This is a genomic window from Campylobacter magnus (assembly GCF_028649595.1).
In the GTDB taxonomy this organism is placed as follows: Bacteria; Campylobacterota; Campylobacteria; order Campylobacterales; family Campylobacteraceae; genus Campylobacter; species Campylobacter magnus.
Genome location: NZ_JAQSLK010000007.1, coordinates 1 through 54790 on the forward strand (window position 1 = coordinate 1; position 54790 = coordinate 54790).

Here is a 54790-nt window from a genome sequence, read left to right on the forward strand (position 1 = left end):
ATGGCGGTGGGAATTCGTATTTTAGCGGGTATATTGAAAAAATTAGACGCTTGAAATAATGTTTTTATGGTATTTAGAGGGTATTCAATGCTTAAAACCCCTTAGGCACCAAATATCTTATTTATTTCATAATTTCACCATTTTTTAAGACTTTTTATAAAGCAAAAAAACAAATAAGGCAAGAAGCAAATGTTAAAAAAAAACGAAGCACTAGTATTTAGCACCGCAAGGGCTCTAAGAGAGTATAAAAAAAGCCTTTTTGGCTTTGATGTAGCTTTGAATAAATGCTATGATTTGGGCGAGTTTTTTGAGCGAGTTATCATCGTAAATGGGCTAAAAAAAGCAGACACCGCCACCAAACTCTACTGCCTAAAAAACGCTATTTCAAGCGTAAAAGAAGCAAAAGAAGCTTTGGGAATTCCTAGTGAGTTTTTTGCTTTTTTGAAGTGTAGCGAGTATATTTTTAGCTTTTTTAAAGAACTTTGTCTTTTTGGCATTAGTATAGAAAAAATCGAGCTAAAAGATACTTATGATAACTTTGGCGAGCATTTGAGAATTCTAGCTAATCTCTTTAAAGAGTATGAAAAAAATCTTAAAGCAAAGGGCTTTTATGATGAAATAAGCAGTGATTATGAGATAAATGATAGTTTTATCAAAGAATTTTCTAGCATAAAAATCTTTCTTGATGGAATTCCATCAAAGCACGAAATGCAGGTATTTAAACAGATTTCACAACTTTGCGAGCTAAAACTAGGTTTTAAAACCACGGAATTTAACTCCAAGCTTCAAGAGCTAATAACAGAAAGCTTTAATATATCTTTAAAAAATGGCTTTGAATACGAAATAAATGCTAGCGAAAATAAAATCATAAGCGAAGAAAAGTTGGCGCCAAAAAAACCTGAAAGTATAAGAGTTCAAGGCTTTAGCGAGCGTAGTTTGCAATGTGCTTTTGTCTTTGATGAGATTTCACGCATGATAAGAGCAGGTCTAAAGGCTGATGAGATAGCTGTGATTTTGCCTGATGAGAGCTTTGCGCAGATACTTAGAAACATAGATGAAAATAACATGCTAAACTACGCAATGGGCAAAAGTGTGCGAGATGAGCTTGCTTTTTGCGTGCTAAATGCTGTGCAAAATACGCTAAAAAAAGACACCGCCTATCACTACGAGACAAAATATCTAGAATTCTTTAAAAACTCTTATGAAAATCCAGCTGATTTTGGCGCAATTAGCGAACTTTTAAAGCCACTTTATGAGCATAGCACAAATGCTAGCGAGCTAGAAAATGCTTTTAGCAAAGAGCTTTTTAGCCTTGAAATGCTAAGCAAAAACTTACAAACTCTAAAAACCAAAGAGGTTTTGGAGCTAATCTTAGATGCGCTTAGCAAGACAAGTGTGAGCCTAAGTGGCGGCGGTGCTGTGACAGCCATGGGACTGCTAGAAAGCCGTGGCGCAAAGCCAAAAGGCGTGATAATCGTGGATTTTAACGATGATATAGTGCCAAAACGCTCACAAAAAGAGCTGTTTTTAAGCTCAAAGATTAGAGCCAGAGCTGGGCTTATTAGCCACAAAGATAGAGAAAATCTACAAAAAGGCTACTATAATGCGCTAATAAACGGCGCAAAATACCTTAGCATAAGCTTTACGCAAAATGAACAAAGCGTAAAATCTAGGTTTTTAAAAGAACTAGGACTTGATGAGTTTGAACTAAAAAACGATGAGAAAAACTACGAAATTGCTCTAGCTAGACCTGAGAGAATTCTAGAATTCCTAAAGCCAAATTTGCGTGTAGAACATGATTTTTTTGCTTCTGCGCTTTCTTTTTCTCGCCTTAATGCTTTTATGAAATGCCACGAGCTATACTATTACAAATACATTTTAGGGCTAAAAGAGCCAAGAAATCTTGGAGCCTTAAGGGACAGCGCAGATTTTGGCACTACTATTCATAGCGCGTTAGCAAGGTATTTTAGCGAGCACAAAGACAGCTGTGATTATAGACTGCTTTGCTCTATGCTTGATAATGCCTTTAAAGCAAGCTCTAGCATAGATGAGCTTGAGTTTGAGATGCTAAAAGAGAGATTAAAGCGTTTTTGCGAGCTACAAAACGAACATTTTAGCAAGGGCTGGAGAGTAAGTGCGTGTGAAAAAGAGCTAAAAAATGAGTTTTGTGGGATAAAAATCGAGGGCAAAATCGACCGCATAGATATAAATGAAAATGGCGAGCTTTGCGTGATTGATTATAAAACCGGCTCTTTGCCTAAAAACGACTTACAATTACAATTTTATAAGGCACTAAGTGGGGCAAGCAAGGGGTATTTTATAGACTTAAAAGAGAGCATGGACTTTGATGAGAAAAAACCAAGCCAAAGAGCAAAGCCAGTAATCTTAGAAGATGAAATACAAAAGATAAAAGATTTTTTTGCTGGGAGAAATGATGGTTTTGTTTGTAGCTGTGGGGGCAAAGAGCATAATTACTCATTTAAAGAGCTTTTAAAGGGGCAATTATGAAAGAAGATAAAAGATTTTTAGCACTAGAAGCCAGTGCTGGTAGCGGCAAAACCTCAAGTCTAGCGGTGCGCTTTGTAGCATTAATTTTAGATAAGCAAAATGAGCGCTACCAGGTCATTTCAAATATCCTAGCTATAACCTTTACAAACAAAGCCGCAAACGAGATGAAAGAAAAAATCATCAAAACATTTTTAAGTCCGCAAAACTATGAGCTTAGCGATATTTCAGCCTTGCTTGAAATAAGTGTTGATGAGGTAAAAGACCGCTTAACGGAAAGGCAAAAAGATTTTTTATCTAGCGAGCTAAAAATCTACACCTTTGATGCGTTTTTTGCCCAAATTTTAAGACAGTTTAGTTTAAATGTAGGACTTTTGCCTGATTTTAGCAATGGAGAAAATCTAGAAAATCTCATAAACCAAAACCTAATAAAACTACTAAGCAAAGACGAGATAAAAGCCCTAGCAAGATTTATTCTCTCAGCAAATTTCAAAACCGCTGCAAATTTCTTAGAGGTTGCAAAGCAAATGAGCGAGTATGATATAGAAAGCTCACTAATCCCTGCGCCCTCTCAAAGCGCAGTGTGGCAAGCATATGATGAGCTAAAAAAAGCAGCACTTTTAGTTTGTGAGAAAAAAGGCGTAAATGCTTTTAATGAAGTAAAAAACATAAAAGATTTTTACAAACTTCTTTTTGATGAAAAAGAGGCAAAAATAGCTAAAAAGGCTATAGATAAATGTCCCTTTGAAAAAGAAGCTCTAATATCTGCGCTAAAAGCTTATTATCAGGGCTTTTGCGCTCATAAAATTTCTAGCTTTTTTGAAGAGCTTAAAAAATACAAAAAAGCCAGAAAAGAGGCGATAAAAGCAAAAAATGCTATGGATTTTAGCGATGTTTGTGCTTTTGTTTATGAACTGCTTAGAAATGATGAGAAAAAATTTGAGCCAAATGAGCTGTATTTTAGGCTTGATGGTCGCATTGATGATATTTTAATTGATGAGTTTCAAGATACAGATGCTAGGCAGTTTGAGACGCTTTTGCCATTAATCGCTGAAATTTTTGCTGGATATGGGCAAAATGAAAGGCTAGGCAGCTTTTTTTATGTAGGCGATAAAAAGCAGAGCATTTATGCTTTTCGTGGGTCGCACAAAGAGATTTTTGATTATATCAAAGACAGCTGTTTTAAGCAAATCAAGCTTGAGAGCTTAAATATAAATCGCAGAAGCACCGCTAGCATAGTAGATTTTGTAAATGAGACCTTTAGCGGCAAGACCCAAGGCTATAAAGCTCAGCTAAAAGATGAAACTAACCTTGGCAAAGTAGCTGGACTTGTGGATATTTCAAGCTTTGAGTATGATAAAAATGAGAAAAATGATGAGAGCTTTTTTGCCCTGCTTGATAGCAAGGTAGATTTTTTGCTACAGAAGGGCATAAAACCTAGTCAAATCCACATTTTATGCTGGCAAAATGAAGAAATAACCTACATCAAAGAGCATTTACAAAGCCGTGGCATAAAGGTCGCAAGCAGCGCAAAAGAGTTAAAAGCAAGCAGGCAAATTCAAATCTTGCTAGCCTATCTTAGAGCTTGTTTGTGCCCTGATGAGAGTGAGTATTTTTGCGAGTTTTTAGCTCGCTTTGGCATCAGCGCAAAGCCTAAGAAACTAGCATTCAATGACCCTGCTCGTACGCTAAAAATGCTAGGCAAAGAACTAGGGCTAAATTATCTAAGCAAAAACTGCCTAAAACTCTATGAAATCGCTGCTAGCACTAATGATATTTATGAGTTTTTTTATAAAATCCAAAGCGACAGCACCCCGGCTAGCGACACTGATGAGGGCGGCATAAATATCCTAACAGTTCACAAAAGCAAAGGTCTAAGCTTGGAGCATTGCATTGTTTGCGATAGATTTGGCAAGGGCAGAAACGATGATAGCGTGTTTTTAAGCCACTACGACCTAAAAAGCGCAAAGTGGCAAATCACGCTAAATGAGAGAATTCTAGAATTCCTAGGCGATGAAAACTACAAAAACATAAAGGCAAAAATAGAAAAAATCAATGATGATGAGAGATTAAATAAGCTTTATGTCGCATTTACTAGGGCAAAATACAGCCTTTTTATCATCGCAAGAAATGGCGGCGATGGCAACGCTCCAAGCTACTTTAAGCCCTATACCAGCAGCGGGCAGATAAAAGAAGTGCTTGATCTAAAAGATGGTGTGCGTGGGGAGTTTTTCGCTGGCGAAAATAAGCAAGATGAGAGTTTATTTAGCGAGCCTTGCGCGGCTTTTGAGAGAATTCCATGCCAAGAAGTGCCGATAAAAGAAGGCAGCAGGTCTGGCGCAGGGCTAAAAAATATTTATTTTGGACAGGCTTTACACTACGCTTTTGAACTTAGCGGAGAGTTTGATAAAAAGGGCATAGAGCAAGGTCTAGCTCTAGCAAAAAACAAATTTGGCTACTTGCTTGATGAGGAGGCATTTTCTAGCATAAAGGCTAGGATAGCAAGCTTTGCAGAGCTTAAAAAGCAGAAGTTTGCGGACTTTAAGGACTATTTTAAAGAACAAGAGCTGATTTTTAAAGGCAAGCTTTTGCGCCTTGATGCGCTGCTTTTAGGCGAAAATGAGGCTGTGATTTTGGACTTTAAAAGCTCGGTAAATGCTGCTAAAAACAGCAGCGAGCAGATGAAGCTATACAAAAACGCAGTAGAAGCTATCTACAAAAAGCCAGCAACTGCGTATTTTGTGACATTTATGGGCGATGAGTGCTATTTAAAGGACTTGGAATTCTAGAATTCCTTAGCTTGTCATTGCGAGCGAAGCGAAGCAATCTCTAGGAATTCTAGAATTCCGTCAAAATTCCGTGAATTCCGTGAATTCCGTCATTACGGAATTCCGTCAAAATTCTCTACTATGTCATCCCCCAGCCTGACTGGGGGATCTCTATATGGAATTCTAAATTCTTTGTGATGAGATCCCCAGTCAAGCTGGGGGATGACACAAGGCTTAGGAATTCTAGAATTTCCTAAAATTCGTCATTGTGGGAATTCTGTCATTGCGAAAATCGCCGTCATTGCGAGCGAAGCGAAGCAATCTCTAGGAATTCTAGAATTCCCTATTATGTCATCCTCGGGCTTGACCCGAGGATCTCTATAGAAATTCTAAAATTATTTGTGATGAGATCCCCCGATCAAGTCGGGGGATGACACGAGGCTTAGGGAATTTTAGACGGAATTTTGAGTGAGATTGCTTCGGCTTTTTCAAAGCCTCGCAATGACGAATTTTAGGGAATTCTAGAATTCCCTAGCAAATTCCAAAGCTTTTATAAAGCTCTAAATACTCTTTTACTACAATGCTCTCATCGTATTTGCTCTGCGCTATTTGCCTAGCTTTTTGCCCCATGTTAAAAGCCAAATTCTCATCATCCAAAAGCTGCGAGATTTTAGCGGCTAAATCAGCCCCACTTCTTACTTCACACAAAAGCCCAGTTTGCCCATCACACACAGCCTCATCGCAGCCCCTAGCCTTGCTTGCCACGCAAGGCTTAGCCATAGCCATAGCCTCTAAAATCGTGCGTGGAAAGCCCTCAGCGTAGCTTGGCAGCGCATAAATATAGCTTGCGTTTAAAAGAGCCTTTATATTATCGCTCCACGGCAGGTAAAAGACATTTGCGCCTGAACTCAAAAACTCAGTGCTAAATCCAGCCTTGCCCTTTACAGGCGAGCCTACAAAGACAAAGGCGCAGTCCTTTCTGGCACTTAAAATATCAGCCGCTTCGTAAAACTCGCCCACGCCCTTATCTACAAGAGCCCTTGCTGCCATTAGCACGATTTTTTTGCCTTTTAGCTGCTCTAGTTCTGGCGCAGCTAGCTCAGGGCTTGGGGTAAAATCAGCGCAGTTTATGCCCACGCTTTTAATAACCTTGATTTTATCCTTATTGCAAAGCTTTTTTTCGCTAAAAAACTTCGCATCAGCCTCGCTTACAAAAATACAAGCCTTTGCCTTATTTAGCGTGTTTTTATAAAGGTTTTCTAGCACAAAGCGCAAGATTTTATGCTTCCAGCTATCACCTGTGTAAGCAGATCCTAGCCCCTCAACAAGGCAAAAAATATTTTTTATACCTATCATACTAGCTGCCATCGTGCCAAAAACATTGCTTTTATGCGCTGCGCTTTGGAGCATGTCAAGGTGAAGTGGGGCTAGGGCTTTTGCTAGATTTAGAGCGTTTTTACCCACGCGAAGTGGATTTATACTAGCACCATCAATATCATAAAAAACGCACTCAAACTCAGCCCCCACACGCTTTTCATAAGCGCCCTTTGGCATGATAGCATAGACTTTGTGTCCGGCGTCCTTTAAAGCACGCATGATAGGCAATCTAAAATAATAAATGCTCATGTCGCTATGTGATAAAAAACCTATTCTCATTTTATAATCCTTATGTTTTGTTTAAACTCGGCTGGTGGGGCTCTTACCCTTATTGCACCTGCTCTGCGCCTTGATGAATTATGTATTCTATCTTCGGCGCAGATCAGGCACACTAAGGGCAAGTGCCGCACCTTTTTTTATTGGAATTCTAGAATTTTAGCAATTTTTTGTGTAAATTCTACACAATTAAAAAGTTTTAAATGTAAATTCTGCTTTTTTGTTTAAATAAATTTGGTTAAATTTGAGCTGAAAAACAACTGAAAGGATAAAAATATGCAAAACAGAGTAAAAAATGCAGATTTTGCAGCAAAAATCATGGACGCTGACGCAGCAGCTGCCTTGGTGCCAAATGGTGCTTTGGTAGGATTTAGTGGCTTTGTTGGTGCTGGTGCGCCTATTCATCTGCCACTAGCTATTGCAAAAAGAGCAGAGGCTCTTCACGCGCAGGGCAAAGAGTATAAAATCGGCGCACTAACAGGCGCATCAACTGACCCACACTTAGATGGCGATCTAGCAAAAGCAAATGCTGTTAGCTTTCGTTCGCCTTTTATGACTGATCGTGATATGAGAGGCGCGATAAATACAAATGAGACTGAGTATATGGATGTTCATCTTAGCTCTCTAGCACAGCAAGTAGAGGCTGGGTTTTTTGGCGAGATGGACTTTGCTATCATTGAAATTCTAGGTATAAAAGAAGATGGCTCGCTAATCCCATCAACCTCGATCGGCAACAACCAAAACTGGCTAAACTACGCTAAAAAGGTGATCCTAGAAGTAAACTGCGCCCAACCAGAGAGCTTAGAGGGAATTCACGATGTAGCTTGCCTGCCAAAGCCACCTTTTAGAGAGCCAATCAACATAAACCGCCCAAGCGATAGAATCGGCACTCCATATATGAAAGTAGATCCTAGCAAGGTAGTAGCTGTCGTAGTCGGCGAGAGCAAAGATAGAGTAAATAGCTTTACTCCACTTGATGAGGTCTCAATCGCAATCGGCGATAATGTAGTAAAATTTCTACAAAAAGAAGAAGCCGAGGGCCGCCTGCCAAAAGGCAAACTTTTGCCGCTACAATCAGGCATCGGCAATGTAGCAAACGCCGTGCTAGCAGGCTTAGAGCGTGCTGGATATAAAGGTCTTAGCTGCTATACTGAGGTTATCCAAGACGGGCTTTTAGCTCTAATTAAAGCTGGCGTTGTAACAGAGGTTAGCTCAGCCTCGCTTTCACTTAGCCCAGAGGCTATAGAGGATTTTAGAGAAAATATAGAGTTTTACAAAAAGCACATTGTCCTTCGCCCTCAAGAGTTCTCAAACCATCCTGAGGTCATCCGCCGACTTGGCATCATAGGTATGAATGGCATGCTAGAAGCTGACATCTACGGCAATGTAAATAGCACAAACACCATGGGAACGCAAATGATGAACGGTATCGGTGGTTCTGGCGATTTTGCTAGAAATGGCTATATCTCAATCTTTGTTACACCATCAACTGCCAAAGGCGGCGACATCAGCGCAATCGTGCCTTTTGTAGCGCATGTAGATCACACAGAGCACGATACTATGGTAGTAGCTACTGAGTATGGCTATGCTGATCTTAGAGGCAAAAGCCCAAGACAAAGAGCCGCTGAGATGATAAAAATCGCTCACCCAGACTACCGCCCAATGCTACAAGCGTATTTTGATGAGGCGTGCAAAGGCGAGAATGGCAAACCAGCCGGACACACTCCACACATACTAAGCAAAGCTCTAAGCTGGCACGATAAATACAACAAAACCGGCTCAATGAAATAAGTACTTTTTGAAATATTTGCCTAGGAATTCTAGAATTCCTAAATCTAGAATTCCTGAGCAAAAACTAGAATTCCCAAGCAAAAATCACTGGAAATTCTAGAATTCCCCAAAAACGCAGATAAAGCAAGAGAATTCTAGATTTTAGCGGGGTTTTAGGGGCGGCAGCCCCTAAGGGTTTAGGGCGTAGCCCTTATAAAATTTGCGAGCTAGGCTAGATTTATCTAGCCTAAAAGCGAGCAAAATTCTAGAATTCCCTAAAAAATCTAGAATTCCTAGAGATTGCTTCGCTTCGCTCGCAATGACGAAAATTCTAGAATTCCCTAGAATAAATTATCCAAAATTTTTTTCAAAAAGAATACCCCATAACCCCAAGAAAAAAGAATTCCTAAAAATTTTATAAACTCTTAACCAAAATTTAGTTAGAATATATCCCAAAATTTTCAAGGAAATCTAATGCGTATCAAAGCACAACATGCGCCGTTTATCGCGCGCAAAATAGCCTATGAGCTACTAAAATGCGGCTTTGTAAGCCTAAAAAACGGCGGCGATGAAATCACGCAAATCGCTACTGATATCATCCTAAAAGACATAAACGCAGAACGCGCCATAGAAGAGCGCGCTAATGAGCTAATGGACGATAACGAGGGCGATATAGAGTTTATGCAAGTTGACCGCAGGGCGATGTTTGGCATGATCAAAAAGAAACTTGCTTCGCAAATGGGCTTTGAGCTAAATCACGATGAGCGCTACTCTCACATCTCGCACGATATATTAAATACTGCGTGGAAAAAAGACGCACTTGAGTACAATGTAAGCGAAAATAGAGTAAAAAATGTGATTTACTCTGCGATTGAGGGCTATCTTAAAAACTTTGAAAAAGCGCAGCGTGCGGCTTTTGATGAGCTTGAGGGCAAAGAGAAGCTAGCTTATGGCTCGCCTGAGTATGAACTAGCCTTTGAAAAAGCCTACGAAGAACAACTAAGAAAGCACGGGATAATAGGATGAAAGCGTATATTTTTATTGAAGGTGGCGTGTTTTTGTGCGCTGATGCTTTGGGTGCGAGCGGGACTTATACTGGCGAGATGATTTTTAACACATCTATGACAGGCTATCAAGAGATTTTAACTGATCCAAGCTATGCTGGGCAGTTTATCGTCTTTACTATGCCAGAAATCGGCATTGTAGGCACAAACGAAAATGACATGGAAAGCTCTAAAATTCATGCTTGCGGTATGTTTGCAAGACGGCTAAATACCTTTGCTAGCAACTTTCGCTCTACCGCTAGTTTGGATGAGTTTTTAAAATCTCAAGGTAAAATCGCAGTTTATAACATAGACACAAGAGCCCTAACAAAGCTAATGCGTAGCCGTGGAGCTCAAAATATTATTGTCTCAACTGAGATTAGCGATAAAAACGAGCTAGAAGCCCGCTTAAAAACTTCAAAAAAAATCGCTGAAATAGACTTTGTAGCCGAGGTTAGCACAAAAGAGGGTTACACGCACAATAAAGGCGTGTGGAGCTGCGCAAAAGCTGCGTATGAAAGCCCAGAAAAACTAACAAAATGCGTAGCCGTGCTAGACTATGGTGTAAAGCAAAATATCCTAAACGAACTAGTTAGTGCTGGCATCAAAGTAAGGGTCTTTGCCCATGACACAAAGGCTGACGCGTTAATAGATATGTTTAAAAAAGGCGAAATTCACGGCGTGTTTTTAAGCAACGGCCCAGGTGATCCAGTTAGCCTTGGGGCGCAAATCGCAGAGATTAAAAAGCTAATAGAAGCAAAAATTCCTATGTTTGGCATTTGTCTAGGTCATCAGCTGCTCTCAAATGCCTTTGGCTATCCTACTTACAAGCTAAAATTTGGCCAGCACGGCTCAAATCACCCAGTCCAAAATCTAATCACCGGTGCTGTAGAAATTACTAGCCAAAATCACAACTACAATGTCCCTGAGAGCATTGCTGAGGTGGCAAATATCACACACCGCAATCTTTTTGATAATACAATAGAGGGCGTGGCGTATAAAAATGCTCCGGTTTTCTCAGTCCAGCACCACCCAGAAAGTAGCGCAGGACCGCACGAGAGCGAGTATCTTTTTGCGCAGTTTTTAAAAGCACTTTAAGCTTTAAGGAATTCTAGAATTTCTAGGGAATTCTAGAAATTCTAGGGAATTCTAGAATTTCTAGGGAATTCTAGAATTTCGCCTATGGAATTCTAAATTCTATTCTAGGAATTTTAGATTTAGTCTTAGGAATTTTAGAATTCCTATATCAAAATTTCAAAAAGCATTTTATAATGAGTGGCGCATTTATTTTAAACATTATTATCACAGCATTTGTTCTTTCTTTTTCGCATTGTTCTTTTATGTGTGGGGGCTTTAATGTCATTTTAGGTAGGCTTTGTGCTAGCCTTAGTAAGCTTAGCACGCTTGTAATGATGCTGCTTTATCACGCTGGGCGAACCATGGCTTATGCGTGCTTGGGGGCTGTTTTTGGCTATTTTGGTGCTGGGGTGATGAGAGATGCTAGTGCTAAGGGGCTAGTGTTTTTTGGCGCTGGTGTTTTGCTAGTCGTGCTTGGAGTCTCGCTTTTGCTCCGTGGCAAAATGCTAGCTTTTTTTGAAAACTCTTTTATCCAAGGCAAAATCCTAGCCCTTGCTTTAAAACTTCAAAAACGCCGCTATATAGTGCTTCTTGGCTTTTTAAATGGGCTTTTGCCTTGCGGGGTGGTTTATACATTTTTGGCTATGAGCTTTTCGCTTGGCTCAGGCGCACTCTCAGCGCTTGTGATGGTACTAGCTGGGCTTTGCACTACGCCTGCGCTGCTTTTTTACGCCCTGCTCTCACGCTTTTTTACCCAAAGACTGCGCTTTATTTTTGAGCTACTCTCAGCCCTTTTGGTTTGCGCTTATGGACTTTATTTAGCATTTAAAGGCTATATGTTATTGTAGGAATTCTAGATTTTCTGGGGGTTAGGGGGTGTCTTTTTATGGAATTCTAGAATTCCTAGTGATTTTTGACTAAGAATTTTAGAATTTTGCTCGCTTTTAGGCTAGATAAATCTAGCCTAGCTCGCTAGTTTTATAAGGGCTACGCCCTAAACCCTTAGGGGCTGCCGCCCCTAAAACCCCGCTAAAATTTGTGATATTTTTAGTCTTAGGAATTTTAGAATTCCTTAAAATAAAAAATACCCCATAACCCCAAAAAAGCCTAGGAATTTTAGAATTCCCAAAGTGAATTCCTTAAACTAGAATTTCATATAGAGATCCCCCAGTCAAGCTGGGGGATGACACAAAGCTTGGGAATTCTAGAATTCTTAAATGATATAAACGCAAAAAGCCCCTAGGAATTCTAGATTTTAGTCAAAAAGAAATCTGCCTCTATCTCCATTGCTTTGGTATTGTCTTGGCTCTGCTTTCCAGCCGTATTCTTGGTATTCTTTTGGGCAGCTAGATATTGAGACGCGCTGTATATCAAGCAAGTTTGAGAGCTGGCCCTCTAAAAACTTAGCTTTGCCATATTTTTTCTCAGCCCTTGCCTTGCCTGCCTCGTTATAAAGCTTACAGATTCTAAGCTCAAAGTCGCTTAATTTAGCAGCATTTGCCACGCCAAAAGCACAAAGTGCTAAAATTAGTATTTTTTTCATTTTTTATCCTTTGTTTGAGTTTTTTGGGTATCTTTTTTTGGGTTTAGAAAATCTTTTAGTGCTGAGTACTCGCTAGCACTAAAATACCGCCATTTGCCCTCTTTTAAAGTATCCAAGCTAAGAGAGCCAAAGGCCACACGCTTTAGATCCATCACAGGCAGGTCAAAATAGCCAAAAAAGCGTCTTAGCTCCCTGTTTTGCCCCTCTTTTATGATGACTCTAAGCCTTGTATAAGGTCCGCTTTGACTAACTACCTTAAAGGCTAGAAAAGGCGCAAACTCCATGCTTTTTATCTTTGTTTTTGCGTGAGCGCCTTTTGTGGCATCAGCGGCTTTTAGGCCGTTTCTCATGGCTTCAAAGACTACCTCGCCGACCTGCCCTTTAACCTTGACATAGTACTCACGCTCTAAGTCACTTTTTTCTAGTGCGTGGGCTACCTTTGGGCTGTCTGTAAGTATGAGTAGGCCGCTGCTAGCATAGTCTAGCCTGCCTACAAAGCAAAAGTGCTTAAAGCCATTTGGCAAGCTATCAAAAATAACCTCTCTGCCTCGCTCGTCGCTGTGGCTAACGATTTGCCCTTTTGGTTTGTGATAGACTATGGCTGTAAAGCCATCTTTTTGCGTGATTTTGCGGCCGTTTATGTACACGGGCGAGCCCTCTTTATACTGCGTGCCAAGCTCGGTTACTACGCTATTTCCTATGCGGACTTTACCCTCTTTTATTAGCTCGTCAGCAGCCCTGCGAGAGTAGTTTGTGTTTGCGGCGATGTATTGATTTAAGCGCATTTTATAGTCCTAGTGCTGTTAGGTCGTGGATGTGAAGCACGCCTATTGGCTTATTTTCTTTTGTGATGATTAGGATTTGGATTTTGTTTTCTTGGAGAATTTTTAGAGCATCGTAGGCTAGAGTGTTCTCATCGCTTAGTGTTTTTGGGCTTTTTGTAGCGAAATTTAGAGCCTTTGCATTTAAATCAAAGCTAGGATTTTCTAAGGCTCTGCGCAAGTCTCCATCGCTGATTATCCCAGCTAGTTCTCCGCTAGCATTAAGGATAATAGCAGAACCTAGCTTGCCAGTACTCATAGCTGAGATTGCTTCTTTTAGGCTGGCGTTTTCATTTACGATAGGCAGATTTTCTTTTCGCATGACATCGTGGACTTTTAAAAATAGTCTTTTGCCAAGCGCACCGCCTGGATGAAAAGCTGCAAAGTCTGTGATAGCAAAGTTTTTTAGCTTCATGAGTGATAGTGCTAGCGCATCGCCAAGAGCTAAAGTAAGTGTGGTAGACACGCTTGGTGCGGCGTTAAATGGACAGGCCTCACGCTCTATATCTAGGCTTAGATTGACATCGCTTAGGCGAGCAAGCGAGCTATTTTCTTTACTCATGGCGATGACTTTTACGCCACGAGCCTTGATGTGTGGGAGTATGGCTAGCAGCTCGCCGCTCTCACCGCTATAGCTGATAGCTAGGATGATATCACCATCTGCTATCATACCAAGGTCGCCGTGCATAGCCTCTGTAGGGTGTAAAAAAAACGCAGGCGTGCCGGTGCTAGCTGCGGTGGCGGCAATTTTTGCGCCGATGTGTCCGCTTTTGCCTACGCCTGTTACTATTAGCTTGCCTTTGGCGTTTTTTATAAGCTCTAGAGCCTTACAAAACCTAGAATCAAGGCTGTTTGCGTGTCTTTCTAGCTCGCTAGCCTCTAAGCGCAAAATATCTTTTGCGAAGTTTAAAATATCCATTTTCATCCTTTTAATCTGCTTTATTTTAGCAAAAAGAAGTAAAATTTTTGCTATTTATTCTAGAATTCTAAAAGAAAACTTATAAAAATTTAGTAATTTTTTTTAAAAAAATTTTTTAAATGCTTTTATGATAGAATATCAAAAAATTTAAAGGCTTAAAAATGCAAAAGAAAAAAATCCTTGTTTTAGGCGGCGGATATGCAGGCTTGGAGTGCACCTTGCGCTTAGAAAAACTGCTAAGAGATGATGAAGCTGAGGTCACGCTAATCTCAAAGCACGACTATCACTATCAAAGCACGCTTTTACACCGCGTGGCACTTGGCACTTATAGTGCTAGAAAAGCGAGAATTTTTTATAGAAAAATTCTTAAAAAAGCCTTGTTTATCAAAGATACAATCACAAAAATAGATATAAATGAAAAAAAGGTAAATGGAAATATAGGCTGCTATGAATACGATTATTTGGTAATTTCGCTTGGTTTTGAGCCAAATTATTTTGGCATTGAGGGCGCAGACAAGCACACCTTTGCCCTTGCTACTATCAACTGGGCGACAAAAATGCGCCACGAGCTTGAGACGAAATTTAAGGACTTTGATGGCAGTAAGGACCCAAATGATCTTAGTTTTGTAGTGGTTGGAAGCGGTTTTACTGGCGTGGAGTTTGCTAGCGAACTAGGTGATAGAGCAAAAGAGCTTTGCGAGATTTGTGGCATTGCGTCAAGTCTAGTAAAAATCACGCTAGTATCTCGTGGAGAGCAGATTTTGCCTATGTTTAGCCCAGCACTTAGTGCCAAAGCTCGCACAAAAATCCTCAAAAAAGGCGTAGATATCGTGCGTGGAGAGGTGATAAAGTGCCAGAGCGATGGTGTGATTATCCGTACAGATGAGGGCGAGAAAAAGATAAATGCAAACACGACTTTGTGGAGCGCAGGTGTAAAAGGCTCAAGCATAATAAGTGCTTCAGGCATTGAGAGCAAAAATGATAGAGTGCTAGTAGAGCCTGATTTGCGTATGCCAGGGCAAGAAAATGTCTTTGTGCTAGGTGATTGTGCAAGTGCTAAAAAGCGTGATATCATCCACGCTCCAACCGCACAGCTAGCCTGTCAAATGGGCGCACACGCAGCAAAATCACTAGTTGCTCTGCTAAGAGGCAATAAAACAAAAGAGTTCAACTTTAATCATAAAGGCACGGTTTGTTCTATCGGGCACACAGATGCGGTGGGCTTTGCCTTTGGCGTTGGCATTGCTGGCGAGGTGGCAGCTTTTCTTAAAAACTTCATTGAAAATAAATGGCTTTATTTTATCGGCGGTCTAAGCTTGGTTATCAAAAAAGGTCAATTTAGATTTAGAAGTAGCGACTAACTTTGGTATTTCATTATTTTAGATATTTGTTCTATGTGAAACATATTTGATTTTATCTAGAATTCCCTAGGGAATTCTAGAATTCTAGGAATAACTTTTGTTTGATATTTTGGGAATTCTAGATAAAGGAATACACATGAAAATCTCACAAATTTTCAAATCAAACTTTAAGCACTTACAGCACTCAAAAAAAAATAATAAACGCAAATGATGTAAACCCTACAAATGCTAATAGCGATGAAATGTATGCCCTAAATCTAAAAGAAAATAATAAGGCTAGTTTTGAAGATACTGTGCTAAAAGTAGCTATGTCTGAGGTAAAATCTCGCGTGGAAAATGAGTATAGAGAGACTTTTAGTAAGGATACCAAGCTAGACTGGAAAGCGCTAATAAGCGATATAATCGCACAATCAAGCTCAAACTGGGACTACGAAAATAAAGCAAAATGGCAAAATTTTTTAGAGCTTTTGGGCTAAAAACATTTTGGAATTCCAAAATTTTAGCCTTAGCTAGCAAGTTTCTAAGGCTAAAATTACATTATATTATAGAATTCTAACATGTGATTATATACGATTGGATTTAAGTCTTTTTGCATATTCATAAACTCTTTTAACATTGATTTTAAATCAATTTTGCGCTCAATATCGTTAAAGGTGTAAAAATTGTCATTTCTCACGCCTGCTGATGCGCTTAGAAAATCGCGCAAAGCAGAGCTGGTTTTGCCTATTTTATCATTGTGTGAACTATAAGCTAAAAGCTCAAAATAGCTAGCCGAACTAGGATTTACTTCATTTACATTTACGCTGTATTCTTTCACCCCGCCTTCATTATCCCATGCTTTTACGATATACTCGCCATCGCTTTTCTCAAAAACGCTCGCTGAACCGCCATTTGCTAGTGTAGTGCTAGTAAGTGCTTTATTGCCTTTTTCATCATGTATTTTAAGTGTAAAGGTATTTAGCATATCGCCAAAAGTACTAGAATTCTCACTTTTTGAGCTAGTGTATTTTGTATTTATAAAATAATTTTGATTTGAAATTTGATTTAGCATAGCATGATCCTTTCTATATTTCTAAGCAAAAGCGTGCCATGAGTAAAACTCAGCCGTTTTTTTTCTCTTTTTTTTGGAATTCCAAAACTGAGTTTAAAAGCAAAGATATTTTGCTCTAGATTCTATATTTTTACATCAAGCAAATTATCTTTGTTTTTTCTTTTTGCTTTTCTAGTCTGCGTTTTTCTTGTAATTTTTCTAGTTCTTCAAGCAGTTTTTGCGTGGCTGATTTTTGCTCTTTTGCATCGCCACTTTGACCTATAGACCAGCCGCTTACAGAACCATCATCGTTTATTATTGTTCCACTTGCTACGATTTTGCCACCAAACCAATCGTGTGTGATTGGCTTTAACTCGTTTAAATCATAGAGCAAAGCTTCGTATTTTTCACGCTCGGCTGGGTCGTTTGCCATTTTTTGTAGAATTCTAGGGCTTATTGCGACATTGCCGTGTCCTTGTCCGCCAGGCTGAGTGCCGATACCTATCTTTAAATTGCTAAATTTAGAGCTCAAATCCATTAAAAGCTCGTTTTTGCCCGTTTTCTCAAAGTTTTGAGACTTGGCAAAATTATAAGCATTTTCGCTTACATACAATTTTTCGCTACCTATATTACCCATTGCTTTTATACTCATTTTTATACTCCCTTATTAAAATGAAAAAGGTATTATAGCGCCCTCTTTTTTTCTTAAAAAAAGGGCTTAAACTCAGCCGTTTTTTTTCTCTTTTGCTAGTGTGTGGATGATAAGTCCAAGCCCCAAGGCAACCACTACTACTAAAAAGCCGATTTGTGCTATATCAAGCGTTGTCATATTTTACCTTTTCTCTTAGCTGTCCGCAAGCAGCTGAAATATCAAGTCCCTTGCTCTCTCTAATCGTGCAAGTCACACCCTTACTTCGCAAAAAATCACGGAATTTTTCCACATCGCTCATAGCTGGACGCTTAAACTCACTGCCCTCGTGCGGATTAAAAAGTATGAGATTTACCTTTGCTTTTATGCCATTTAGCAGTTTTACTAGCGTTTTTGCGTCACTCTCGTGGTCATTTACGCCGCCAAGCACAAGGTATTCAAACATAATTCGCTTTCGCTGATCGATCGGGAATTCCCTGATAGCCTCCATCACAGCAGCGATATTGTAGGCTTTATTTACTGGCATTAGCTTATCTCGCAGCTCGTCATTTACAGCATGAAGTGAAATCGCTAAAAGCACGCCTAGATCATGCTCGCCAAGTTTTTTTATCTGGCTTGCTAAGCCACTTGTGCTTATAGTTTGGCGTCTTGCGCCTATGGCAAGTCCGTCATTTTCTTTTAGAATTTCTACTGCTTTTTTGACATTTTCAAAGTTATCTAGCGGCTCGCCCATACCCATATATACGACATTTACTCGCCTTTCATAGGGAATTTCATTTGCCCTTTTTATATATAGGATTTGCCCCACGATTTCGCCTGCGCTTAGATTTCGCACAAAGCCACCCTTTGCTGTGAAGCAAAATGCACAGCCCATTTTACAGCCCACTTGCGAACTAACACAGATTGTGTATCTTGCGTGGCGTTTTAGCTCTCCATTTTCATCACTTAGCTCTTCTTTCATCGGTAGTAGCACACTCTCAACCGTCTTGCCATCATGCAGGGCAAAAAGGTATTTTTTGCTACCATCTCTACTGATTTCGCATTTTACTTCACGCACGCTATCAATGGTGTAGCTTTTTGTTAGCTCGTCTCTCATCGCAGCTGGTAGATTGCTCATTTGTGTGAATTCTACTGCGCCTTTTTTATAAATCCACTCGTAAATCTGCTTAGCACGAAAGCTAGGTTTTACCATACTTTCAAGCTCTTTTTTACTAAAATCTAATATAGTTTTCATTTATATAATTCTCCAAAATATCCATTGCTTTTTTGTGATTTTTGATAAAATCATTATGAGCGTTTTCATCGCAAAAGTTTGTAGCGCAAAACACTCCAAAAACTGGAATTCCAAAGCTTTTTGCTACTTCGCAAACGCTAAAAAACTCCATATTCTCAGCCACTAGTCCTCGCTCATAAAACTTGCTAGCCACGCTTTTATCAGTTGTGATAAAATTTGAGCTATTTATTTTTGTTTCATGTGGAACATCGCAATTTAAAGGCGAATACGAAAGCCCCAAAAGCTCGCTAATTTCAATATTCACAGCAGTCTTGCTCTTTATAATATCAAAAATTTCGCCCTTTTTATAAAGCCCGCAAGTGCCTACAAAAATCACTTTTTCAAAACTAGAATTCCTAGCTAGAATTTTAGTTAAGTTCATAGCTGAGCTTACAAGCCCCACGCCTATACTCTTAGCAAAGTCCCAAACTTCGCCATTTCCAGCACACAGAAATAAAATATTTTTATCCATTTTTACTATCCAAAAGCTAAGGAATTCTAGAATTCCTTAATCTAGAATTCCTTAATTCTAGAATTCCTTAAATTCTAGAATTCCTACACTCTCACACTTATGCCATTTGCGCTTAGATATTCTTTTAGGGTTTTTATTTCTATTTCTTTGTAGTGAAAGATGCTAGCTGCTAATGCCGCATCCGCCCCACATCTAAAAACATCTAGTATATGCTCCATGCTCCCAGCCCCGCCGCTAGCGATGACAGGCACACTTACAAGGCTAGAGATTTTGCTAGTAAGTTCTATGTCAAATCCAGCCTTAGTCCCATCGCTGTCCATGGATGTAAGCAGTATCTCGCCAGCACCAAGCTGGGCTACTTTTTTTGCCCAAAGATACGCATCAAGCCCTGTATCAATACGGCCGCCGTTTATAAATACATTGTGCGAATTTTTTGTTTTTTTAGCATCGATTGCCACCACCACGCAAGAACTGCCAAATTTATTTGCTGCTTGCTCCACCAAGCTAGGATTTTTTATAGCAGCTGAGTTTAGGCTGATTTTATCACAGCCTGCGTTTAAAAGGCGCGAAATATCATCAATACTGCGAATTCCCCCACCCACAGTAAGCGGGATAAAAAGCGTTTTAGCCACTTTTTCTACGATATGAACGATAGTATCACGCTCTTCATGACTTGCGGTAATATCCAAAAAGCACAGCTCATCAGCGCCCTCATCATTGTATCTTTTTGCGATTTCTACTGGGTCGCCTGCGTCTTTTAAGCCTACAAAATTCGTGCCTTTTACCACCCTGCCGTCTTTTACATCCAAACAAGGTATTATTCGTTTAGCAAATTTATTCATTACTCAGCCTTTTTTAGCTAGTATTTTAGCTAAAAATTCTATAAAAACAAAAATGAAAAAACAAAATCCTTTTATTGCGCTAAAAAACCGCAATTTTCTAATTTACTGGCTAGGACTTGGCATTAGCCAAAGTGGCACTTGGATGCAAAACATCGCTCAGCCGTGGCTAGCACTCATTATTACAAACGACCCATTGCTAGTAGGCTTTGTAAGCGCAGCGCAGTTCGTGCCGATAATGCTATTTTCGCTATTTTCAGGTGCTCTTATAGATAAAATAAAAGACAAAAAACGCATTTTATATCTTACCCAAGGCGGTCAATGTTTGGTCTCTCTCATCTTTGCGCTTAGTGTGTTTTTTGATTTTGCTAGCTATGCTTTGGTACTTAGCCTTGCCTTTGCTATGGGTGTATTTAATAGCCTTGATAGCCCTACTCGCCACGCTTTTATCTACGAGCTTGTCTGTGATAGAGCTATTTTACAAAACGCAGTTGCGCTAAATGCAATGGCTGTTAGCGTCTCACGCATCGCTGGACCTAGTTTAGCTGGGCTTGTGATGGCAAGTCTCGGGATAGGGGCGTGCTTTTTGGCAAATACTATTTCTTTTGTAGCAATTTTTTGCTCTTTGTTTTTGGTTCATCTAAAAGCCCCAGACAAGCTAAACCTGCAAAAACAAAATGTTCTAAGTGCTGTAAAATCAGCTCTAATCTACATAAAAAAGCGAGATATTTTGCTTACACCTTTGCTAATCTTGCTGATTTTTGCTACTTTGATACCAAATTATTCTGTGAGCGTCTCGGCGCTCGTGCGTTTTGAGCTTGGCGGTAGCGATAGCGATTTTGGCTATCTTATGGCTTGGATCGGCGTGGGTGCGCTTATGGGGGCTTTGGGCTCAGCTTTTATGAGTAGAGTTAGCTTAAAAATCATTTATTTTGGCCCTTTTGCTTGTGCGTTTTGGCTTTTTTGCGTGGGACTTGCGCCTAGTATTTTTTGGGCTGGAGTGGGGCTGATTTTTACAGGATTTAGCTTTATAATGAGCCTAAACGCAATAAATGCTTGTTTACAGCTGTTTTCAAGGGCGGAATTTCGTGGGCGAGTGATGAGTGTTTATAGCTTGTTTTTCTTGGGTTCTACACCGCTTGGAGCGTGGTTTGCTGGCTACTTGGCTAGTGAGTTTGGCTCTAGGCAAGGGCTTTTTATTTGTTCTATTTTAACAGTGATTTTGCTTATTTTACTTTTTGCGCTAAAATACATTTTCTCAAACAAAAAAGGATAAATCTAGAATTCCTAGGCTAAAATTCTTAGGAATTCTAGATTTATTAAAAAATATAAAGGATAAAAATGAGCGAGCAAATGACAATATACGGCTACTCAAAGCTAAACGATGAGCTAAAAAATCTAAAACTAAAAGAACGCCCTGAGTGTATAAAAGAGCTTGATATTGCGCGTTCTCACGGTGATTTGAAAGAAAATGCTGAGTATCAAGCAGCAAGAGAACGCCAAAGATTTATCGATAACCGCATAAGCGAGCTTGGCGATATCATCGCAAACGCAAAAGTCATCGACCCTAGCAGCTACGCCCACGATAGCGTGAAATTTGGCTCAAAGGTGGTTTTTGAGGATATGGATAGCGGCGATGAGAAGTGCTATACCATCGTTGGTAGCGTAGAGAGTGATTTAAATAGGGGGCTTATTAGCATTGAAACACCGCTTGCAAAGCAGCTTCTTGGCAAAAAAGAAGGCGATCAAATAGAACTAAGCTTACCAAAAGGCAAAAGCGAGATTGAGATAATTAGCATTAGCTACGAACCTATTGATTTTGAGGGCAAAAAATGAGCATAAAGGTAGGAATTTTAGGCGTTTCAGGCTATACAGGTTTGGAGCTTGTAAAGCTGATTTTAGCTCATCCGCACTTTGAGCTTAGCTATGCTGGGGCTAGCAGCGAGAGTAGGCTTAGCGAACTTTTTCCTCAGCTAAGGGGCGTTTTTGATATGAGCGTAGAAGTAGCTGATATTTCGCAGATAAAAAAGCGTTGTGAGCTAGTATTTACAGCACTTCCACACATGCAAAGCATGAAATACATAAAAGAGCTAAGAGAACATGTAAAAATCGTAGATCTCTCGGCTGATTATCGTATTAGCTTAGAGAATTTTGAGGCAAATTACGGCGAGCACACAGACGCTAAAGGGCTAGAAAGTGCTGTTTATAGCGTGCCTGAGCTTCACAGACACTCTCTTAAAAACTGCTCGCTTGTAGCAAATCCAGGCTGCTATCCTACAGCAAGTCTTTTAGCCCTTGCTCCCTTTGCTAAGATGATTGATGAAAAAGCCGGCGTTTTCATAGATGCAAAAAGTGGTGTAAGCGGCGCAGGCAAAAGCCTAAAAGCTAGCTCGCATTTTATTAGCGTAGATGAGAACGCAAATGCCTACTCGCCGCTTACTCACCGCCACGCAGCTGAGATAAAAGAGCATTTTTACGCACTTGGTGGGGCTGGGGATGTGCTTTTTGTCCCACATTTGCTGCCGCTAAATCGTGGAATGCTTGCAAGCGTGTATATCACGCTTAAAGAGCAGTTTTCGCAGATTAATCCCCTTGATGTGCTAAATGATTTTTACAGCAAAGAAAGCTTTATTCGTATTTGCTCTGAGCCACCGCAGATAAAAAATGTCGCTGGTACGCATTTTGCTGATCTAAGTGCTTATAAAAGTGGCGATAAAATCGTAGTTTTAAGCGCAATTGATAATCTACTTCGTGGGGCAAGCTCGCAAGCTTTGGCAAATGCAAATATAATTTGCGGTTTTGATGAAAGTCTAGCCCTGCCTCGCTTAGCGCATTTTGTCTAGCGCTAGGGAATTCTAGAATTCCTTAGCACATATCAGCACATATCTAGGAATTCTAGAATTCCTAGATATTTTTTTAAAAAATTTACATAAATTTCATAAAAATTTGCTTAAACATTCTTTTATTTAAGATATTTTTTGTATAATAAGGCTATTAACAAAAATTTAAGGATATACATGAGTGTTAACACTGAGAAATTCGTCCAAGAAAATGACTTTCTAGTCTCAAAAACCGATACAAAAGGTATCATCACTTACTGCAATCAAGCCTTCATAAAAATCGTAGGCGCAAAAGAAAGTGAACTTCTAGGTAAAAATCACAACATCGTCCGCCATCCAAATATGCCAAAGATAGTTTTCAAGCTACTTTGGGATACTGTTACGAAAAAAGATGAAATCTTTGCTTATGTTAAAAACCGCACTTTTGATGGCAGCTTTTACTGGGTGTTTGCAAATATTACACCTTCGCTTGATGTAGATGGCAACATCATCGGCTACTACTCAGTACGCAGAAAGCCAAATCCAAAAGCCCTAAGCATCATCGCCCCACTATACGAAAAGCTGCTAGAGGCTGAGAAAACAGGCGGCATGAAAGCCTCAGAGCAACTGCTAGCAAAAACGCTAAAAGACCTTGGCACTACTTATGATGAGCTAATGAATAATCTACAAAGAAAAAAATAAGGAAGCAAAAATGTTTGGTAAAAAACAAGATGAAAAACTAAATGAAATCCTAAAAGTGGTAAATCAGGCTCGCCAAGGACTTTTAGAATCTAGGGTTACAAACATAGACCCGGGCACCCTAAGTGGCAAAATTGCTCTTTGTGTAAATGATTTGCTAGACCAGGTTGAGGCTCTCCAGCGTGAGATTTACACCTGTATTGATAGCGCAGAAACAGGCAGAACGCATAGAAATATCTTTACCGAGGGTTTTAGAGGGCTTTTTAAAATAAACGCTCAGGGCGTAAGTCGTGGCGTAGAAAGTGCGCACGAAAGCCAAAAAAGTAAAACTCGCATCATCCTAGCCGATGAGCTAGATAAAGCAAACAAAGGTTCTGATGGCATAGTAGATATCCAAAGCAATCTCTCAGGCGCAATCTCAAACCTAATCCAAATCAGCGATATGACAAAAGAAACCTCAAGCAAAGCAAACGAAAGTGGCGAGGCTATAAAAACTCTAAATAGCGAAATGCAGCAGTTTGAGATGCTAATTACAAACACAAATGATGCTATAAACAATCTAAATGAAAAAACATCCGAAATCTCATCAGTAGTAGATCTAATCCGTGATATCGCAGATCAAACAAACCTACTAGCCCTAAACGCTGCTATAGAAGCAGCCAGAGCCGGTGAGTACGGCAGGGGCTTTGCTGTGGTGGCTGATGAGGTTCGCAAACTAGCTGAAAACACACAAAAAGCAACAAATGAAATCGGCATAAATATCCAGTCTTTACAACAGCAAACAAACGACCTAACCTTAAACGCCGAGCGTATAAATGAAATCGCAAACCTTGCAAATAAAAGCGTAATAAACTTTGGCAATGCTATAAATACCTTTAACCAAAATGCTGCTCAAACTGCTCAAATCAGCCAGTATGTGGTAAATAAAACCCTAGGAATCATCGGCAAGCTAAACCAAGTAACCTATCTGCAAACCGCCCAACACAATGTTATCCACGAAATCGGCGACAACGAAGCCTTACAAAAGCAAGGCGAAATTTTAGCGCAGTGGTATAGTGATGTAGAAAAAATCTTTAAAGCTGCTAGGCTCTACGATAAGCTAATGCAAAACGCAAGCGAACTAAAAGCAAATGTAGAAAAAAACATCTCTAATAGCCAATATGGTTACAAAAAAGATGATATAGAAAAGTTCATTAGCACATTTAAAAAGGCAAATGAAGCAGGGAATAATATCTTTGCTATCATTGATGAGGCAGCTGAGAAAAGTAGTAAATAATTTCTAGGGAATTCTAGAATTCCCTAGAATTCCCTAGAATTCCCTAGAATTCCCTAGAATTCCCTACTATGTCATCCCCCAGCCCCTTTGGGGGATCTCTATAGAAAATTTTAGAATTTCTTTGTTTTTCTGTGGGTTAGGGGGTGTCTTTTTTTTAGAAATTTTAGAATTCCCTAAAATTCGTCATTGCGAGCGAAGCGAAGCAATCTCATTTATTAAGCATTGAACGAGATTGCTCCCTCTTTTTTCAAAGCTTCGCAATGACGGAATTTCAGCTGCAAAACCCAAAGGGCAGCGGAGTTTAAAATTCCCCAAAAATTCCCTAGAATTCCCCTAAAATTCGCCTAATCGCAAGACTAGCTAGCATAAGCCCCGTACTTGCAGTTACAGCCATGCAGCTGCCAAGATTCTTGCATCTAGGCTCTTCTATGCTATAAACGCAGGTAAAATCGCCACTAAAACCAGATTTTCTAAGCTCGTAGCGAAACTTCGCCCCAAAGGCATCGCCTTTTGTCTGCCAAATGCTATCATAGCGCAGCTTAGAAGGATCAATGCGTTTTGCGCTGCCAAGCGAGCAAAGCAGTTTATCGCTAGCGTTTTTGGCTAGCAAAATCTTTGCCTTTATATCATCAATGGCATCAATTATCACATCAAAATCATCAAGCCCCAGCGAGTTTATACTGCTTTCATCAATTCGCCCAATTGTGCCACGCACATTTGGCAGCTCTCGCTCAAAGACAGCTGCCTTTGGCTCATTTATATTTTCGCTGCGAAACTGACGGTTTTGATTTGTGATATCAAAGCTGTCGCTATCAATAGCCCTGATAGCTCCCACGCCAGAGCGAGCAAGCGCTTCAATAGCAGCACCACCCACGCCACCACAGCCGCATACTAGCACTTTTGCAGCTTGTAGTTTGCTAAAATCATCGCCAAAAAGCCAGCGAGAGCGAGTATATCTATCAGTCATTTTTATCCTTTTTGTTTTGGGAATTCTCTTAGCTTTTTTACGCTTAGGAATTCTAGAATTCCTTAAAATTCGTCATTGCGAGCGAAGCGAAGCAATCTCATTTATTAAGACTTATTAAGTTTTTGAGCGAGATTGCTTCGTCTCACTCACTCCTCGCAATGACGGAATTCCAGCAATGACGGAATTCCCACAATCCCATCCAATCAATCAGGCGGCCTATACCCACTTTCTTTTTTGCGCTGCTCCATCCTATACGCATCATTTAGCGCCTCTTCGCTATCGTATTTTGTCCCACCCAAAAACTTCTCATAGTCATCAAACTGCTTTGAGCGCACGCCCCAGATCAAAGCCCAAATCGCACAAAAAGCAAGAAAAATAGAAACCCCAAGCATCATCGCAATTGTAGAGTTCATGGCTGTCCTTTTAGTCTAAGTGAGTTTAGCACCACAAGTAGCGAGCTAAACGACATCGAAATAGCAGCAAATAGCGGGATAATAAACCCAGCCATAGCTAGCGGTATGCTAAGCGCATTATAAACAAGGCTTATGAATAGATTTTCTTTTATTACTTTGAAGGTTTTTTTTGCCTGGTGTAGCGCAAAGACAAGGTCCCCCAGCTCATCACGCAGCAGCACCACATCGCTAACCCCCACGCTCACACTTGCCCCTGAGCCCATAGCAATTCCTACATTTGCGCTTTTTAAAGCCAGGATATCATTTATCCCATCGCCTACCATTACGACATTTGCGCTTTTTTGTAGCTCTTTTATTAGCAGGGCTTTTTGCTCTGGATTTAGCTCACCGTGGCTTTCATCAATCCCTAGTTCTCTTGCTACCTTGCTAGCTACTATTTGCTTATCTCCACTTAGCATTAGCACCTTTAATCCCATTTTTTTTAGCTCTTTTATGCTAGCTTTTGCCCCTTCTCTTAGCTCATCATCTAGAAAAAAGCGTGCTACAAGTTTGTTATCATACATAAAATAATACTCGCTGCTGCCACTGGCATCATCAGCCGTGTTAGCACCAAGGCTTTCTACAAAAGCCCTTGACCCACCTGCGATTTTTACGCCTTTATAAGTCGCAGTGATGCCCTTACCAGCGATGTTTTGGATGTTTTCTAAAATTCCCTGGTTAAACGAACTTAAAGTGCAAGTTTTTTCCAAAATATAGCTCGCTACTGCCTTGCTAATAGGATGCGTGCTAGCACTTGCTAGGGCTAGTAAAGCCTCGTCATCAAAAGGCAAAAATCTTTGCCCCTTTAGCACCTTTAAATTAGCTTTGCTTAGAGTGCCGGTTTTGTCAAAAGCGATTATATCACACTTTGCTAGGGTTTCAAGCACTTTTGCGTCTTTAAAGACAATTGATCGTTTTGTAGAGGTTCCCATAGCCACCAAAGTAGCAATAGGCGTAGCAAGACTAAGCGCACAAGGACAAGCGATAACTAACACGCTAATAGCCACGCCAAAAGCATTTGCCCCACTCCACGCTGAGATATTTACCACACTCCAAAAAACAAAGCTAGCCACGCAAAGAGTCAAAATAGCCCAGCCAAAGTGGCTAGAGATTTTATTTGCTAGCTCTTCAATCTCTGCCCTAGCAAAGCTAGCGTTACTTAGAAGTTTTGAGAGTTTGTTTAAAAATGAGCCTTGAAAGCTACTTGTGGCTTTGTATATCACACTACCCTCAGCGCACAAAGCCCCACTAAGCAAAGCATCATCTTTGCTAATGCCCACAGGCACGCTCTCGCCGTTTATGCTAGAATTATCCACGCTAGCCTGCCCGCTAAGCACCACTCCATCTATCATAGCCCTCTCTCCAGAGCGTAAAAGCACAAAATCACCACTTTTTACCTCACTTACATCGCAGGGCTTAAACTCGCTAATACTAGGAATTCTAGAATTATTTTTTACGCTCATTACTTGTTCTACAAAAAGTGAGCTTATATTTTCTAGTTCTTGGGCGGCTTTTTGCGTGGCTTTGGTTTGTAAAAACTTGCCAGCAAATATAAAAGTTACAAGCATACAAGCTGAGTCAAAATACACCTGCTCTGAGCCACTTAGCATAGCATAAACTGAGTAGAAATACACGCTTAAAATTCCTAAGCTTACATTTACATCCATGCTGATTTGGCGTAGTTTTAGCGAGCTAAGAGCCGAGCGGTAAAACACGCTTGCTGTATAAAACACAGGCGGGCTTGCTAGCACAAACTCAGCAAAATGTAAGATTTTTTTTGCCCCAAGGCTAAGGCCCTCAAAATATCCGCTATATAGGGCAATTGCCACCCACATTATATTCATAGAACAAGCTAATGCTACGATAAGTCTAGCGTAATACTCACGGCTTAGAGAGTTTTTTGCGCCATTAACCTCGTTAAAGGGCTTTGGGTCATAGCCTATGGCAATGATGAGATTTAGAATATCTTCAAGGGCTGTTTTTCGCTCATCAAATAGCACTCTAGCCTTGCTGGTTGTGGCGCTTATGTTTAGCTCCAAAACGCCTTCTAAATTGCTTAGAGCCTTTTCATTTAGCCAGATGCAAGCTGGGCAGTGGATACCTGAAATTAGCACTTCAAGCTCGCAGATAAAAGGACTATTCTCATCACGGCGCAAAAGCTTTGAGAACATCGAGCTAGCGCTTTGCTTATCAAAGTGCTTTGAGCTAGGTTTTGCTAGGTTTTGCTCGCCTTTTTTAAGCTTGGAGTAAAACTCGCTAAAGCCCTGAGATTTTAAGTAGGCATAGACATTTTTACAGCCATTACAGCAAAACTCATCGCCGTTTGCGTCTATTACCGCCTCACCCTCAAAATGCCCAGCGCAGTGCTTACAAACAAACATTTATAGCCTTTTTATTTTGATTATAGCCAAAAATAAACAATTTTTATGTAGGAAATTTAGAATTCACTAAAATTCGTCATTGCAGAATTCCGTCATTGCGAGCGAAGCGAAGCAATCTTTAAGGAATTCTAAATTTATCCCTAGGAATTTTAGAATTCCCTGTCATCCCACGACTTGCCTTGTGTTATCCCCCAGCTTGACCCGAGGATCTCTATATGGAATTTTAGACGGAATTTTGAATGGAATTTTAGATGGAATTTTGAATGAGATTGCTCCCTCTGCTTTGCTCCCTCGCAATGACGGAATTCCTACAATGATGGAATTTTAGAAGATATAGCCTTACACTATGATTATAGCGAGATTGCTAATGATACAGTGCTAGAGTTTGCTAAAAGTTATTTTAAAGATAGGGCTTGCTATGGAGCGTCTAGCAAATGCGCTTGTAGATATCTACCCTAACTCACTAAGCATAAAAGAAGCCTTAGGGCTAATAGATAAGGGCTCATTAAGCGAGCATATTTTTGATATAAACTCAGCCCTTAATGGCGGGATAAACTTCCACACAAAAGCGCAAAAAGTGCTAAAATATGAAGTGGGCAAAACAAGGGTTATAGCTAGCTATAAAAGCTTTATCAAATATCTAGCAAGGGATAAAAATCATATCCTGGGCTTTGTAACACCACAAAATAAAAGCACGAACTTTGGCGAGCTAGACTATGAGTTTCTTTTGCTACTAGATGGCAAAAACACCAAAAACGACATAGTAAAAAAACTAATAGAAAAATGCCAAAAACAAGGCATAACCCTAAAAGAAGAAAAAGATGGCAAGATTGTCAGCTACAAAACAGTAGCCGAGCAGCAAGCGTATCTTAATAAAGCAGTAGATATCTTCGCTAAGGGCTTGGAAGATTATTTTATGTTTGAGGAATTCTAGAATTCCCTGCGTCATTGCAAGCGAGCAAAGCAACCGAAGCAATCTCGTTCAAAATTCCGTCTAAAATTCCGTCATCTAGGGGGAGAATTCTAAATTTTAGCGGGGTTTTAGGGGCGGCAGCCCCTAAGGGTTTAGGGCGTAGCCCTTATAAAATTTGCGAGCTAGGCTAGATTTATCTAGCCTAAAAGCGAGCAAAATTCTAGAATTCCTAAGGCAAATTCTAGAATTCCCACGCTAAAATCTAGAATTCCTAAGAATAAATTTAGAATTCCTAGAGATTGCTTCGCTTCGCTTGCAATGACGGCGATTTTGAACGAGATTGCTTCGGTCGCTTTGCTCCCTCGCAATGACAGAATTCTAGAATTCCTACTATTAGAGATCCCCCGATCAAGTCGGGGGATGGCACAAGGCTTGGGAATTCTAGAATTCTTAAATGATATAAACGCAAAAAGCCCATAGAAATTTTAGATTTTATTCTAGGGAATTCTAGTTTTTGTCTTAGGAATTCTAGTTTATCTGCTCTAAGATTTTGACTGTATCTGCGATAGTATACCCAGCAGTGGAGTCTTGGCGGATAAAATCATCCATAAAGGCTTTTTTGGCTATTGCCATATCAAGTTCTTTATCCGAGCCCTTTTGATACGCGCCTATGCGGATTAGCACTTCATTTTCTTTTAGCATTGAGTAGTAGCGTTTAAACTTTCTAGCATTTGCTCTGTGCTCTGGTGTGGTTACATCGCCCATTACACGGCTTGCTGAGTTTAGGATATTTATAGGCGGATAAATGCCATAGTCAGTAAGCGAGCGGTCAAGCACGATATGCCCGTCCAAAATCGAGCGACTTTGATCAGCGATAGGATCACTCATGTCATCGCCCTCTACAAGCACGGTAAAAAAGGCTGTAATTGAGCCCTGACCTTCTTCTTTGCCAGCCCTTTCCATGAGCTGCGGCAGCAAGGTTAGCGAGCTAGGCGGATAGCCTTTGCTAGTCGGTGGCTCACCAAGGGCTAGGCCTATCTCACGCTGAGCCATAGCAAAGCGAGTTACGCTATCCATGATAAATAGCACATCGTGGCCTTTGTTTTTAAAGTACTCAGCCACGCTCATCGCACAAAAGGCTCCGTATTTTCGCATAAGCGAGCTATCATCGCTAGTAGCTACCACCATAACAGTGCCCAAAAGGTCTCCGCCAAGGTTTTTTTGTATAAACTCAGGCACCTCACGCCCACGCTCGCCGATAAGCGCAACTACCTTAATCGGTGCTACGCAGTGCTTTACGATCATACCCATTAGAGTGCTTTTTCCCACGCCTGAGCCTGCAAAAATGCCTAGTTTTTGCCCCTTACCGCAGGTCAAAAGCCCATCAATTGCCTTAACTCCCACGCTAAAAGGCTCATCAATTAGCCCACGCTTCATCGCATCAATGGGCGCTTTCATAATAGGCACACGCTCAGTAGAAAAAATCGGCCCTTTGCCGTCCTTTGGTCGCATAAAGGGATCTACCACTCGCCCCAAAAGTCCCTCACCAACTGGTATACTCATACCAATATCACTAGCATAAACTCTCTCACCTATCTTAAAGCCCTCTACAAAGCCAAAGGGCGAGACAGAAGCACCGCCCTCATAAATCTGCGTAACCATACCAAGCTGACCAGCACCAGAGCCTTCAATCTGGACTATATCGCCAATTCCAGCATCTAGGGCTGAGACCTCTAGCATATTTGCGCTGATTTTAGTAATAACGCCAAAAGAGCCACTAAGGTTTATTTTGGCTGAGTTTAGCTTGTTTTTAAGGAGTTCTAGCGACATTTTATTACCTATTTTTGCCTAAAAAATCATCTTTGGTTCATTTTCTTTGTATATATAAAGAACTTTTATTGTGTCATTTTCTATTTTAAAAACTATAATGTAGCCTTTAAATATCAAATCTCTTATGCTTTCATCATTTGCTAGCGTGCTTTTGCGGCAGCGTTTAGGCATAAAATCAAGAGAGCTAATTTTATCAATAATGTCATTTTTGAATTTTTCAGCCCTCTCAAGGCTATCTAGCGCAATAAAGCTCTCTATATCGTTTAAAGCTTTGATAAATCTATCATCAAACTCAAATTTCATTGCCCACTAGCTTTTTTTTGATATTTTTTGCGAAGTTCCTCAATGTGCTTGTCCTGTAAAGACTTAAATTCTTCAAAAGTATAAGTCTTAGCCTCACCTCGCTCGTGACTTTCTAAAATTTCAGCTAATTTTTGCTTATGGAATTCTAGATTTTGGTTCATTTTCTAGCCTTTATCTTATTTTAATTAGATCAAAAAACTCTTTTCTTGTTCGCTCATCTTTTATAAATCTGCCACGCAGGGCTGAGGTGCTTGTAATAGAGTTTATTTTTTGAACTCCACGCATTTCCATGCACATGTGGCGTGCTTCTATCATCACGCCCACGCCTTTTGGTGCAAGGCAGTCTTGTAAGGCACTTGCGATTTGTTCTGTCATTTGCTCTTGGATTTGAAGGCGGCGAGCGAAAATATTTACCATGCGTGGGATTTTAGATAGCCCCACGACCTTGCCATTTGGTATGTAGGCCACATGCGCTTTGCCGATTATCGGCAGCAAATGATGCTCACAAAGGCTGTAAAACTCAATGTCTTTAATAAGCACCATTTCACTTGCCGAGCTTGTAAATAAAGCAGAGCCTAGCACTTCTTTTGGATCTTCTTTATAGCCACTTGTTAAAAAATCAAAGGCCTTTGAAACTCTTTTTGGTGTATCAAGCAAGCCCTCACGCTCAGGGTCTTCGCCAAGCAAAGAAAGGAATTCTCTAACTAAATTTTCTTTTTTATCCATGTTAAAACCTTATAAAATTTTTAGCATTTTACAATAATTTGCTTTGTTTATGTTAAAATAAAGCAAAATTTTGCTAAGATTTTGGCAATTTTTATTTCTAAAAAAAGGTAAAAGCATGCAAGTAAACGCAAAAAATGTAAACAAAGCAAACGCAAAGGTAAGCGCAACAATCAGTGCTGATGTGCTTGAAGCAAAAGTAAATCAGCTAGCCAAAGAAGCAGCAAAAACAGCAAATATCGCAGGTTTTCGCAAGGGTCATGTCCCAGCTTCTTTGATGCTACAAAAATACCGCAAAGAAATAGAAGGTGATGCCAAAAACAGAGTGCTAGGCGATATAGTAGGTGATGGTTTAAAAGAACTTGGCAAAAGCCTAAATGATACTATTGGCGAGCCGCTTGTTACTAAATTTGATGAGAAAGACGGCAATATTGATGTAGAAATTACAATTTCTTTTCGCCCAGAAGTAGATATAAAAGGCTATGAGAGCTTGCTTCCAGCTTATGAGGCACCAAAAGTAGAACAAAAAGAAATCGATGAGCGCATTGATAATATGCTAAAAATGTTTGGTAGTTTAGAGAAATCAAGCAAAAAAGAACTAGGCAAAGGCGATTTTGCTAAGTTTGACTTTGAGGGCTTTGTAGATGGCAAGGCTTTTGAGGGTGGCAAGGCTGAAAACTACATCCTAGAAATCGGCTCAGGTCAGTTTATCCCAGGCTTTGAAGATGGTATGATAGGACTAAAAGTGGGTGAAGAGCGTGATGTAAAAGTAACATTTCCGGCTGAGTATGGCGCAACTCACCTGGCAGGCAAAGACGCTGTATTTAAAGTAAAACTACACGAAATAGGGGAGCAAAAAAAGGCTGAGCTAAACGAAGAAACGCTTAAAAAAATCATGCCAAACGAGCAAAACCCAAGTAAAGAAATGCTAGAAGCTAGCATAAAAGATCAAATCCGCACTAGCAAGTTTATAACTCTGCTGAATGGAGAGATAAAAGATAAATTTGCCCAGGCTTTGACAAAGAAATTTAACTTTGATTTGCCAGAAAATATCGTAGATCAAGAAATGAATGTTCGTTTCCGCAACGACTGGTATAGCTTTAGCGATGATGAGCGTAAAAAATATCAAGAAGATAAAAAAGCCCTTGAAGCTAAACTTGAGAGCTACAAAGAAGAGGCTAGCAATAGCGTTAAGCTAACTTTCATCATCGATGAGCTAGCAAAGGTAAATAAAATCGAAGTAAGCGACCAAGAGCTAATCCAAACTATATATATGGAAGCATACCGCAGTGGCAGAAATCCAAAAGAGCATATGGAATACTACAAAAAGAACGGCATGCTACCAGCTGTAAAAATGGCTATAGTTGAAGAAAAGCTATTTTTACACCTTTTCCCACTACCAGAAGATGAGCAAATAGAAAAAGCTAAAAAAGCTAGCAGCGTTAAAAAAGCAGCTGAGTCAAAGGCTACAAAAGCAGAACCAAAGGCAGCCGAGAAAAAACCAGCTGCTAAAAAAGCTGCTAGCACAGAAAACGCAGAAGAAAAGCCAAAACGCGGTAGAAAGAAAAAAGAGGAAGAATAATGAGCTACCTAGTCCCTACCGTAATCGAACGCACCAGCAAGGGCGAGAGAGCTTATGATATTTACTCGCGTTTGCTTAAAGACCGCATTATCATGCTAAGTGGCGAAATAGACGATCAGGTCTCAAGCGCAGTTGTAGCACAAATGCTGTTTTTAGAAGCAGAAGATCCAGATAGAGATATTTATTTATACATAAATAGCCCAGGCGGCGTGGTTACTAGCGGACTTAGCATTTATGATACGATGAACTACATTAAGCCTGATATCTGTACCATTTGTATAGGTCAGGCTGCTAGTATGGGAGCGTTTTTGCTAAGCTGTGGGGCAAAGGGCAAACGCTACGCCCTACCAAACGCTCGTATCATGATACACCAGCCATTAGGTGGAGCAAGAGGACAAGCTACTGATATAGAAATCCAAGCAAAAGAAATATTGCGCCTAAAAGAAGTGCTAAATGGAGTTCTAGCTCAAAACACAGGACAAAAGCTAGCAAAAATCGTAAAAGATACTGATAGAGACTTTTTCATGAGTGCTGCTGAGGCTTGTGAATACGGCATTATAGATAGTGTATTAGAAAGATCAGTAGATAAATCAATCTAGAATTCCTAGGAATTCTAGATTTTAAATTTAGGAATTCTAGGTTAGGAATTCTAGTTTAAGGAATTCTAGTTCAAGGAATTCTAGTTTAAGAAATTCTAGTTTAAGAAATTCTAGAATTCCTAGCAATAAAATAAAAAAATAAAGGACGCTTATGGCAGATGCAAAAAAGCCCGCAACAATTGTTTTACAAAGTGACAAAAAATCACTTGACATCGCAATAGCTGCAGCAGACGGGCAAATAGCGCCCGCAAAACCAAAACCAGCAAAAACCGAAGACAAACCAAAAGTAGATGCTTCACTGCTAAATGCTTTGAATAAATTCTCAACAAATGTGCTAAGTCATATGCTAAGCGATCAAGTCTTTGCTACGCCTGATAATTTTGAGGTGTATTTTGCCAAGCTACTTGAGGGCGAAGATAGTGAGTTAAAAAGCTTTATTACTAGTCTTAGCAGCAATGATCTTAAAAAAACAAGCGCACATACTCGTATACAAATGGAAACCGAGATTCGCCATGGCTTTGTGCAGATCAAAAATATACTTCAAGTAATCAGCCTAGTGTATAAAAATCTCATTATCATGGAAGGCATAGTAAAAAAGCGCCTAGATGAGAGTAAACGCAACTCAAACGCCTTTGAAATTCAAGATTGCATAAAGGCATTTAGCGATGATCTTAAAAAACTTGATGCTCTCATGAGCCGCCACATAAATGCTATAAAAGCAAACTACGATGAGGTTGGCAAGGTCTTTAAAAACATTAGCGCTCAAAGTGTATATGATCCACAATACGCTGTATTTAACAAACTTTATTTTATAGAAGTTCTACGCTCAAACTTAGCCTATGTGAAAAAATACGGATATAGCGAGACCTTGATGTTTGTCAAAGTAGATCCAAAAGTGCTAGCTAAGATTGATTCTATGAATGACAAGCGTGGAATTTTGCGCAATATCGCTCAAACACTATTTAACATCTCTCGCCGCTCAGATGTGGTGGCTCACTATGATAATGGTTGTTTTTGCGTGCTTATGCAACACACTGATATAGAAGGTGCAAAGCTAGCCTGTGATCGTATCCGCAAGCTAATCAGCCAAGCGAAGTTTTTTATAAGCGAAAGTGAGCTAAAGCTTGATTTACAAATGGTTCTAACCCCACTAAATGCCAAACTAAGCGCAGAAGAGATTATCTCAAATGCTCTTGATGGACTTGAAAGGGCAAGTGGCAAAAACTACGAAATAGTAGAGAGCAAATAATGATCCGCAAGATAATTACTTACCCAAATCCAAATCTTTTTAAAAAGAGTCTACCAGTAGAAAGCTTTGATGACGAGCTTGCTACCTTGCTTGATGATATGTATGATACTATGATTGCTAGCAATGGTATAGGCATTTCAGCGGTTCAAATAGACGAGTTAAAGCGAGTTTTTTTGGTGCTTATCCCAAGAGAGCTTGACGAGCTTGATGAAGACGGCGATCCAAAAACAGTTCAGCTAAAAGAAGATTTAATAGAAATCATAAATCCAAGATTTATAAGTAAAACTGGCGAGCAGACTTATAAAGAAGGCTGTCTTAGTGTGCCAGGGTATTATGAAGAGGTTAAAAGAGCCGAGTTTATAGAACTAGAATTCTTTGATAGATACGGCAAAAAGCAGACCTTAAAAGCAGATGGGCTAAAAGCTGTGTGTATACAGCACGAATACGATCATCTTGATGGGCATTTGTTTATAGAAAAAATCGGCTACACAAAGCGCAAAAAGTTTGATAAAGAGTTTAAAGAAGCCCTTAAAAAAGGCAAGGCAATTCTATAATGAAATCGCTCAAAACCGCAAGCCTGAGCGACACACTCCATATAATAAGCATTGAAGCGTCTTTAAGCCGTGCTTTGCCAGCTATTGACATCGTTGGCTTAGCAGGTGCTAGCATAAAAGAAAGCTCCACTAGGGTAAAATCAGCCCTAAATTTACTCTCAAACAGCCTTGAAGAAGCCAAACTCCCCCCACTTCGCATAAACATAAACCTTAGCCCAAGTGGCGTAAGAAAAGACGGGTCGCATTTTGACCTTGGCATTGCCCTGCTTATAATGCTACAAAAGCGTCATTTTAACGAGGATTTTTTTGTCTTTGGCGAGCTAGGATTAGACGGAGCGGTAAAATCAAGCGCAGAGCTTTTTTCAATCTTGCTATTTTTAAGCACGCAAGTTAATAGCGCAAAAATTCTTTTACCAAAAGACATAGCCTTAAAAGCAGCTATGATACCAAACTTTGAAGTTTATGCGATTTCTAGCCTTGAAGAGGCGTTTTATTTTTTCACAAATGATGAGTTTGCAAGCTCTAAAAAAGTGCAAGCCTCTCATCCACTTTTTGAAAACACCATAAAAATCGGCGATAAAATCTTTGTGCCAAATTTAGAATTCCCTATGGATTTTAAAGACATCTACGGACAAGATAGAGCAAAAAGAGCCTGTGTGATCTCTGCAACTGGATTTCACAATATCATCTTTGAGGGCTCGCCAGGCTGCGGAAAGAGCATGAGCGCAAAAAGGTTGCGCTACATCCTGCCGCCACAGAGCAAAGAAGAGGTGCTAAAAGCCTGCGCCTATGAGAGTTTAAATGCTACTGAGGCTGATTTTAGCGCGCTTAGACCATTTCGCTCGCCTCATCACACTAGCACACGCTCAAGCATTTTTGGCGGCGGCAGCTCAGTGGCAAAAATCGGCGAAGTAGCCCTAGCAAATGGTGGAATTCTCTTTTTTGACGAGCTACCGCACTTTGGATCTAACATTTTAGAGAGCTTGCGAGAACCACTACAAGATAACCGCATAAATATCTCAAGAGTAAACTCAAAAATCAGCTATGATACGAAGTTTTTGTTTGTTGGAGCGATGAATCCTTGCCCTTGTGGCAATGCGCTAAATACCGAGCTAGTATGTACTTGCAGCCCAAAAGATATAAAACGCTATAAAGCTAGCATTTCAGGGGCTTTAATGGATAGAATTGATTTGTATGTGCTAATGAGTTCGCAGATTGATAAAACTAATGCTGGGCTTGATAGTGGGGCGATGAGCGAGCTTGTCATGCGTGGGTTTAGGGCACAAATAAGCCGTGGGCAAAGCGAGCTAAACGGCAAGTTAGATGAAGCTGATATAGCAAAATACTGTATTTGTGATAAAGCGGCTCTTGATGTGATACAAAGAGCTGCAAGCACCTATAATCTAAGCCAAAGAGCGATAAACAAAACGCTAAAAGTAGCACGAACTATCGCCGATATTGCACAAAATGAAATCATAGCAAAAGAACACGCCTTAGAAGCACTTGGATATAGATTTAGAGCGTAAAGGGGGATAATATGAAAAAAGTCTTTACAAGCACAGGGGAGCTTGATAAAAGAGCAGTGAGCCTAGGACTTAGCGAGTTAGTACTTCAAGAAAACGCCAGCGCAGCTGTGGCAAAGGTGGTAAAAGAACGCTACAAAGGGGCTTTGGTGCTTGGCTTTTGTGGTGGGGGAAATAACGGCGCAGACGCACTAGCTGCTCTTCGCAGGTTGTGTGGAGAGTATGAGTGCGTGGCTGTGCTAGTAAGCGATAAGCTAAATAATAACGCCACAACTCAGCTAAAAATAGCAAAAAGCGCAGGATTGAAGGTCATAAAAGCAAATGAGATTGATGAGAATACAGCAGGCTGGATAAGCGAGGCTCTAAAGGGTTCAGTTTGCGTGATTGATGGTATTTTTGGCGCAGGATTTAAAGGTGAGTTAAGCACAAAAATCACAACTCTCATCGCCTCTTTAAACGAAGCAATATCAGCAAATCCACTCGTGCTGGCTCTCAGCGTGGATATGCCAAGTGGGCTTGATATAGCAGGAATTCCCTCTCCACTTGCATTTCGTGCAAACACTACTATCACGATGGGAGCAGCTAAACTAGGGCTTTTTAACGACCTTGCTAAGGACTATGTAGGTGAGTTAATCTGCGCTGATTTAGGGCTTTGTGAGGGACTTTATACTAGCGGTGTTTCTAGCGATTTTTTACTTGAGATGAGTGATATGCGCTTGCCAAGTCGCAATACACAAAATGTAAATAAAGGCGACTTTGGACATGCTTTTGTGGCTTGTGGCGATATGAGTGGGGCTGCTAGGCTCTGTGCTCTCTCAGCTTTAAACATGGGTGCTGGCAGAGTAAGCATAGTAGCCAAAAAAAAGCTAAAAGACCTTGAGCCTGAGATTATGCTAAAACGGAATTTTAGCGGTGCTAGTGCTGTGGCTATCGGCATGGGGCTAGGGGGCGAATTATATGATATAGACGAAATTTTGGCTTTGCCTTGTGTGGTGGATGCTGATATGTTTTATCATCCTAGCGTGCTTAGTTTTTGTGCAAAAGCAGGTGCTGTGCTAACGCCTCATCCAAAGGAATTTGCTAGCTTATTAGCTTTTGCTGGCTTTGGTGAGTTTAGCGTAAACGAAGTAGTGCTAAATAGATTTGCCCTAGCTCGTGCTTTTAGCCAAAAATTCCCAGCAACCTTAGTGCTAAAAGGCGCAAATACAATTATCGCAAACGCTAGCAAACTATACATAAACTGCCTTGGCAGCGCAAAACTAGCAAAAGGTGGCAGCGGCGATGTGCTAAGCGGTATGATTTTAGCACTTTTAGCACAAGGATACGATCCTTTGCTTGCTAGTATAACAGCTACTCTTGCACAAGCAAAAATCGCAGCAAACTACAGTGGCAGCGCATTTAGCTACACTCCAAAAGATATGATAAAAGGAATAAAATGTCTGTAAAAAAAATCGCAATTTTATTTTCTGGCTCAGGTTCAAATATGGAAGCCATCATCCGCAAAGTCCATGGCAAAAAAGCAGGCAAAAACCGCATAGAAGTAGCCTTGCTCATTTGTAATAAAAAAGACGCCTACGGCATAGAGAGGGCTAAAAATCTTGGCTTTGAGACTACGATAATAGAGCATAGCAAATACGCTAGCAGAGATGGTTTTGATAGTGAGCTTGTAAGAGCGATAAAAGCTGCAAATATTGATCTAGTCGTTTTAGCTGGCTTTATGCGTGTGCTTGGGGCGAACTTTTGCGATAATGTAAAGGCTATAAACTTACATCCTAGCATTTTGCCACTTTTTAAAGGTGCGCATGCGATAAAAGAAAGTTTTGAAAGCGATATGCAAGTTGGAGGCATCACGGTTCACTGGGTCAGCAGCGAGCTAGATGGTGGTAAAATCATCGCCCAAAAGACCTTTGCTAGAAAAAACCGCACATTTAAGCAGTGGGAAGAAAAAATCCACAAACTAGAACACAAACTGCTGCCAAAGACTATAATTTCTTTGCTAAAAGACTAAGGAATTCTAGAATTCCTTATAGAATTCTAAAATTCTAGGGAATTCTAGAATTTTAGAATTTAAAAAGACTAAGGAATTTTAGAATTTAAAAAGACTAAGGAATTCTAGAATTTAAAAAGACTAAGAAATTCTAGAATTTAAAAAGACCAAGAAATTCTAGGGAATTCTAGAATTCTAGAATTTAAAAAGACCAAGAAATTCTAGATTAGGAATTCTAGAATTCTAGAATTCTAAAAGGACAAAATGAAGTTAATAGAGCATTTTTTAAGCATTCAAGGCGAGGGAGCGTATGCTGGCAGACTTGCGATTTTTGTGCGTTTTGGGGGCTGTAACCTGCGCTGCGCTGGATTTGGAGTGCGCCTAAAAGCTCCAAATGCCAAAGAACTAATCGGCTGCGATACCATAAAAGCGGCGCAGTGCGAGAATTTTGATTTTAAAGATACTAATTTTAGCGAGCTAAAAAACATTATAAAAAGCCATAACGCCCCAAATGCTATAATCGTGCTAAGCGGTGGCGAGCCACTTTTGCATCAAAAAAACCCTGATTTTAAAGACTTTTTGCGCTTTTTATTGGAGCAAAATAGGCAAGTTCACTTTGAGAGCAATGGCACGATTGAGCCTGATTTTAAGGCTTTGCCAGAGCTAAAAAACTGCTATTTTGCCCTTAGTGTAAAGCTAGAAAATAGTGGCGAGAGCAAAGAAAAGCGCATAAATGCTAGGGCTTTAAAAAGTATTTTTGCTAATAGCAAAGGGGCTTTTTATAAATTTGTGCTAAGTGGCGCAGATGATGAAATAAGAGAGATTAAAGAGATTTTGGCTATCCAAAATGGGGGTGTGTGGCTAATGCCTTTGGGGGCTAGCAAAAACGAGCTTGAAATCACAGCGCCAAAGGTGGCGGGGCTTGCTATAAAACATGGCTTTAATTATAGCGACCGTATTCATATAAGGCTGTGGGATAATAAAGAGGGCGTGTAATCGGCTGGTGGGGCTCGCTGACGCCTTTGACAGAAACTTCGTTTTGACTGCCGCGCGCCTTGATGAATTCATTATTCTATCTTCGGCGTGCGGCAGCCAAATTCGCCTAGCGTGCCGCACCTTTTTTCTAACTGCCGCTACCGCGAAGCCCAAAGGACAGCGCGAGTTTAGAATTCCCTAGGAATTCTAAAATTCACTAAATTAGAATTCCTTAAACTAAAATTCCCTAAACTTGAATTCCTGCATTGTGTCATCCCCCAGCTTGACCCGAGGATCTCTGCTCTAGGAATTCTAAAATTCCCTGTGATGAGATCCCCCGATCAAGTCGGGGGATGACAGCTGTTTAAAATTCCCAAAGAGAATTCCCTAAACTAGAATTCCTAAAATAAAAATACCCCCTAACCCCCAACCAGCGGATGCGAAGCAAAAGGCCTAGGAATTCTAGAATTCCCTAGCTAAAAAAGCATCTTTTATGCTATAATCGCAGAAAAAAGAGTTTTTATGAAAATTGGACGACTTTATAGTTTTGAGGCGGCGCATGTGGTGAGGGACTGCGCTTCAAAGCGTTGTAAATACAGCATTCACGGACACAGCTACACAGCTGAGATAGTACTTAGCGCAAAGGGACTTGATAAGGCTGGGATGATATATGATTTTGGGCTTATGAAGCGTGAGATTGGCTCTATTATTGACTGCTTTGATCACAGCACGATTTTATTTACTGGCGACGATGATAGCTATAAAAATATGATAAAAACGCACTCTGCTCGCTGGATAGAACTACCTTTTAATACCAGTGCTGAGCAGATCGCTAGGGTGCTTTTTGCGCTTATTAGTAAGGCTTTGTCGCTAACTACTATGCAAAATGGCGAAAATGGCGTGTTTTTGGAGTATGTCAAGCTAAATGAAACGGCTAAGGGCTGGGCTTGTTTTGAAAAAGCTGATTTTGAGAGCTTGGGCGTGGATATCGCTAGTATCACCTGCTCGCAGGCTGTAAGTAGCGAGAGCGCAGATATAATCTCTCGCCTAAGCAAAAACGAAAAATTCATAAATCCAAAGGAGCTTTGATGAAAAAGGCTTTAAATGCTGTTTTTGCTGTGATTTGCGGCTGTTTTTTTCTAGCTTGTAGTAGCCAAAAAGAAGAAATTATAGAGCAAAACAGCAGCGAAGAAGAACAAATCCCAATAGCAAAAATCGATGCAAATATCACCTTGCCAAGTGGCTGCGAAGATGGAGCATCAAACTGCTTTGACGAGCTAAACCCACCTTTGCCAGTAAGTCCAAAACAAGGCGCCACAAAACAAGGCGCAAAATGAACGAAACTATCAGCTTTAATCTAGAATTCCATAGTCTTTGTGTGATAGGGCTTGGAGTGATGATGATGGCGCATTTACTTTTGGTTTATGCAGGCGATACTAGCAAGTTTGCTTATCTAAAACGCCTAATGCTCTTTTTGCCAGCGTATTATGGGATGCTTGCGTTTATTATTTTTTCTGGGATTTTAGCCCTTGCTTTTAATCACTTTGCGCTTAGCCTTAGCGTAATAGCGATGATAATAGCATCTATTTTGCTAATAATTAGTGGCGCAAAAGGCTTTAAGGCTTTAAAAAAAGTGCGAGTTTTTAAAGATTTTAGCGCATTTAAGCTTTTTATGAGTAAAAAAATCATATTTGAACTTGTGCTTTTGGTGGCAGTTTGGCTACTGGCTAAGGGCTTTTGATGAGGTTTTTATACTGCGCAGAGGCTGGGGATGAGACTATAGAACTTAGCGGTGATAGCTTTGCTCATTTAAAAGCGCAAAGAAAACGCGGGGGAGAGATTCTAAGGCTTCAAAATCTGCGTGAAAATATTGCGTATTTTTATGAAATTAGCGAAATAAAAAGAAATAGCGCAAGGCTAGTTTTTGCTAAAAGCGAGAAGCTTTTGGCGCAAAACTTTTGGCTAAAAATCGGCTGGGCTGTATGCGAAAGTGCTGTAATAGAAAAGAGCTTGCCCTTTTTAAACGAACTTGGTGTGGGCGAGCTTTTGCTTTTTTATGCTGATTTTAGCCAAAAAAACATTAAGCTCGATTTTGCTAGATTTGAGCGAATTTTAGCTAGCAGCTGTGAGCAATGCGGTAGAAATCTGGCTATGAGCGTGAGAGTTTGCGAGCTTAGTGAGATTGAAAATGCGGTGCTTTTAGACTTTGGCGGAGATGATTTTAGCACTTTGGGCGGTGATGAAATTTTGTTAATTGGTGCTGAGGGTGGCTGGAGCGATGCTGAGAGAGCGAAGTTTAAGCGTAAAATTGGGCTAAAATCTAGCTGTGTTTTAAGGGCGCAAACCGCGATTATCTCAGCTGCAGCAAAGATTTTAGCGTAGGGAATTGTAAAATTTGGCTGGCTCAGCTTGCGGGCGCTTTTAGCGAATTCTTTCTTGGGCAGCCCAGCTGCTCTGGCGAAACTTCTGCGGTAGTTTTCTACGCAAGCCGTCTTTTGGTTTTGATTATACTGGCGGCTTGCTTGAAATTCTACCACAGAATTTCGCCAGCAACTACCGTGGACACAGCCCCACGGCTAGCCCAGCGCAAGAATTCGCAAAACGAAGTTTCTGTGAAAAATCGCCTCGCAATCTTGGAGCCTAGTTTTTACAGCTGCTGTCGCGAGAACTAAAATTCTAAAATTTTCTAGTGTTTAGGGAATTTTAGATTTAAATTAAGGATAAAAATGCAAATTGATATAGTGCTTTTATTTGGTGTTGTTGCTTCTATTGTGGGCTCGATGTTTATTGCGCTACTATGTTCGCTGCCTGGTTTTGTGCTTGATTTTTTTACTGAGCTTGGAGGTAAAAAGCATTATATATTCTTGGCTCTCTCGCTTGTGGCTGCTTGTTATATGGCAAGTACTACCAAAGATAGTGGCTCTTATTTTATCCTAGATATTTTCTTAAATCTACTTGTTATTTACTTCGGGCTGTTTTTGCTAAAAGCACTAAAAAACATGGGCTCACGCCTTGGTTTTTGTAAAGCTTGTGATAAATTTAAAGATAAAGTTAGAAAAAAAGTAAGAAGGCAAAATTATGAAGAAAATCAATATAATTGATAGTTTTGGGCTGTTTTTTAGACTGTATTATGCTATGATGGGCCTTCGCTCAGCTGCTGGCAAGCCAAGTGGCATGGTAAGCGGTCTTGCTACTTTTATAGAAAAGATGAATAGAGATTTTCCTTGCGATTATGCTATATTTGCTTTTGAGGGTGGTGGAGCTACCTTTCGGCATGAGATTTATCCAGCTTACAAAGCTACTAGAAAAGAAGCCCCAGCCGAGCTAAAAGAACAAATCCCAGTTTGTAAAGAAATGATAGAGCGCATGGGCTTTGCTAGCTTTGCTAAGGCTGGATATGAGGCTGATGATGTAATAGCAAGTCTGGTTAAAAAATACAGCGGCGAGTATGAAATAGACATACTTAGTAGTGATAAAGACCTTTTTGCGCTAATTAGCGATAGCGTAAAAATTGTAGATAGTAAAAATAAAATCTGGTATGACAAAGAAGGCTGTTTTCAAAAATACGGCGTCTATCCGCACCAAATCCGCGACTACCTAGCAATACTAGGCGATACTAGCGACAATGTCCCTGGTATAAAAGGGCTTGGCGAGCGTGGGGCAAGGGCGATTTTAGAGCAGTTTGGCAGCCTTGAAAATGCTATTGCAAACACTGAGCAAATCGCGAACACAAGAGCCAAAAATCAGCTTATCGCAGGCGCTGCTGAGAGCGAACTAAGCAAAAAGCTAATTACGCTTTATGCTGATATAGAAGGCTTGCCTGAGATTGAAAACTGCTTGTTGCCAAAAGAGCCTTTCATCAAAGTTGTGGATATTTTAAAAGAATATTCGTTAAATAGAATTCTTACAAAACTGCCAAAAACAGAGCAAAAAGAGCTATTTGATGAGCCTAATTTTTTAAGTTCTAGTGATGAGAAAATTGCGCAAAAAGCAAAAGATAAAGAGCTTTTTAGCAAGGCGGCTTTAAGCTTTGAGAGCGTGCTGGTTTTGGATGAAAATGAGCTAGATACGCTCACGCAAAATCTAAGCGAAAATTGCGTAGTAGCGCTAGATACTGAAACCACTGGGCTTGATGTGAAAACTGCCAGAATTGTAGGCTTTAGCTTTTGCGTGCTAGCAAGCGAGCAAAGGGCTTATTATGTGCCTTTGGCTCATAATTATCTTGGCGCGCCAGCACAAGTTAGTCAAAATGCGGCAAAAAGGGCTTTGGAGCGAATTTATAAAGCGCAGGTTGTGGGACATAATCTAAAATATGATTTTGAGATTTTGCGAAATAATTTTGGGTTGGAACTGCCTAAAAACTACGCTGATACGATGATTTTAGCGTGGCTTCAAAATCCAGAGCAAAAATGCGCAATGGACGAGCTTGCTAGCAGGCTTTTTGCTTATGAAACTATAAAGTTTGAAAGTCTTGTAAATGTAAAAAAAGGGCAGGTTTTTGGCGATATTGAAGTAGAACTTGCTAGCAAATATGCTAGCGAGGATGCTTTTATTACCTTGGAGTTTTATAAATACTTTAAGCAGACTTTAAGCAAGGAGCTTTGGGAAGTGGCAAAAAATCTAGAATTCCCTTTCATAGCTACTTTAATAAGCCTAGAGAAAAGCGGTATAAAGGCTGATTACAACGCACTTAATGCGCTAAATGAAAAAATCAGCGCAAGGCTAAAAGAACTTGAAGCGCAAATTTATAAAATCGCAGGGCAAAGCTTTAATATAAACTCGCCAAAACAGCTAGGCGCAGTGCTTTTTGAACATTTAGGACTAAAAGCTGCTAAAAAGACAAAAAGTGGTTATAGCACCGATGAGAGCGTGCTTAGCGGCTTAGAGCATCCTATCGCTGCTCCACTTTTAGAATTCCGTGAGCTCGCTAAATTAAAAGGCACTTATACTGAGCCTTTCATGCGCCTTAGTAGCTCTGGGGAGCGTGTTTATACGCATTTTTTACACACTGGCACAGCTACTGGAAGGCTTAGCTCTCACAGCCCAAATCTACAAAACATCCCCGCTCGCGGCAGTCTAGCTCGTGATGTGCGAAACTGCTTTGTAGCTGAGAATCAAAACATGCTTATTTCGCTTGATTACTCGCAAATCGAGCTTAGACTGCTAGCGCATTTTAGCACTGATCCTGCGCTTATAGCGGCTTTTAAGGCTGATGAGGACATACACGCACGAACGGCTATTTCTATCTTTGGCGACTCTGAGCCCTCTCACAGAGCCGTGGCAAAGAGCATAAACTTTGGGCTTATTTATGGTATGGGAAGCTCTCGCTTGGCTTCTAATCTTGGCATTAGCACCAAAGAAGCAAAAGAATACATTGAGAGATATTTTGCTTCTTTTAGCACGATAAAATCCTATTTATCTAGCATCAAAACTCACGCAAGAGAGCATGGGCGCATTTTTACCTTGCTTGGCAGGCAGAGGGTTTTTGATTTTAGCTTGGCAGGGCCAAGAGAGCAAGCACTTTATGAAAGAGAGGCTGTAAATAGCGTATTTCAGGGCTCGGCTGCTGATATAATTAAACTAGCGATGAATGCTATTTATCCGCTTTTGGATGAAAATCACAAGATGATTTTACAGATCCACGATGAGCTGATTTTTGAAGTCTCTGGTGGTGAGGCTGAGATTTTTGCTAAAAAAGTCGCAAATATAATGGAAAATGTGGTTAGCCTAAATGTGCCGCTAAAAGTAAATTACGCTATAGCCAAAAGCTGGGGCGAGCTAAAATAGCTTTATGCTGGGGAATTCTAGATTTTTCTGGGGGTCAGGGGGTGTCTTTTGGGGAATTTTAGAATTCCGTCATTGCGAGGGAGCAAAGCGACCGAAGCTAGGAATTCCCTGCGTCATCCACTGGCTTGACCCGAGGATCTCATCACAAAAAATTTAGAATTCCCTAAACTAGAATTCCTCCAAAAACGCAGATAAAGCAAGAGAATTTTAGATTTTAGCAGGGTTTTAGGGGCGGCAGCCCTAAGGATTTAGGGCGTAGCCCTTATAAAATTTGCGGGGCTAGGGGCTTGCCCCACTAAAGCGAGCAAAAATCTAGAATTCCAATCTAGAATTCCAATCTAGAATTCCAATCTAGAATTCCAATCTAGAATTCCAATCTAGAATTCCAATCTAGAATTCCAATCTAGAATTCCAATCTAGAATTCTTTAATCTAGAATTCTTTAATCTAGAATTCTTTAATCTAGAATTCTTTAATCTAGAATTCTTAATCTAGAATTCTTAATCTAGAATTCTTAATCTAGAATTCTTAATCTAGAATTCTTAATCTAGAATTCTTAATCTAGAATTCCCCGCCGCCCAAAAAACTTCCTTTTTAAAAAGAACAAAATTCAAAAATTTTATATTTATTCTAGCATTTGTATTGCTTTTTTGTTTATTTTGTTATATAATACGCGCTCTTTGTCTTTGAAGCAAGCTGCTGGCGTATCCACACAAACGCTGTTTTTAAGGAGCCTCTGCGATAAAAAAGCCAAAGAAGTTGCCTAAAAGCAACACGATATTTAACCAAAAGGACAAACATGGAAAGAATTAGGCTAAAGCTTAAAGCCTACGACCACCGCGTTTTGGACCGCACAGTAAGTGCTATCGTAGATGCAGTTCGCCGCACAGGCGCAGATATCCGCGGTCCTATCCCAATGCCTACAAAGATTAAACGCTACACAGTGTTAAAATCTCCACATGTAAATAAAGATTCTCGTGAGCAATTTGAGATGAGAATTCACGCTCGTATGCTAGATATCGTAGCAGCTACGCCTGATACAGTTGATAGCCTAACAAAGCTTGACTTAGCTCCAGAAGTTAATGTCGAAGTTCGCGCTATGGGCAAGTAAGGTGGTGAAATATGGAATATATTGTAGAAAAAATCGGTATGAGTAGGACAGTTAGCGCTCCAAGCGTGCCTGTAACACTACTAAAACTTATCCCAGCAAAAGTATGTGCTCTTGGCAGTGATGGCAAAGCTATCGTAGCTTACGCTCACACAAAAGCAGCAAATAAAGCAATAGCTGGACAACAAGCAAAATACGGTCTAAGCAAAGAATTCAACAGCTTTGCAACTCTAAGTGTAGCAAACACTGAGGCCGGCGGCGATGTAGATGTAAGCGCACTAAAAGAGGCTAAGCTTCTAAAAGTAAGCTTTAATACCAAAGGTAGAGGCTTTCAAGGTGTTATGAAACGCCACGGCTTCTCAGGTGGTCCAAAAAGCCACGGTTCACGCTTTCACAGACGCCCAGGTTCTATTGGTAACTGCGAATGGCCAGGACGCGTTCAACCAGGTATGAAAATGGCAGGACACTATGGTAATGAAAAAACTACCGTTAAAAACGAAATAATTAGCTTTGATGAGGCTAATGGTGTATTAGTTTTAAAAGGCTCTGTGCCTGGATTTAACGGTGCAATGGGTCGCATAAAGGTGGTAAAATGAGTAAAGTTACTATTTTAAACGATAAATTTCAAAATAGCGGTGAGATGGATTTGCCAGCAAGCTTTGCTGAGGTAAACTCTCACAACCTATATTTGTATGTAAAAAGCTATCTAGCAGGAATTCGCTCAAATACAGCGCATACAAAATCACGCCACTTTGTAAGCGGCGGTGGTAAAAAACCATGGCGTCAAAAAGGTCGTGGCGGCGCAAGAGCAGGTTCAACTAGAACTCCTGTTTGGGTTGGCGGTGCTGTGGCATTTGGTCCAAAGAGTGATAGAAACTACACTCAAAAAGTTAATAAAAAACAAAAACGCCTAGCTCTAGAATTCGCTCTAAACGAAAAAGCAGCAAATGGCAAATTGTTTGCGCTTGAGAGCCTACAAATCACAAGCGGCAAGACAAAAGACGCAGCAGCAGTGCTAAAAAACACAAATGTCCGTGATGCGCTAATCGTGCTAAAAGAACTAAATGCAAGCACTTTGCTAGCTTTTAGAAATCTTAAAAACTGCTATGTAGTAGATGCTAGCGAAGTAAATGCGTATCTTGTAGCTGTTTATGGCTCAGTAATCGCAGAAAAAGCAGCACTAGAAACAATTATCAGCAAAGAGGGTTAAGATGGCAGATATAACAGATATCAAAAGCATAGTTTATACTGAAAAAACTTTGGGCTTGCAAGAAAATGGTGTAGTAGTTATCCAAACTAGCCCAAGAGTAAGCAAAAACAGCCTAAAAGAGATGCTTAAAGAATACTTTGGAATTACTCCACTTAAAGTAAATTCTCTAAGAACTCACGCTAAGGTTAAAAGATTTAGAGGTAGAGCTGGCGTTCGTGATGCGCTTAAAAAATTCTATGTAACTCTACCTGAGGGCGTTAGCCTAGACAAACAGGAGGCATAAGATGGCGATAGTTTCATATAAACCATATACTCCAAGCAGAAGATTTATGACAGGTCTTAGCTCTGAGAATATCACAGCTAAAGCCAGTGTTCGCTCACTGCTAGTAAAAATCCCAGCAACAGCTGGTAGAAACAACAATGGTCGCATCACAAGCCGCCACAAAGAAGCAGGTGCTAAAAAGCTTTATCGTATCATTGACTTTAAACGCAAAAAATACGATATCCCTGCAAAAGTAGAGGCTATTGAGTATGACCCAAATCGCAATTGTCGTATAGCTCTTCTTAGCTATGCTGATGGCGAGAAAAGATACATCATCCAACCAAGCGGTCTAAAAGTAGGTGATGTAGTAGCATCTGCTGAGACTGGTCTAGATATAAAACCAGGCAATGCAATGAAGCTAAAAAACATCCCAGTAGGTACTATCGTTCACAACATAGAGCTAAAACCAGGCAAAGGTGCTCAAATGGCTCGCTCAGCTGGTGGCTATGCTCAACTAATGGGTAAAGAAGAAAAATATGTAATCCTTCGCCTCCCAAGTGGTGAGATGCGCCAAGTTTTGGCTGAGTGTATGGCTACAATCGGCGTAGTAGGTAATGAAGACTGGGCAAATGTAACAATAGGTAAAGCAGGTCGCAATCGCTACCGCGGTATTCGTCCACAAACTCGTGGTTCAGCAATGAACCCAGTAGATCACCCACACGGTGGTGGTGAAGGCAAGAAAAACTCTGGCCGTCATCCAGTAACACCATGGGGCAAACCAACTAAGGGTGCGAAAACTCGCCGCAAAAAAGCAAGTGATAAGCTAATAATTTCAAGAAGAAAGGGTAAATAAAATGGCTAGATCTCTTAAAAAAGGGCCGTTTGTAGATGCTCATGTGCTTAAAAAAGTACAAGCGGCTAAAAAGGCTAATGACAATAAGCCTATTAAAACATGGTCTAGAAGAAGTACAATTCTTCCTGATATGATTGGGCTTACATTCAATGTTCATAATGGCAAAAACTTTATCCCTGTATATATAACTGAAAACCATGTAGGCTATAAGCTAGGCGAGTTTGCACCAACTCGCACTTTCAAAGGCCACAAAGGCTCAGTTCAAAAGAAAATCGGTAAATAAAGAAGGCAAAAATGAGTAAATCAATCATAAAATTCGTTCGCCTTTCTCCAACAAAGGCAAGACTAATCGCAAGAGAAGTTCAAGGGATGAATGCTGAACTAGCACTTGCTAGCCTAAGCTTTATGCCAAATCGTGGTGCAAAATACATAGCAACAGCTATTAGTTCAGCTGTGGCAAATGGTGGCTTTGAGCCAGAAGAAGTGGTAGTAAAAAGCTGCCGTGTGGATGCTGGTCCTGTGCTAAAAAGATTTCGTCCAAGAGCAAGAGGAAGCGCAAGTAGAATTCGCAAACCAACTAGCCATATCTTGGTAGAAGTAGCAAAAGCTACAAAAGACGAGAAATAAGGAAGCATAAAATGGGACAAAAAGTAAATCCAATAGGTCTAAGACTAGGAATCAATAGAAATTGGGAATCTCGCTGGTTTCCTGCTAAGGCTACTTTGGCTGAGGGTATTAGCGAAGACTATAAGATCAGAAAATTCCTAAAAGCAAAACTATATTATGCTGGAATTTCACAAATCTTAATTGAGCGTACAGCTAAGAAAATTCGTATAACAGTAGTAGCTGCACGCCCAGGCGTAATCATTGGCAAAAAAGGTGGAGAAATCGACACCCTAAAAGCTGATGTAGTAAAACTAGTAAATAAAGATGTAGCTATAAACATCAAAGAAGAGCGCCGTGCAGGCAGCTCAGCTCAGCTTGCAGCTGAAAATGTAGCTATGCAACTTGAGCGCCGTGTGGCTTTCCGCCGTGCGATGAAAAAAGTAATCCAAGGCGCACAAAAAGCAGGTGCAAAAGGTATCAAAATCTCAGTAGCAGGCCGCCTAGGTGGTGCTGAGATGGCTAGAACAGAGTGGTATTTAGAGGGTCGTGTTCCACTTCATACTCTAAGAGCAAAGATTGATTATGGCTTTGCTGAAGCTCATACTACATACGGAAATATCGGTATTAAAGTATGGATATTCAAAGGCGAAATTCTACAAAAAGGAATTCAAGCTGAAAAGAGTGAAGAAGCAGCTCCAAGAAAACCACGCCGCAGTAGAAGGAGCAAATAATGTTACAACCAAAAAGAACAAAATATCGCAAGATGATGAAAGGCCGTAACCGCGGCTATGCTACAAGGGGAACAAAGCTTGCTCTTGGTGAGTTTGGACTAAAGGCTATTGAGGCTGGTCGCATCAACTCACGCCAAATAGAAGCGGCTCGTCAAGCATATACTCGCCATGTAAAGCGTCAAGCAAAATCATGGATTAGAGTTTTCCCTGACAAACCTATCACCAAAAAACCTCTAGAAACTCGTATGGGTAAAGGTAAAGGTGGAGTTGAAGAGTGGGTAATGAATATTAAGCCAGGTCGCATAATATTTGAGCTTGCTGGTATTAGTGAGGAGCTTGCAAGAGAGGCTCTTACTATAGCTATGAACAAGCTTCCATTTAAAACCAAGTTTGTAACAAGAGAGAGCGAAAATGAAATATACTGAGATAAAAGATAAAAGCGCAAGCGAGTTAGCTACGCTACTTAAAGAAAAAAAGGTGCTTTTATTTACCCTTAGACAAAAGCTAAGAACTATGCAGCTTTCAAATCCAAATGAGATTAGAGAAACTCGCAAAGATATTGCTAAAATAAATACAGCAATTAGCGCAAAAGGATAAAAAAATGGCAGCAGATATGAAAAGAGTAATTCAAGGCCTTGTAGTAGCTAAATCAGGTGATAAAACTGCAAGTGTGCTAGTAGAACGCAGAGTTATGCACCCTAGATATCACAAATTCGTAAAAAGATTTAAAAAATATCTAGTGCATGATGAGAAGAATCAGCTAAATATCGGCGATACAGTGAGCGCAATCGAGTGCCGCCCACTAAGCAAATCTAAAAAATTCCGCCTAAAAGCTGTTCTTAAAACAGGAGTTGAATAATGATACAAAGTTTTACAAGACTAGCAGTAGCTGATAATAGCGGAGCTAAAGAGCTAATGTGTATCAAAGTACTAGGCGGTAGTAAAAGACGCTATGCTAGCCTAGGCGATGTTATTGTTTGCTCAGTGAAAAAAGCTCTACCAAATGGTAAGATCAAAAAAGGTCAAGTGGTAAAAGCAGTAGTAGTTCGCACTAAAAAAGAGGTTCAAAGACCAGATGGTGCGCTAATCCGCTTTGATGAGAACGCAGCTGTAATCCTAGATGCAAAAAGAGAGCCAATTGGCACTCGTATCTTTGGACCAGTGGGAAGAGAAGTGCGCTATGCAAACTTTATGAAAATCGTATCGCTTGCGCCGGAGGTGTTATAATGGCAGTAAAATATAAAATCAAAAAAGGTGATAATGTAAAAATTATCGCTGGCGATGACAAGGGCAAAACAGCAAAAGTTACCCAAGTTTTAGCAAAAGAAGGCAAAGTAATTTGCGAAGGCATTAAAATAGCCAAAAAAGCTGTTAAACCAAGCGAAAAATATCAAAATGGTGGTTTTATAAATAAAGAAATGCCTATTGATATTTCAAATGTAGCAAAAGTAGAGGGCTAAGAAAATGGCATTTCAAGCAAGATTACAACAAAAATATAAAGATAGCGTTCGTGGCGCACTTACAAGCGAGTTTGATATCAAAAACCCTATGCTTGTTCCAGCTCTTGAAAAAATCGTTATTAGCGTAGGAGCAGGTGATAGCGCAAAGGATCAAAAAACTTTGCAAAATATGGCTGATACTATCTCGCTAATCGCTGGACAAAAAGCACTTATCACAAATGCTAAAAAGTCAGTTGCCGGCTTTAAAGTGCGTGAGGGCTTTCCTGTTGGTATCAAAGTAACACTTCGCAAAGAGCAAATGTATGTGTTTTTAGACAAACTAATTAGCATCGCTTTGCCAAGAGTTAAAGACTTCCGTGGTTTGCCACGCAATGGCTTTGATGGTAGAGGTAACTATAACTTTGGTCTAAACGAGCAGCTAATGTTCCCTGAGGTAGTATATGATCAAATCATCCGCACTCACGGTATGAACATTACTATTGTTACAAGCGCACCAGATGACAAGCAAGCATTAAAGCTACTTGAGCTTCTTGGCCTACCATTTGCAAAAGGAAAGTAAAATGGCAAAAAAATCAATGATAGCAAAAGCAGCTCGCCCTGCTAAATTTTCTAGTCGCAAATACACAAGATGTAATATCTGCGGTCGCCCACACTCTGTTTACCGCGACTTTGGTATTTGTCGTGTGTGCCTAAGAAAAATGGCAAACGAAGGCCTAATCCCAGGTCTTAAAAAAGCAAGCTGGTAAGGAATAAAAATGAACGATTTAATCTCAGATGCACTAACTAGAATTCGCAATGCTAGTATGCGCAGACTTGATACTACAAAGCTACTTCACTCAAATGTTGTTGAAGGCGTGCTAAAAGTGCTTGAAGCAAAAGGTTATGTTGAAAGCTTTAATGTAGTTGAAGAAGAACGCAAAAAATTCATAAATGTAGTGTTAAAATACGATGAGCGTGGTGCTAGCGTAATTACTGAAATCAAAAGAGTATCAAAACCAGGACGCCGTGTATATAAAGGCAAAGATGAAATCAAACGCTTTAAAAACGGCTATGGAACAATCATTGTTAGCACAAACAAAGGCGTGCTAGCAAATGATGCTGCTTACAAAGAAGGTGTAGGCGGCGAAGTGCTTTGTACTGTTTGGTAGGAATTCTAGTTTTAGATTTTAGGTGTGGAAAGCTAGGGAATTCTAGAATTCCCTAGCTTTCTTTTAACTTTTCTATGGCATTTGACGAAATATTCAAAAATCGTAGAAGCGTCATAGACAAATAGAAAAGGACAAAAATGTCAAGAATTGGCAAAAAACCTATCGTCATCCCAAGTGGCGTAGAGGTAAAACAAGATGGCTCTGTTCTTGTCTTTAAAAAAGGCAATGTAACAAAAGAGCTTGATACAAAAAACAATGTAAATGTAAGCATCAAAGATGGCCAAGTAGAGTTTAGCCCAAAAGGTGAAGACCGCCAAAGCAGAGCTTATTGGGGCACATACAGAGCACTAGCTAACAATATCGTTGTAGGTATCACCGAGGGCTTTACTCGTGTGCTTGAAATCAACGGCGTTGGTTACAAAGCAGCTGTTAAAGGTAAGGTAGTAGAGCTTAACCTAGGCTTTTCTCATCCTATCAATCACGAATTGCCAGCAGGCGTAGAAGCTAGTGTAGAAAAAAACCAAATCATCCTAAAAAGTGCCGACAAACAAGTAATCGGTCAAGTAGCAGCCCAAATCCGTGGATATCGCCCTCCTGAGCCTTACAAAGGCAAGGGCGTAAAATACGCTGAAGAGCGCATCATCCGCAAAGCCGGTAAAACATCTAAGAAATAAGGGTAAATCATGGTAGCAAATGTATTAAAACGCAAAATTGCACTTCGCATTAAACGCAAAAAAAGAATTAGAGCGAAAATCTCAGGCTGCGAATCTTGCCCTAGAGTAAGTATTTTCAAATCAAATCGCACTCTTTATGCCCAAGTTATAAATGATGTAACTGGCACTACAATTTGTGCTAGCAATGGTGGCAAACTAGGAATTAAAGCAAATAAAGCTGGTGGCCAAGCCCTAGCAAAAGACCTAGCAGAAAAAATGAAAAGTGCAAAGATTGAAAATGCAGTGTTTGACCGCAATGGTTATTTGTATCACGGCGTAGTAGCTAGCTTTGGCGAAGCTCTAAAAGCAAACGGCATAAAACTATAAGGATAAGCAATGAAATACAATAGAGAAGAAT

General features: G+C 40.2%; 63 protein-coding genes and 2 pseudogenes (1 of these 65 cut by a window edge). 47 read left to right on the top strand and 18 right to left on the bottom strand.

Going from position 1 to position 54790, the window contains the following annotated elements; genetic code table 11:
• Positions 1–189: 189 nt before the first annotated feature.
• A complete protein-coding gene (locus PTQ34_RS07755) occupies positions 190–2508 on the top strand; it encodes a PD-(D/E)XK nuclease family protein (protein WP_273933009.1) in 2319 nt (772 codons plus the stop codon).
• The gene (locus PTQ34_RS07760; RefSeq protein ID WP_273933011.1) at positions 2505–5294 is read left to right on the top strand and encodes a RecB-like helicase; all 2790 of its coding nucleotides are present in this window, start codon (positions 2505–2507) and stop codon (positions 5292–5294) included. The genes PTQ34_RS07755 and PTQ34_RS07760 overlap by 4 nt, the downstream gene beginning before the upstream one ends.
• 510 nt (positions 5295–5804) lie before the next feature.
• Here PTQ34_RS07760 and PTQ34_RS07765 read toward each other — a convergent pair.
• The gene (locus PTQ34_RS07765; protein WP_273933013.1) at positions 5805–6929 is read right to left on the bottom strand and encodes a glycosyltransferase family 4 protein; all 1125 of its coding nucleotides are present in this window, start codon (positions 6927–6929) and stop codon (positions 5805–5807) included.
• The gene (locus PTQ34_RS07770; protein WP_273933015.1) at positions 6926–7051 is read right to left on the bottom strand and encodes a hypothetical protein; all 126 of its coding nucleotides are present in this window, start codon (positions 7049–7051) and stop codon (positions 6926–6928) included. Before PTQ34_RS07770 ends, PTQ34_RS07765 begins: the two co-directional genes overlap by 4 nt.
• A 151-nt stretch (positions 7052–7202) precedes the next feature.
• Here PTQ34_RS07770 and PTQ34_RS07775 point away from each other — a divergent pair, with 151 nt between their 5' ends.
• The 4 genes from PTQ34_RS07775 to PTQ34_RS07790 all read left to right on the top strand — a co-directional run bounded on the left by PTQ34_RS07775 (position 7203) and on the right by PTQ34_RS07790 (position 11664).
• Positions 7203–8717, top strand: a complete 1515-nt coding sequence (locus PTQ34_RS07775; RefSeq protein WP_273933017.1) for a succinate CoA transferase — start codon at positions 7203–7205, stop codon at positions 8715–8717.
• 453 nt (positions 8718–9170) lie between these two features.
• Positions 9171–9722 (top strand): DUF507 family protein, encoded by a 552-nt coding sequence (locus tag PTQ34_RS07780; RefSeq protein WP_273933019.1) that lies wholly within the window; start codon positions 9171–9173, stop codon positions 9720–9722.
• Positions 9719–10837: a glutamine-hydrolyzing carbamoyl-phosphate synthase small subunit gene (carA, locus tag PTQ34_RS07785; RefSeq protein ID WP_273933020.1), complete on the top strand. Its 1119-nt coding sequence runs from the start codon at positions 9719–9721 to the stop codon at positions 10835–10837. The genes PTQ34_RS07780 and carA overlap by 4 nt, the downstream gene beginning before the upstream one ends.
• A gap of 173 nt (positions 10838–11010) precedes the next feature.
• Positions 11011–11664, top strand: a complete 654-nt coding sequence (locus PTQ34_RS07790) for a sulfite exporter TauE/SafE family protein (protein ID WP_273933022.1) — start codon at positions 11011–11013, stop codon at positions 11662–11664.
• A 407-nt stretch (positions 11665–12071) separates the two neighbouring features.
• On the opposite strand, the gene PTQ34_RS07795 is transcribed toward PTQ34_RS07790, so the two are convergent.
• Genes PTQ34_RS07795 through PTQ34_RS07805 form a run of 3 tightly spaced genes read right to left on the bottom strand, consistent with a single transcriptional unit; the run spans position 12072 to position 14099 of the window.
• On the bottom strand, positions 12072–12359 hold the full coding sequence (locus PTQ34_RS07795) for a hypothetical protein (protein ID WP_273933024.1): 288 nt from the start codon (positions 12357–12359) through the stop codon (positions 12072–12074).
• Positions 12356–13144: a pseudouridine synthase gene (locus PTQ34_RS07800; RefSeq protein WP_273933026.1), complete on the bottom strand. Its 789-nt coding sequence runs from the start codon at positions 13142–13144 to the stop codon at positions 12356–12358. Before PTQ34_RS07800 ends, PTQ34_RS07795 begins: the two co-directional genes overlap by 4 nt.
• Before the next feature lies 1 nt (position 13145).
• A complete protein-coding gene (locus PTQ34_RS07805) occupies positions 13146–14099 on the bottom strand; it encodes a KpsF/GutQ family sugar-phosphate isomerase (protein WP_273933029.1) in 954 nt (317 codons plus the stop codon).
• 161 nt (positions 14100–14260) lie between these two features.
• Between PTQ34_RS07805 and PTQ34_RS07810 the strand changes: the two genes are divergently transcribed.
• Together PTQ34_RS07810 and PTQ34_RS07815 are read left to right on the top strand one after the other, a co-directional pair.
• Positions 14261–15460, top strand: a complete 1200-nt coding sequence (locus tag PTQ34_RS07810; protein WP_273933031.1) for an NAD(P)/FAD-dependent oxidoreductase — start codon at positions 14261–14263, stop codon at positions 15458–15460.
• A gap of 242 nt (positions 15461–15702) precedes the next feature.
• A complete protein-coding gene (locus PTQ34_RS07815) occupies positions 15703–15936 on the top strand; it encodes a hypothetical protein (protein ID WP_273933032.1) in 234 nt (77 codons plus the stop codon).
• A 56-nt stretch (positions 15937–15992) separates the two neighbouring features.
• Here PTQ34_RS07815 and PTQ34_RS07820 read toward each other — a convergent pair whose 3' ends face one another.
• From PTQ34_RS07820 to hisF, 5 genes are all read right to left on the bottom strand, one after another.
• Positions 15993–16511 (bottom strand): hypothetical protein, encoded by a 519-nt coding sequence (locus tag PTQ34_RS07820; protein WP_273933033.1) that lies wholly within the window; start codon positions 16509–16511, stop codon positions 15993–15995.
• 130 nt (positions 16512–16641) lie between these two features.
• Positions 16642–17142: a DUF6033 family protein gene (locus tag PTQ34_RS07825; RefSeq protein WP_273933034.1), complete on the bottom strand. Its 501-nt coding sequence runs from the start codon at positions 17140–17142 to the stop codon at positions 16642–16644.
• Between the two features lie 163 nt (positions 17143–17305).
• Entirely contained in the window at positions 17306–18373 is a 1068-nt protein-coding gene (gene rlmN, locus PTQ34_RS07830) for a 23S rRNA (adenine(2503)-C(2))-methyltransferase RlmN (RefSeq protein WP_273933035.1), read from the bottom strand.
• On the bottom strand, positions 18351–18884 hold the full coding sequence (locus tag PTQ34_RS07835) for a nucleoside phosphorylase-I family protein (protein ID WP_273933036.1): 534 nt from the start codon (positions 18882–18884) through the stop codon (positions 18351–18353). Before PTQ34_RS07835 ends, rlmN begins: the two co-directional genes overlap by 23 nt.
• Positions 18885–18967: 83 nt before the next feature.
• A complete protein-coding gene (gene hisF / locus PTQ34_RS07840; RefSeq protein ID WP_273933037.1) occupies positions 18968–19726 on the bottom strand; it encodes an imidazole glycerol phosphate synthase subunit HisF in 759 nt (252 codons plus the stop codon).
• Positions 19727–19778: 52 nt separating this feature from the next.
• Between hisF and PTQ34_RS07845 the strand changes: the two genes are divergently transcribed.
• The 5 genes from PTQ34_RS07845 to PTQ34_RS08885 all read left to right on the top strand — a co-directional run bounded on the left by PTQ34_RS07845 (position 19779) and on the right by PTQ34_RS08885 (position 24517).
• Complete coding sequence (locus tag PTQ34_RS07845; RefSeq protein WP_273933038.1) at positions 19779–20999, top strand: MFS transporter; 1221 nt, start codon at positions 19779–19781, stop codon at positions 20997–20999.
• A gap of 65 nt (positions 21000–21064) precedes the next feature.
• Positions 21065–21559, top strand: coding sequence for a transcription elongation factor GreA (gene greA, locus PTQ34_RS07850; RefSeq protein ID WP_273933039.1), 495 nt, complete (start codon positions 21065–21067; stop codon positions 21557–21559).
• Positions 21556–22566 (top strand): N-acetyl-gamma-glutamyl-phosphate reductase, encoded by a 1011-nt coding sequence (argC, locus tag PTQ34_RS07855; RefSeq protein ID WP_273933040.1) that lies wholly within the window; start codon positions 21556–21558, stop codon positions 22564–22566. The genes greA and argC overlap by 4 nt, the downstream gene beginning before the upstream one ends.
• Before the next feature lie 174 nt (positions 22567–22740).
• Positions 22741–23244 (top strand): PAS domain-containing protein, encoded by a 504-nt coding sequence (locus PTQ34_RS07860; protein WP_273933041.1) that lies wholly within the window; start codon positions 22741–22743, stop codon positions 23242–23244.
• A gap of 520 nt (positions 23245–23764) precedes the next feature.
• Positions 23765–24517, top strand: coding sequence for a methyl-accepting chemotaxis protein (locus PTQ34_RS08885; protein WP_404814923.1), 753 nt, complete (start codon positions 23765–23767; stop codon positions 24515–24517).
• Positions 24518–24839: 322 nt separating this feature from the next.
• Here PTQ34_RS08885 and PTQ34_RS07870 read toward each other — a convergent pair whose 3' ends face one another.
• From PTQ34_RS07870 to PTQ34_RS07880, 3 genes are all read right to left on the bottom strand, one after another.
• Positions 24840–25484, bottom strand: a complete 645-nt coding sequence (locus PTQ34_RS07870; RefSeq protein WP_273933043.1) for a ThiF family adenylyltransferase — start codon at positions 25482–25484, stop codon at positions 24840–24842.
• Positions 25485–25687: 203 nt separating this feature from the next.
• Positions 25688–25897 (bottom strand): cbb3-type cytochrome oxidase assembly protein CcoS, encoded by a 210-nt coding sequence (ccoS, locus tag PTQ34_RS07875; protein WP_273931080.1) that lies wholly within the window; start codon positions 25895–25897, stop codon positions 25688–25690.
• Positions 25894–28317: a heavy metal translocating P-type ATPase gene (locus PTQ34_RS07880; RefSeq protein WP_273933044.1), complete on the bottom strand. Its 2424-nt coding sequence runs from the start codon at positions 28315–28317 to the stop codon at positions 25894–25896. The genes ccoS and PTQ34_RS07880 overlap by 4 nt, the downstream gene beginning before the upstream one ends.
• A gap of 385 nt (positions 28318–28702) precedes the next feature.
• Here PTQ34_RS07880 and PTQ34_RS07885 point away from each other — a divergent pair, with 385 nt between their 5' ends.
• On the top strand, positions 28703–29251 hold the full coding sequence (locus tag PTQ34_RS07885) for a hypothetical protein (protein WP_273933045.1): 549 nt from the start codon (positions 28703–28705) through the stop codon (positions 29249–29251).
• Positions 29252–29758: 507 nt separating this feature from the next.
• On the opposite strand, the gene fliI is transcribed toward PTQ34_RS07885, so the two are convergent.
• From fliI to folE, 4 genes are read right to left on the bottom strand one after another with little or no spacing between them, the layout of a single operon-like run.
• Complete coding sequence (gene fliI, locus PTQ34_RS07890; protein WP_273933046.1) at positions 29759–31060, bottom strand: flagellar protein export ATPase FliI; 1302 nt, start codon at positions 31058–31060, stop codon at positions 29759–29761.
• An 18-nt stretch (positions 31061–31078) separates the two neighbouring features.
• Positions 31079–31363: a type II toxin-antitoxin system RelE/ParE family toxin gene (locus PTQ34_RS07895; RefSeq protein ID WP_273933047.1), complete on the bottom strand. Its 285-nt coding sequence runs from the start codon at positions 31361–31363 to the stop codon at positions 31079–31081.
• Positions 31360–31524 carry a hypothetical protein gene (locus PTQ34_RS07900; RefSeq protein ID WP_273933048.1) on the bottom strand — a complete coding sequence of 55 codons (165 nt, stop codon included), beginning with the start codon at positions 31522–31524 and terminating at the stop codon, positions 31360–31362. The genes PTQ34_RS07895 and PTQ34_RS07900 overlap by 4 nt, the downstream gene beginning before the upstream one ends.
• Positions 31525–31534: 10 nt before the next feature.
• Complete coding sequence (gene folE / locus PTQ34_RS07905; RefSeq protein ID WP_273933049.1) at positions 31535–32089, bottom strand: GTP cyclohydrolase I FolE; 555 nt, start codon at positions 32087–32089, stop codon at positions 31535–31537.
• A gap of 115 nt (positions 32090–32204) precedes the next feature.
• Between folE and tig the strand changes: the two are divergent.
• The 14 genes and pseudogenes from tig to polA all read left to right on the top strand — a co-directional run.
• Positions 32205–33479, top strand: a pseudogene (gene tig / locus PTQ34_RS07910) (trigger factor); the annotation flags it as partial.
• A gap of 188 nt (positions 33480–33667) precedes the next feature.
• Positions 33668–34267, top strand: coding sequence for an ATP-dependent Clp endopeptidase proteolytic subunit ClpP (gene clpP / locus PTQ34_RS07915; protein WP_273933051.1), 600 nt, complete (start codon positions 33668–33670; stop codon positions 34265–34267).
• Between the two features lie 151 nt (positions 34268–34418).
• Entirely contained in the window at positions 34419–35516 is a 1098-nt protein-coding gene (locus tag PTQ34_RS07920; protein ID WP_273933052.1) for a GGDEF domain-containing protein, read from the top strand.
• Positions 35516–36070, top strand: coding sequence for a peptide deformylase (gene def, locus PTQ34_RS07925; protein ID WP_273933053.1), 555 nt, complete (start codon positions 35516–35518; stop codon positions 36068–36070). Before PTQ34_RS07920 ends, def begins: the two co-directional genes overlap by 1 nt.
• Entirely contained in the window at positions 36070–37596 is a 1527-nt protein-coding gene (locus tag PTQ34_RS07930) for a YifB family Mg chelatase-like AAA ATPase (protein ID WP_273933054.1), read from the top strand. The genes def and PTQ34_RS07930 overlap by 1 nt, the downstream gene beginning before the upstream one ends.
• Positions 37597–37607: 11 nt before the next feature.
• A complete protein-coding gene (locus tag PTQ34_RS07935) occupies positions 37608–39038 on the top strand; it encodes an NAD(P)H-hydrate dehydratase (RefSeq protein ID WP_273933055.1) in 1431 nt (476 codons plus the stop codon).
• Entirely contained in the window at positions 39029–39601 is a 573-nt protein-coding gene (gene purN, locus PTQ34_RS07940; protein ID WP_273933056.1) for a phosphoribosylglycinamide formyltransferase, read from the top strand. Before PTQ34_RS07935 ends, purN begins: the two co-directional genes overlap by 10 nt.
• Positions 39602–39844: 243 nt before the next feature.
• Positions 39845–40576: a 7-carboxy-7-deazaguanine synthase QueE gene (locus PTQ34_RS07945; RefSeq protein ID WP_273933057.1), complete on the top strand. Its 732-nt coding sequence runs from the start codon at positions 39845–39847 to the stop codon at positions 40574–40576.
• 501 nt (positions 40577–41077) lie between these two features.
• Positions 41078–41644, top strand: a complete 567-nt coding sequence (locus PTQ34_RS07950) for a 6-pyruvoyl trahydropterin synthase family protein (protein ID WP_273933058.1) — start codon at positions 41078–41080, stop codon at positions 41642–41644.
• Positions 41644–41892 carry a hypothetical protein gene (locus PTQ34_RS07955; RefSeq protein WP_273933059.1) on the top strand — a complete coding sequence of 83 codons (249 nt, stop codon included), beginning with the start codon at positions 41644–41646 and terminating at the stop codon, positions 41890–41892. Before PTQ34_RS07950 ends, PTQ34_RS07955 begins: the two co-directional genes overlap by 1 nt.
• Entirely contained in the window at positions 41889–42296 is a 408-nt protein-coding gene (locus PTQ34_RS07960) for a hypothetical protein (RefSeq protein ID WP_273933060.1), read from the top strand. The genes PTQ34_RS07955 and PTQ34_RS07960 overlap by 4 nt, the downstream gene beginning before the upstream one ends.
• The gene (locus PTQ34_RS07965; protein ID WP_273933061.1) at positions 42296–42937 is read left to right on the top strand and encodes an RsmE family RNA methyltransferase; all 642 of its coding nucleotides are present in this window, start codon (positions 42296–42298) and stop codon (positions 42935–42937) included. The genes PTQ34_RS07960 and PTQ34_RS07965 overlap by 1 nt, the downstream gene beginning before the upstream one ends.
• 344 nt (positions 42938–43281) lie before the next feature.
• Positions 43282–43656: a hypothetical protein gene (locus PTQ34_RS07970; RefSeq protein WP_273933062.1), complete on the top strand. Its 375-nt coding sequence runs from the start codon at positions 43282–43284 to the stop codon at positions 43654–43656.
• Positions 43634–46342, top strand: a complete 2709-nt coding sequence (gene polA / locus PTQ34_RS07975; protein ID WP_273933063.1) for a DNA polymerase I — start codon at positions 43634–43636, stop codon at positions 46340–46342. Before PTQ34_RS07970 ends, polA begins: the two co-directional genes overlap by 23 nt.
• A 624-nt stretch (positions 46343–46966) precedes the next feature.
• On the opposite strand, the gene PTQ34_RS07980 is transcribed toward polA, so the two are convergent.
• The gene (locus PTQ34_RS07980) at positions 46967–47095 is read right to left on the bottom strand and encodes a hypothetical protein (protein ID WP_273933064.1); all 129 of its coding nucleotides are present in this window, start codon (positions 47093–47095) and stop codon (positions 46967–46969) included.
• Positions 47096–47140: 45 nt separating this feature from the next.
• Between PTQ34_RS07980 and rpsJ the strand changes: the two genes are divergently transcribed.
• From rpsJ to rpsE, 19 genes and pseudogenes are all read left to right on the top strand, one after another.
• Entirely contained in the window at positions 47141–47452 is a 312-nt protein-coding gene (gene rpsJ / locus PTQ34_RS07985; RefSeq protein ID WP_273933065.1) for a 30S ribosomal protein S10, read from the top strand.
• Positions 47453–47463: 11 nt separating this feature from the next.
• Positions 47464–48045 carry a 50S ribosomal protein L3 gene (gene rplC / locus PTQ34_RS07990; protein WP_273931103.1) on the top strand — a complete coding sequence of 194 codons (582 nt, stop codon included), beginning with the start codon at positions 47464–47466 and terminating at the stop codon, positions 48043–48045.
• Positions 48042–48659 carry a 50S ribosomal protein L4 gene (gene rplD, locus PTQ34_RS07995; protein ID WP_273933066.1) on the top strand — a complete coding sequence of 206 codons (618 nt, stop codon included), beginning with the start codon at positions 48042–48044 and terminating at the stop codon, positions 48657–48659. The genes rplC and rplD overlap by 4 nt, the downstream gene beginning before the upstream one ends.
• Position 48660: 1 nt before the next feature.
• A complete protein-coding gene (locus PTQ34_RS08000) occupies positions 48661–48942 on the top strand; it encodes a 50S ribosomal protein L23 (protein ID WP_273931105.1) in 282 nt (93 codons plus the stop codon).
• Position 48943: 1 nt separating this feature from the next.
• Entirely contained in the window at positions 48944–49774 is an 831-nt protein-coding gene (rplB, locus tag PTQ34_RS08005; RefSeq protein WP_273931106.1) for a 50S ribosomal protein L2, read from the top strand.
• 1 nt (position 49775) lies between these two features.
• Complete coding sequence (rpsS, locus tag PTQ34_RS08010) at positions 49776–50057, top strand: 30S ribosomal protein S19 (protein ID WP_273933067.1); 282 nt, start codon at positions 49776–49778, stop codon at positions 50055–50057.
• Positions 50058–50068: 11 nt separating this feature from the next.
• Positions 50069–50383 (top strand): annotated as a pseudogene (rplV, locus tag PTQ34_RS08015) (50S ribosomal protein L22); the annotation flags it as partial.
• Positions 50384–50412: 29 nt separating this feature from the next.
• Positions 50413–51111, top strand: coding sequence for a 30S ribosomal protein S3 (rpsC, locus tag PTQ34_RS08020; RefSeq protein WP_273931108.1), 699 nt, complete (start codon positions 50413–50415; stop codon positions 51109–51111).
• Positions 51111–51536, top strand: a complete 426-nt coding sequence (gene rplP / locus PTQ34_RS08025) for a 50S ribosomal protein L16 (RefSeq protein WP_273931109.1) — start codon at positions 51111–51113, stop codon at positions 51534–51536. Before rpsC ends, rplP begins: the two co-directional genes overlap by 1 nt.
• Positions 51523–51708 carry a 50S ribosomal protein L29 gene (rpmC, locus tag PTQ34_RS08030; RefSeq protein ID WP_273931110.1) on the top strand — a complete coding sequence of 62 codons (186 nt, stop codon included), beginning with the start codon at positions 51523–51525 and terminating at the stop codon, positions 51706–51708. The genes rplP and rpmC overlap by 14 nt, the downstream gene beginning before the upstream one ends.
• Before the next feature lie 4 nt (positions 51709–51712).
• On the top strand, positions 51713–51970 hold the full coding sequence (rpsQ, locus tag PTQ34_RS08035) for a 30S ribosomal protein S17 (RefSeq protein WP_273933068.1): 258 nt from the start codon (positions 51713–51715) through the stop codon (positions 51968–51970).
• The gene (rplN, locus tag PTQ34_RS08040) at positions 51970–52338 is read left to right on the top strand and encodes a 50S ribosomal protein L14 (protein ID WP_273931112.1); all 369 of its coding nucleotides are present in this window, start codon (positions 51970–51972) and stop codon (positions 52336–52338) included. Before rpsQ ends, rplN begins: the two co-directional genes overlap by 1 nt.
• Positions 52338–52571 carry a 50S ribosomal protein L24 gene (rplX, locus tag PTQ34_RS08045; RefSeq protein WP_273933069.1) on the top strand — a complete coding sequence of 78 codons (234 nt, stop codon included), beginning with the start codon at positions 52338–52340 and terminating at the stop codon, positions 52569–52571. Before rplN ends, rplX begins: the two co-directional genes overlap by 1 nt.
• Positions 52572–52575: 4 nt before the next feature.
• A complete protein-coding gene (rplE, locus tag PTQ34_RS08050; RefSeq protein ID WP_273931114.1) occupies positions 52576–53130 on the top strand; it encodes a 50S ribosomal protein L5 in 555 nt (184 codons plus the stop codon).
• Between the two features lies 1 nt (position 53131).
• The gene (locus PTQ34_RS08055; RefSeq protein WP_178695603.1) at positions 53132–53317 is read left to right on the top strand and encodes a type Z 30S ribosomal protein S14; all 186 of its coding nucleotides are present in this window, start codon (positions 53132–53134) and stop codon (positions 53315–53317) included.
• 9 nt (positions 53318–53326) lie between these two features.
• Entirely contained in the window at positions 53327–53719 is a 393-nt protein-coding gene (gene rpsH, locus PTQ34_RS08060) for a 30S ribosomal protein S8 (protein WP_273933070.1), read from the top strand.
• Positions 53720–53856: 137 nt separating this feature from the next.
• Complete coding sequence (gene rplF, locus PTQ34_RS08065) at positions 53857–54393, top strand: 50S ribosomal protein L6 (RefSeq protein WP_273931117.1); 537 nt, start codon at positions 53857–53859, stop codon at positions 54391–54393.
• Positions 54394–54402: 9 nt separating this feature from the next.
• Positions 54403–54759 carry a 50S ribosomal protein L18 gene (rplR, locus tag PTQ34_RS08070; RefSeq protein WP_273931118.1) on the top strand — a complete coding sequence of 119 codons (357 nt, stop codon included), beginning with the start codon at positions 54403–54405 and terminating at the stop codon, positions 54757–54759.
• 9 nt (positions 54760–54768) lie between these two features.
• Positions 54769–54790: the 5' portion of a 30S ribosomal protein S5 gene (gene rpsE, locus PTQ34_RS08075; protein WP_273933071.1), read on the top strand. Its footprint extends 419 nt past the window's final position; the window shows 22 of its 441 coding nt (coding positions 1–22); the start codon lies at positions 54769–54771; its stop codon lies off the right edge, out of view.

Bases quoted from the DNA above. Each gene is read 5' to 3' on its own strand.
- PTQ34_RS07755 (WP_273933009.1), top strand. From the start codon at position 190: ATGTTAAAAAAAAACGAAGCACTAGTATTTAGCACCGCAAGGGCTCTA.
- PTQ34_RS07760 (WP_273933011.1), top strand. From the start codon at position 2,505: ATGAAAGAAGATAAAAGATTTTTAGCACTAGAAGCCAGTGCTGGTAGC.
- PTQ34_RS07765 (WP_273933013.1), bottom strand. From the start codon at position 6,929: ATGAGAATAGGTTTTTTATCACATAGCGACATGAGCATTTATTATTTT.
- PTQ34_RS07775 (WP_273933017.1), top strand. From the start codon at position 7,203: ATGCAAAACAGAGTAAAAAATGCAGATTTTGCAGCAAAAATCATGGAC.
- PTQ34_RS07780 (WP_273933019.1), top strand. From the start codon at position 9,171: ATGCGTATCAAAGCACAACATGCGCCGTTTATCGCGCGCAAAATAGCC.
- carA (WP_273933020.1), top strand. From the start codon at position 9,719: ATGAAAGCGTATATTTTTATTGAAGGTGGCGTGTTTTTGTGCGCTGAT.
- PTQ34_RS07790 (WP_273933022.1), top strand. From the start codon at position 11,011: ATGAGTGGCGCATTTATTTTAAACATTATTATCACAGCATTTGTTCTT.
- PTQ34_RS07795 (WP_273933024.1), bottom strand. From the start codon at position 12,359: ATGAAAAAAATACTAATTTTAGCACTTTGTGCTTTTGGCGTGGCAAAT.
- PTQ34_RS07800 (WP_273933026.1), bottom strand. From the start codon at position 13,144: ATGCGCTTAAATCAATACATCGCCGCAAACACAAACTACTCTCGCAGG.
- PTQ34_RS07805 (WP_273933029.1), bottom strand. From the start codon at position 14,099: ATGGATATTTTAAACTTCGCAAAAGATATTTTGCGCTTAGAGGCTAGC.
- PTQ34_RS07810 (WP_273933031.1), top strand. From the start codon at position 14,261: ATGCAAAAGAAAAAAATCCTTGTTTTAGGCGGCGGATATGCAGGCTTG.
- PTQ34_RS07815 (WP_273933032.1), top strand. From the start codon at position 15,703: ATGTATGCCCTAAATCTAAAAGAAAATAATAAGGCTAGTTTTGAAGAT.
- PTQ34_RS07820 (WP_273933033.1), bottom strand. From the start codon at position 16,511: ATGCTAAATCAAATTTCAAATCAAAATTATTTTATAAATACAAAATAC.
- PTQ34_RS07825 (WP_273933034.1), bottom strand. From the start codon at position 17,142: ATGAGTATAAAAGCAATGGGTAATATAGGTAGCGAAAAATTGTATGTA.
- rlmN (WP_273933035.1), bottom strand. From the start codon at position 18,373: ATGAAAACTATATTAGATTTTAGTAAAAAAGAGCTTGAAAGTATGGTA.
- PTQ34_RS07835 (WP_273933036.1), bottom strand. From the start codon at position 18,884: ATGGATAAAAATATTTTATTTCTGTGTGCTGGAAATGGCGAAGTTTGG.
- hisF (WP_273933037.1), bottom strand. From the start codon at position 19,726: ATGAATAAATTTGCTAAACGAATAATACCTTGTTTGGATGTAAAAGAC.
- PTQ34_RS07845 (WP_273933038.1), top strand. From the start codon at position 19,779: ATGAAAAAACAAAATCCTTTTATTGCGCTAAAAAACCGCAATTTTCTA.
- greA (WP_273933039.1), top strand. From the start codon at position 21,065: ATGAGCGAGCAAATGACAATATACGGCTACTCAAAGCTAAACGATGAG.
- argC (WP_273933040.1), top strand. From the start codon at position 21,556: ATGAGCATAAAGGTAGGAATTTTAGGCGTTTCAGGCTATACAGGTTTG.
- PTQ34_RS07860 (WP_273933041.1), top strand. From the start codon at position 22,741: ATGAGTGTTAACACTGAGAAATTCGTCCAAGAAAATGACTTTCTAGTC.
- PTQ34_RS08885 (WP_404814923.1), top strand. From the start codon at position 23,765: ATGCTAATTACAAACACAAATGATGCTATAAACAATCTAAATGAAAAA.
- PTQ34_RS07870 (WP_273933043.1), bottom strand. From the start codon at position 25,484: ATGACTGATAGATATACTCGCTCTCGCTGGCTTTTTGGCGATGATTTT.
- ccoS (WP_273931080.1), bottom strand. From the start codon at position 25,897: ATGAACTCTACAATTGCGATGATGCTTGGGGTTTCTATTTTTCTTGCT.
- PTQ34_RS07880 (WP_273933044.1), bottom strand. From the start codon at position 28,317: ATGTTTGTTTGTAAGCACTGCGCTGGGCATTTTGAGGGTGAGGCGGTA.
- fliI (WP_273933046.1), bottom strand. From the start codon at position 31,060: ATGTCGCTAGAACTCCTTAAAAACAAGCTAAACTCAGCCAAAATAAAC.
- PTQ34_RS07895 (WP_273933047.1), bottom strand. From the start codon at position 31,363: ATGAAATTTGAGTTTGATGATAGATTTATCAAAGCTTTAAACGATATA.
- PTQ34_RS07900 (WP_273933048.1), bottom strand. From the start codon at position 31,524: ATGAACCAAAATCTAGAATTCCATAAGCAAAAATTAGCTGAAATTTTA.
- folE (WP_273933049.1), bottom strand. From the start codon at position 32,089: ATGGATAAAAAAGAAAATTTAGTTAGAGAATTCCTTTCTTTGCTTGGC.
- clpP (WP_273933051.1), top strand. From the start codon at position 33,668: ATGAGCTACCTAGTCCCTACCGTAATCGAACGCACCAGCAAGGGCGAG.
- PTQ34_RS07920 (WP_273933052.1), top strand. From the start codon at position 34,419: ATGGCAGATGCAAAAAAGCCCGCAACAATTGTTTTACAAAGTGACAAA.
- def (WP_273933053.1), top strand. From the start codon at position 35,516: ATGATCCGCAAGATAATTACTTACCCAAATCCAAATCTTTTTAAAAAG.
- PTQ34_RS07930 (WP_273933054.1), top strand. From the start codon at position 36,070: ATGAAATCGCTCAAAACCGCAAGCCTGAGCGACACACTCCATATAATA.
- PTQ34_RS07935 (WP_273933055.1), top strand. From the start codon at position 37,608: ATGAAAAAAGTCTTTACAAGCACAGGGGAGCTTGATAAAAGAGCAGTG.
- purN (WP_273933056.1), top strand. From the start codon at position 39,029: ATGTCTGTAAAAAAAATCGCAATTTTATTTTCTGGCTCAGGTTCAAAT.
- PTQ34_RS07945 (WP_273933057.1), top strand. From the start codon at position 39,845: ATGAAGTTAATAGAGCATTTTTTAAGCATTCAAGGCGAGGGAGCGTAT.
- PTQ34_RS07950 (WP_273933058.1), top strand. From the start codon at position 41,078: ATGAAAATTGGACGACTTTATAGTTTTGAGGCGGCGCATGTGGTGAGG.
- PTQ34_RS07955 (WP_273933059.1), top strand. From the start codon at position 41,644: ATGAAAAAGGCTTTAAATGCTGTTTTTGCTGTGATTTGCGGCTGTTTT.
- PTQ34_RS07960 (WP_273933060.1), top strand. From the start codon at position 41,889: ATGAACGAAACTATCAGCTTTAATCTAGAATTCCATAGTCTTTGTGTG.
- PTQ34_RS07965 (WP_273933061.1), top strand. From the start codon at position 42,296: ATGAGGTTTTTATACTGCGCAGAGGCTGGGGATGAGACTATAGAACTT.
- PTQ34_RS07970 (WP_273933062.1), top strand. From the start codon at position 43,282: ATGCAAATTGATATAGTGCTTTTATTTGGTGTTGTTGCTTCTATTGTG.
- polA (WP_273933063.1), top strand. From the start codon at position 43,634: ATGAAGAAAATCAATATAATTGATAGTTTTGGGCTGTTTTTTAGACTG.
- rpsJ (WP_273933065.1), top strand. From the start codon at position 47,141: ATGGAAAGAATTAGGCTAAAGCTTAAAGCCTACGACCACCGCGTTTTG.
- rplC (WP_273931103.1), top strand. From the start codon at position 47,464: ATGGAATATATTGTAGAAAAAATCGGTATGAGTAGGACAGTTAGCGCT.
- rplD (WP_273933066.1), top strand. From the start codon at position 48,042: ATGAGTAAAGTTACTATTTTAAACGATAAATTTCAAAATAGCGGTGAG.
- PTQ34_RS08000 (WP_273931105.1), top strand. From the start codon at position 48,661: ATGGCAGATATAACAGATATCAAAAGCATAGTTTATACTGAAAAAACT.
- rplB (WP_273931106.1), top strand. From the start codon at position 48,944: ATGGCGATAGTTTCATATAAACCATATACTCCAAGCAGAAGATTTATG.
- rpsS (WP_273933067.1), top strand. From the start codon at position 49,776: ATGGCTAGATCTCTTAAAAAAGGGCCGTTTGTAGATGCTCATGTGCTT.
- rpsC (WP_273931108.1), top strand. From the start codon at position 50,413: ATGGGACAAAAAGTAAATCCAATAGGTCTAAGACTAGGAATCAATAGA.
- rplP (WP_273931109.1), top strand. From the start codon at position 51,111: ATGTTACAACCAAAAAGAACAAAATATCGCAAGATGATGAAAGGCCGT.
- rpmC (WP_273931110.1), top strand. From the start codon at position 51,523: ATGAAATATACTGAGATAAAAGATAAAAGCGCAAGCGAGTTAGCTACG.
- rpsQ (WP_273933068.1), top strand. From the start codon at position 51,713: ATGGCAGCAGATATGAAAAGAGTAATTCAAGGCCTTGTAGTAGCTAAA.
- rplN (WP_273931112.1), top strand. From the start codon at position 51,970: ATGATACAAAGTTTTACAAGACTAGCAGTAGCTGATAATAGCGGAGCT.
- rplX (WP_273933069.1), top strand. From the start codon at position 52,338: ATGGCAGTAAAATATAAAATCAAAAAAGGTGATAATGTAAAAATTATC.
- rplE (WP_273931114.1), top strand. From the start codon at position 52,576: ATGGCATTTCAAGCAAGATTACAACAAAAATATAAAGATAGCGTTCGT.
- PTQ34_RS08055 (WP_178695603.1), top strand. From the start codon at position 53,132: ATGGCAAAAAAATCAATGATAGCAAAAGCAGCTCGCCCTGCTAAATTT.
- rpsH (WP_273933070.1), top strand. From the start codon at position 53,327: ATGAACGATTTAATCTCAGATGCACTAACTAGAATTCGCAATGCTAGT.
- rplF (WP_273931117.1), top strand. From the start codon at position 53,857: ATGTCAAGAATTGGCAAAAAACCTATCGTCATCCCAAGTGGCGTAGAG.
- rplR (WP_273931118.1), top strand. From the start codon at position 54,403: ATGGTAGCAAATGTATTAAAACGCAAAATTGCACTTCGCATTAAACGC.